This is a genomic window from Bacillus sp. CHD6a (genome assembly GCF_001293645.1).
GTDB lineage: Bacteria > Bacillota > Bacilli > Bacillales > Bacillaceae_I > Sutcliffiella_A.
In genome coordinates this window covers 461,372-512,208 of the sequence record NZ_LBMD01000001.1, presented here as the reverse complement: position 1 = coordinate 512,208, position 50,837 = coordinate 461,372, and the positions used below count along the sequence as shown (strand labels likewise).

General features: G+C 40.0%; 56 protein-coding genes (1 of these 56 cut by a window edge). 53 read left to right on the top strand and 3 right to left on the bottom strand.

From position 1 onward, the window contains the following. Positions 1-202: 202 nt before the first annotated feature. Complete coding sequence (locus tag AAV98_RS02610; RefSeq protein WP_060663984.1) at positions 203-1,177, bottom strand: asparaginase; 975 nt, start codon at positions 1,175-1,177, stop codon at positions 203-205. A 136-nt stretch (positions 1,178-1,313) separates the two neighbouring features. On the opposite strand from AAV98_RS02610, the gene prsW reads away from it, so the two are divergent. The 9 genes from prsW to fni all read left to right on the top strand — a co-directional run bounded on the left by prsW (position 1,314) and on the right by fni (position 9,453). After that, the gene (prsW, locus tag AAV98_RS02605) at positions 1,314-1,964 is read left to right on the top strand and encodes a glutamic-type intramembrane protease PrsW (protein WP_060663983.1); all 651 of its coding nucleotides are present in this window, start codon (positions 1,314-1,316) and stop codon (positions 1,962-1,964) included. A gap of 191 nt (positions 1,965-2,155) precedes the next feature. After that, positions 2,156-3,184: a cell wall hydrolase gene (locus AAV98_RS02600; RefSeq protein WP_060664010.1), complete on the top strand. Its 1,029-nt coding sequence runs from the start codon at positions 2,156-2,158 to the stop codon at positions 3,182-3,184. Positions 3,185-3,202: 18 nt separating this feature from the next. Then, positions 3,203-4,543 carry a germination protein YpeB gene (ypeB, locus tag AAV98_RS02595; RefSeq protein WP_060663982.1) on the top strand — a complete coding sequence of 447 codons (1,341 nt, stop codon included), beginning with the start codon at positions 3,203-3,205 and terminating at the stop codon, positions 4,541-4,543. A gap of 97 nt (positions 4,544-4,640) precedes the next feature. Beyond that, complete coding sequence (locus tag AAV98_RS02590) at positions 4,641-5,303, top strand: flagellar brake protein (protein WP_060663981.1); 663 nt, start codon at positions 4,641-4,643, stop codon at positions 5,301-5,303. 64 nt (positions 5,304-5,367) lie between these two features. Further along, positions 5,368-5,550 carry a YpfB family protein gene (locus tag AAV98_RS02585; RefSeq protein ID WP_060663980.1) on the top strand — a complete coding sequence of 61 codons (183 nt, stop codon included), beginning with the start codon at positions 5,368-5,370 and terminating at the stop codon, positions 5,548-5,550. A 98-nt stretch (positions 5,551-5,648) separates the two neighbouring features. After that, positions 5,649-6,332, top strand: coding sequence for a (d)CMP kinase (cmk, locus tag AAV98_RS02580; protein WP_060663979.1), 684 nt, complete (start codon positions 5,649-5,651; stop codon positions 6,330-6,332). 2 nt (positions 6,333-6,334) lie between these two features. Next, entirely contained in the window at positions 6,335-6,916 is a 582-nt protein-coding gene (locus AAV98_RS02575) for a lysophospholipid acyltransferase family protein (protein WP_060663978.1), read from the top strand. 294 nt (positions 6,917-7,210) lie between these two features. After that, positions 7,211-8,353, top strand: a complete 1,143-nt coding sequence (rpsA, locus tag AAV98_RS02570) for a 30S ribosomal protein S1 (RefSeq protein WP_060663977.1) — start codon at positions 7,211-7,213, stop codon at positions 8,351-8,353. 38 nt (positions 8,354-8,391) lie between these two features. Further along, the gene (fni, locus tag AAV98_RS02565; RefSeq protein ID WP_060663976.1) at positions 8,392-9,453 is read left to right on the top strand and encodes a type 2 isopentenyl-diphosphate Delta-isomerase; all 1,062 of its coding nucleotides are present in this window, start codon (positions 8,392-8,394) and stop codon (positions 9,451-9,453) included. A 628-nt stretch (positions 9,454-10,081) separates the two neighbouring features. Here the strand turns inward: fni and AAV98_RS19825 are convergent. Beyond that, on the bottom strand, positions 10,082-10,213 hold the full coding sequence (locus tag AAV98_RS19825; RefSeq protein WP_082380736.1) for a YpzI family protein: 132 nt from the start codon (positions 10,211-10,213) through the stop codon (positions 10,082-10,084). Positions 10,214-10,337: 124 nt separating this feature from the next. Here AAV98_RS19825 and AAV98_RS02560 point away from each other — a divergent pair, with 124 nt between their 5' ends. The 38 genes from AAV98_RS02560 to AAV98_RS02375 all read left to right on the top strand — a co-directional run bounded on the left by AAV98_RS02560 (position 10,338) and on the right by AAV98_RS02375 (position 45,121). Next, positions 10,338-10,943 carry a YphA family membrane protein gene (locus AAV98_RS02560; protein WP_060663975.1) on the top strand — a complete coding sequence of 202 codons (606 nt, stop codon included), beginning with the start codon at positions 10,338-10,340 and terminating at the stop codon, positions 10,941-10,943. Then, positions 10,940-11,827 carry a YIEGIA family protein gene (locus AAV98_RS02555; RefSeq protein ID WP_060663974.1) on the top strand — a complete coding sequence of 296 codons (888 nt, stop codon included), beginning with the start codon at positions 10,940-10,942 and terminating at the stop codon, positions 11,825-11,827. Before AAV98_RS02560 ends, AAV98_RS02555 begins: the two co-directional genes overlap by 4 nt. Before the next feature lies 1 nt (position 11,828). Further along, entirely contained in the window at positions 11,829-12,014 is a 186-nt protein-coding gene (locus tag AAV98_RS02550; RefSeq protein WP_060663973.1) for a capping complex subunit for YIEGIA, read from the top strand. A gap of 205 nt (positions 12,015-12,219) precedes the next feature. Then, positions 12,220-13,530, top strand: a complete 1,311-nt coding sequence (gene der, locus AAV98_RS02545) for a ribosome biogenesis GTPase Der (RefSeq protein ID WP_060663972.1) — start codon at positions 12,220-12,222, stop codon at positions 13,528-13,530. Positions 13,531-13,547: 17 nt separating this feature from the next. Further along, positions 13,548-14,585, top strand: a complete 1,038-nt coding sequence (locus tag AAV98_RS02540) for an NAD(P)H-dependent glycerol-3-phosphate dehydrogenase (RefSeq protein WP_060663971.1) — start codon at positions 13,548-13,550, stop codon at positions 14,583-14,585. An 808-nt stretch (positions 14,586-15,393) separates the two neighbouring features. Further along, entirely contained in the window at positions 15,394-15,600 is a 207-nt protein-coding gene (locus AAV98_RS02535; RefSeq protein ID WP_060663970.1) for a DUF2768 domain-containing protein, read from the top strand. A 21-nt stretch (positions 15,601-15,621) separates the two neighbouring features. Beyond that, positions 15,622-16,353, top strand: a complete 732-nt coding sequence (locus tag AAV98_RS02530) for a hypothetical protein (RefSeq protein WP_060663969.1) — start codon at positions 15,622-15,624, stop codon at positions 16,351-16,353. Positions 16,354-16,599: 246 nt separating this feature from the next. Then, positions 16,600-18,078: a stage IV sporulation protein A gene (spoIVA, locus tag AAV98_RS02525; RefSeq protein WP_010193642.1), complete on the top strand. Its 1,479-nt coding sequence runs from the start codon at positions 16,600-16,602 to the stop codon at positions 18,076-18,078. 395 nt (positions 18,079-18,473) lie between these two features. Beyond that, on the top strand, positions 18,474-18,746 hold the full coding sequence (hbs, locus tag AAV98_RS02520) for a non-specific DNA-binding protein Hbs (protein ID WP_010193643.1): 273 nt from the start codon (positions 18,474-18,476) through the stop codon (positions 18,744-18,746). Between the two features lie 138 nt (positions 18,747-18,884). After that, a complete protein-coding gene (gene folE / locus AAV98_RS02515; RefSeq protein WP_060663968.1) occupies positions 18,885-19,451 on the top strand; it encodes a GTP cyclohydrolase I FolE in 567 nt (188 codons plus the stop codon). Between the two features lie 31 nt (positions 19,452-19,482). After that, positions 19,483-19,704, top strand: a complete 222-nt coding sequence (gene mtrB / locus AAV98_RS02510) for a trp RNA-binding attenuation protein MtrB (protein ID WP_060663967.1) — start codon at positions 19,483-19,485, stop codon at positions 19,702-19,704. A gap of 233 nt (positions 19,705-19,937) precedes the next feature. After that, complete coding sequence (locus AAV98_RS02505; RefSeq protein WP_060663966.1) at positions 19,938-20,756, top strand: heptaprenyl diphosphate synthase component 1; 819 nt, start codon at positions 19,938-19,940, stop codon at positions 20,754-20,756. Positions 20,757-20,759: 3 nt separating this feature from the next. Then, on the top strand, positions 20,760-21,473 hold the full coding sequence (locus AAV98_RS02500; protein WP_060663965.1) for a demethylmenaquinone methyltransferase: 714 nt from the start codon (positions 20,760-20,762) through the stop codon (positions 21,471-21,473). An 18-nt stretch (positions 21,474-21,491) separates the two neighbouring features. Then, positions 21,492-22,454, top strand: a complete 963-nt coding sequence (gene hepT / locus AAV98_RS02495; RefSeq protein WP_060663964.1) for a heptaprenyl diphosphate synthase component II — start codon at positions 21,492-21,494, stop codon at positions 22,452-22,454. A 136-nt stretch (positions 22,455-22,590) separates the two neighbouring features. After that, positions 22,591-23,037, top strand: a complete 447-nt coding sequence (ndk, locus tag AAV98_RS02490) for a nucleoside-diphosphate kinase (protein WP_060663963.1) — start codon at positions 22,591-22,593, stop codon at positions 23,035-23,037. Positions 23,038-23,340: 303 nt separating this feature from the next. Continuing rightward, positions 23,341-24,123, top strand: coding sequence for a CheR family methyltransferase (locus AAV98_RS02485; protein WP_082380734.1), 783 nt, complete (start codon positions 23,341-23,343; stop codon positions 24,121-24,123). A gap of 292 nt (positions 24,124-24,415) precedes the next feature. Next, a complete protein-coding gene (gene aroC, locus AAV98_RS02480; RefSeq protein ID WP_060663962.1) occupies positions 24,416-25,588 on the top strand; it encodes a chorismate synthase in 1,173 nt (390 codons plus the stop codon). Beyond that, the gene (aroB, locus tag AAV98_RS02475; protein WP_060663961.1) at positions 25,572-26,666 is read left to right on the top strand and encodes a 3-dehydroquinate synthase; all 1,095 of its coding nucleotides are present in this window, start codon (positions 25,572-25,574) and stop codon (positions 26,664-26,666) included. The genes aroC and aroB overlap by 17 nt, the downstream gene beginning before the upstream one ends. A gap of 26 nt (positions 26,667-26,692) precedes the next feature. Then, positions 26,693-27,073: a chorismate mutase gene (aroH, locus tag AAV98_RS02470; RefSeq protein WP_060663960.1), complete on the top strand. Its 381-nt coding sequence runs from the start codon at positions 26,693-26,695 to the stop codon at positions 27,071-27,073. Between the two features lie 288 nt (positions 27,074-27,361). Then, entirely contained in the window at positions 27,362-28,876 is a 1,515-nt protein-coding gene (gene trpE, locus AAV98_RS02465) for an anthranilate synthase component I (protein ID WP_060663959.1), read from the top strand. Then, positions 28,869-29,894 (top strand): anthranilate phosphoribosyltransferase, encoded by a 1,026-nt coding sequence (gene trpD, locus AAV98_RS02460; RefSeq protein WP_060663958.1) that lies wholly within the window; start codon positions 28,869-28,871, stop codon positions 29,892-29,894. The genes trpE and trpD overlap by 8 nt, the downstream gene beginning before the upstream one ends. Continuing rightward, positions 29,884-30,648, top strand: coding sequence for an indole-3-glycerol phosphate synthase TrpC (trpC, locus tag AAV98_RS02455; protein WP_060663957.1), 765 nt, complete (start codon positions 29,884-29,886; stop codon positions 30,646-30,648). Before trpD ends, trpC begins: the two co-directional genes overlap by 11 nt. After that, on the top strand, positions 30,641-31,315 hold the full coding sequence (locus tag AAV98_RS02450; RefSeq protein ID WP_060663956.1) for a phosphoribosylanthranilate isomerase: 675 nt from the start codon (positions 30,641-30,643) through the stop codon (positions 31,313-31,315). Before trpC ends, AAV98_RS02450 begins: the two co-directional genes overlap by 8 nt. Next, on the top strand, positions 31,290-32,489 hold the full coding sequence (trpB, locus tag AAV98_RS02445) for a tryptophan synthase subunit beta (protein WP_060663955.1): 1,200 nt from the start codon (positions 31,290-31,292) through the stop codon (positions 32,487-32,489). Before AAV98_RS02450 ends, trpB begins: the two co-directional genes overlap by 26 nt. After that, on the top strand, positions 32,486-33,292 hold the full coding sequence (gene trpA, locus AAV98_RS02440; RefSeq protein ID WP_060663954.1) for a tryptophan synthase subunit alpha: 807 nt from the start codon (positions 32,486-32,488) through the stop codon (positions 33,290-33,292). Before trpB ends, trpA begins: the two co-directional genes overlap by 4 nt. A gap of 9 nt (positions 33,293-33,301) precedes the next feature. Next, positions 33,302-34,396, top strand: coding sequence for a histidinol-phosphate transaminase (gene hisC, locus AAV98_RS02435; protein ID WP_060663953.1), 1,095 nt, complete (start codon positions 33,302-33,304; stop codon positions 34,394-34,396). A gap of 57 nt (positions 34,397-34,453) precedes the next feature. After that, entirely contained in the window at positions 34,454-35,566 is a 1,113-nt protein-coding gene (locus AAV98_RS02430) for a prephenate dehydrogenase (protein ID WP_060663952.1), read from the top strand. A gap of 16 nt (positions 35,567-35,582) precedes the next feature. After that, on the top strand, positions 35,583-36,872 hold the full coding sequence (gene aroA, locus AAV98_RS02425) for a 3-phosphoshikimate 1-carboxyvinyltransferase (RefSeq protein ID WP_060663951.1): 1,290 nt from the start codon (positions 35,583-35,585) through the stop codon (positions 36,870-36,872). 318 nt (positions 36,873-37,190) lie between these two features. Beyond that, on the top strand, positions 37,191-38,102 hold the full coding sequence (locus AAV98_RS02420) for a hypothetical protein (RefSeq protein WP_060663950.1): 912 nt from the start codon (positions 37,191-37,193) through the stop codon (positions 38,100-38,102). A 44-nt stretch (positions 38,103-38,146) separates the two neighbouring features. Next, on the top strand, positions 38,147-39,406 hold the full coding sequence (locus tag AAV98_RS02415) for a tetratricopeptide repeat protein (protein WP_060663949.1): 1,260 nt from the start codon (positions 38,147-38,149) through the stop codon (positions 39,404-39,406). A 32-nt stretch (positions 39,407-39,438) separates the two neighbouring features. Then, positions 39,439-39,975, top strand: a complete 537-nt coding sequence (locus AAV98_RS02410) for a ReoY family proteolytic degradation factor (RefSeq protein WP_060663948.1) — start codon at positions 39,439-39,441, stop codon at positions 39,973-39,975. A 132-nt stretch (positions 39,976-40,107) separates the two neighbouring features. After that, positions 40,108-40,566, top strand: a complete 459-nt coding sequence (locus AAV98_RS02405) for a YpiF family protein (RefSeq protein WP_060663947.1) — start codon at positions 40,108-40,110, stop codon at positions 40,564-40,566. A gap of 245 nt (positions 40,567-40,811) precedes the next feature. Continuing rightward, positions 40,812-41,321 carry a ubiquinol-cytochrome c reductase iron-sulfur subunit gene (locus AAV98_RS02400; protein ID WP_060663946.1) on the top strand — a complete coding sequence of 170 codons (510 nt, stop codon included), beginning with the start codon at positions 40,812-40,814 and terminating at the stop codon, positions 41,319-41,321. Between the two features lie 3 nt (positions 41,322-41,324). Then, entirely contained in the window at positions 41,325-41,999 is a 675-nt protein-coding gene (gene qcrB, locus AAV98_RS02395) for a menaquinol-cytochrome c reductase cytochrome b subunit (RefSeq protein WP_010193681.1), read from the top strand. A 37-nt stretch (positions 42,000-42,036) separates the two neighbouring features. Beyond that, positions 42,037-42,831, top strand: a complete 795-nt coding sequence (locus AAV98_RS02390; RefSeq protein WP_060663945.1) for a menaquinol-cytochrome c reductase cytochrome b/c subunit — start codon at positions 42,037-42,039, stop codon at positions 42,829-42,831. Between the two features lie 72 nt (positions 42,832-42,903). Beyond that, the gene (locus AAV98_RS02385) at positions 42,904-43,500 is read left to right on the top strand and encodes a DUF1405 domain-containing protein (protein WP_060663944.1); all 597 of its coding nucleotides are present in this window, start codon (positions 42,904-42,906) and stop codon (positions 43,498-43,500) included. Between the two features lie 59 nt (positions 43,501-43,559). Then, complete coding sequence (locus tag AAV98_RS02380; RefSeq protein ID WP_060663943.1) at positions 43,560-44,357, top strand: sporulation protein YpjB; 798 nt, start codon at positions 43,560-43,562, stop codon at positions 44,355-44,357. Between the two features lie 83 nt (positions 44,358-44,440). Continuing rightward, positions 44,441-45,121, top strand: a complete 681-nt coding sequence (locus AAV98_RS02375; protein ID WP_197284211.1) for a zinc metallopeptidase — start codon at positions 44,441-44,443, stop codon at positions 45,119-45,121. 297 nt (positions 45,122-45,418) lie between these two features. Here AAV98_RS02375 and AAV98_RS02370 read toward each other — a convergent pair whose 3' ends face one another. Continuing rightward, positions 45,419-46,294 carry a YitT family protein gene (locus AAV98_RS02370; protein ID WP_060663942.1) on the bottom strand — a complete coding sequence of 292 codons (876 nt, stop codon included), beginning with the start codon at positions 46,292-46,294 and terminating at the stop codon, positions 45,419-45,421. A gap of 541 nt (positions 46,295-46,835) precedes the next feature. Between AAV98_RS02370 and AAV98_RS02365 the strand changes: the two genes are divergently transcribed. The 6 genes in view from AAV98_RS02365 to AAV98_RS02340 are tightly spaced (at most 23 nt apart) and all read left to right on the top strand, a layout consistent with a single transcriptional unit that may run on beyond the window. Then, positions 46,836-47,174, top strand: coding sequence for a nucleotide pyrophosphohydrolase (locus AAV98_RS02365; RefSeq protein WP_060663941.1), 339 nt, complete (start codon positions 46,836-46,838; stop codon positions 47,172-47,174). Beyond that, positions 47,174-47,977 (top strand): 4-hydroxy-tetrahydrodipicolinate reductase, encoded by an 804-nt coding sequence (gene dapB, locus AAV98_RS02360; protein WP_060663940.1) that lies wholly within the window; start codon positions 47,174-47,176, stop codon positions 47,975-47,977. Before AAV98_RS02365 ends, dapB begins: the two co-directional genes overlap by 1 nt. 13 nt (positions 47,978-47,990) lie before the next feature. Then, complete coding sequence (mgsA, locus tag AAV98_RS02355; RefSeq protein WP_060663939.1) at positions 47,991-48,410, top strand: methylglyoxal synthase; 420 nt, start codon at positions 47,991-47,993, stop codon at positions 48,408-48,410. Beyond that, positions 48,403-49,113, top strand: coding sequence for a bacillithiol biosynthesis deacetylase BshB1 (gene bshB1 / locus AAV98_RS02350; RefSeq protein ID WP_060663938.1), 711 nt, complete (start codon positions 48,403-48,405; stop codon positions 49,111-49,113). Before mgsA ends, bshB1 begins: the two co-directional genes overlap by 8 nt. Further along, on the top strand, positions 49,114-50,241 hold the full coding sequence (gene bshA, locus AAV98_RS02345) for an N-acetyl-alpha-D-glucosaminyl L-malate synthase BshA (RefSeq protein ID WP_060663937.1): 1,128 nt from the start codon (positions 49,114-49,116) through the stop codon (positions 50,239-50,241). A 23-nt stretch (positions 50,242-50,264) separates the two neighbouring features. Beyond that, positions 50,265-50,837: the 5' end (the start) of a CCA tRNA nucleotidyltransferase gene (locus AAV98_RS02340; protein WP_060663936.1), read on the top strand. Its footprint extends 645 nt past the window's final position; the window shows 573 of its 1,218 coding nt (coding positions 1-573); the start codon lies at positions 50,265-50,267; its stop codon lies beyond the right edge, outside the window.

Sequence of the window (50,837 nt, the reverse complement as noted above, 5' to 3'; positions counted from 1 at the left end):
GTCTCACCGCCCGAACCGCGTGTCAGATCCCGAAAACGGTAAGAGAGAAGTCGTCTCGCCGCCCGAACCACGTGTCAGGTTCACAAAACAGTAACAAAGAAAATGTCTCTTCGCGCCCCAAACTCTTTACAAATTTCAAACTCCGAAAACGGTAATAGAACAGTCATCATAGAGCACCTCTCCAAAACAAACAGAAAACCTCTTACCTCAAAAACAACTCCTGCAGTTTATCAGGATCATTCGTGCTTTCAAGTGCAACTAACAGTTTAATCCGTGCTTTTTGTCCGTTAAGACCGTTTGAGAATATAACCCCAAGTTCCTTTAATCTGCGGCCGCCACCTTCATAACCATAAATATCTTGGACTATACCGTTGAAGCATCGTGATACCATTACAACAGGAATGTTCGCCTCCCGTAAGGACTTGATTCCTTCCACAGCCATTGGAGGAATATTACCTTGTCCCAAAGCTTCTAAGATTACTCCGTCCACGTGCATATCTTTTAGCGCATGAAAAATACTTGAATCCATTCCTGCATATGCTTTCAAAAGCATGACGTTTTTCGTAACGGAATCTACTTGGTATTTGTCCTCGGAAACAGGCGAATGGTGGAAGAAAGCTCCTCGCTTTGTCACAATTCCTATTGGCCCGTATTGTGGACTTTGGAAGGTTGCGATATTAGAGGTATGCGTCTTTGTAACGTTTTTAGCTGTATGTACTTCATCATTTAATACAACGAGCACCCCTTTATTTTTAGCTTCTTCACTTGCTGCGACTTTTACAGAAGAGAGGAGATTGTAAGGCCCGTCCGATCCAATTTCATTGCTTGAACGCATTGCGCCAGTGATAACGATTGGAACGCGAGTCTGAACCGTTAGATCAAGAAAGAAGGCAGTCTCTTCTAAAGTATCTGTTCCGTGCGTGACTACAAAACCTTCGAAACCATGCTCCATGACTTGTTCATCAATGAATTTTGAAAGCATATGCATGTGCTTTGATGTGATGTGTGGGGAAGGAAGATTGAATAGTTCATGACTTTCTATATGAATATTAGAGTCGACAATCAAAGGTATTGTGGTCAAAGGATTTCTTTCTCCGGGCGATACGGCGCCAGTTCGTTCGTCCTCTGACATCGAAATGGTCCCTCCGGTATGTATTATCATGATCTTCTTTTTCATTGTCGTATGCACCTCATTAATGTAATCTTTCTTTTATTTAATTTTACAAACAATTTCCAAAAGTTTAGACATCTTATTTCAATAATTACGATAACATGATACGATAAAAAAAAACAGATTGAAACGAGGCTTATTTATGCTGGCAGTCGTGTCCGCCGGGATTGCTCCAGGCTTAGCATTGTTGTCTTATTTTTATTTAAAGGATACATTTGAAAAAGAACCAATTACCTATGTATTTAAAATATTTATGTTTGGGGCTTTGCTCGTGTTTCCCCTTATGTTCATGCAATATGTTATTGAACTAGAGCTTGGAGTCACATCACATTTAGTAAAAGCGTTCCTTTTGTCCGGTCTACTGGAAGAATTTTTTAAATGGTTTATCCTCATTTATCTTGTCTACCAAAACCTGCATTTTGATGAGCATTACGATGGGATTGTTTACGGTGTAGCTGTATCTCTTGGCTTCGCTACGGCTGAAAATATTCTCTTCTTAATTGCAAATGGAGTAGAGCTAGCGTTGGGAAGAGCGATACTTCCTGTCTCAAGTCATGCCTTATTCGGTGTGATAATGGGATATTACCTTGGAAAAGGGAAATTCAACACTAATATAAGACATAAAAAGATATGCCTTACATTGTCGTTGTTCACCCCTATTTTTTTGCACGGTATGTATGACATGATAATACTTTCCCAGAAATATTGGGGATTATATATGGTCCCATTTATGATTTTCTTATGGTGGCTCGGTCTAAGAAAAGTAAAACTCGCAAACATGGTAGAAATATAGTCCGCACAAACGTGAAATACAAAAACGTTTGTGACGGACTATTTTTTATGTTCATCCATTTTATGGAATACTTCTTTTCTCCAAATGTACCTGTATAAAATACCAATATCTACAGAAAATACATTGTAACAATTGTTTAAAGAAGTCAAAGGAGGAAATGTAAGGTGAAACGGTTACTGTTAATTTCATGTATGTTTCTTTTTAGCACATGTATGTTATTTACGATAAATCAAAACTCAGTCAGTGCCTTCTCTGAGCAAATCATTCAAAAAGGTGCGACGGGAAATGATGTTGTCGAACTGCAAGCACGCCTCCAATACAACGGATATTACCATGCAAGAATTGATGGTGTGTACGGATGGAGCACATATTGGGCGGTAAAAAACTTTCAACAAGAATTTGGTTTAGACCATGTGGATGGGCTTGTAGGACCTAAAACGAAAGAAATGCTTCATAAATCTACAAAGTTTTATAAAGATTGGGTACATCAACAGATAAATACAGGTAAGAAATTTACTCATTACGGCGGGATGGAACTAAAGTATCAAGTGGAGCCCTCACAGGCGACTGTTGAAAAAGCAAAGCAAGGAGCAACAAATCAGTGGGAAAAGCAAAAAAACCAATATCAAAAACAAGCTCCTGCCCCGCAGAAAGATCAAGGGAAACCTGCTCCTGATCAACAACAACCAACTCCGGGACAACAACAAGAGCAACCAGTACCGGAGCAACAAGAGCAACCAGCACCGGAGCAACAACCAACGCCACAAGAACAAGCGCCGGCACCAGAAGAGCAGCCAGCTCCTGAAGAGCAACCTGCTGAAGATGAAGGGGAAGCACAAAGTGCAACCAATATGCCTGGTGGGTTTTCGGAAAACGATATCCAATTGATGGCAAATGCCGTCTATGGAGAATCACGTGGTGAACCGTATGAAGGCCAGATCGCAGTAGCGGCTGTTATCCTGAACCGCATTAACTCCCCCACTTTCCCAAATACGGTTTCAGGAGTAATCTTTGAACCGCTAGCATTTACAGCCGTTGCAGACGGACAGATATGGTTAACACCGAATGAAACGGCGAAAAGGGCCGTCATTGATGCAATTAACGGAATGGATCCATCCGAAGGAGCAACCTACTATTTTAATCCCGATACAGCAACAAGTGGTTGGATTTGGGGACGTCCACAAATTAAGCGAATTGGAAAGCACATTTTCTGTGACTAAAAAAGAGGGTGAAGAATTATGTTGAGACTTGTTATCATCGCTGTTTTAGCAATTGCAGTAGCAGGAACAGGCTACTGGGGTTATCAAGAGCATCAAGATAAAAACGCAGTCCTCATTAATGCGGAAAACAATTATCAGCGTGCTTTTCATGACCTTGTCTATCATGTAGATTTGTTGCATGACAAAATAGGAACGACCTTGGCCATGAGTTCAAGAGAGCAACTCTCGCCTTCCTTTGCCGAGGTGTGGAGAATAACATCAGAAGCACAAAACGATGTAGGTCAGTTGCCACTGACCCTTCTACCTTTTAATAAAACGGAAGAGTTTTTAACGAAAACGGGAGACTATACGTATCAAGTTGCAGTTAGAGACTTGGACAAAAATCCTTTATCTGAAGATGAATATAGTACACTTCAAGCGCTCTATCAAAAATCCGATGAAATAAAGCAAGAGTTGAGAAGAGTTCAAAGCATGGTTATGAGCAACAACTTACGCTGGATGGATGTGGAGTTAGCTCTTTCTGCAAAAGATCAGCCACAAGATAATACCATCATTGATGGGTTTAAGACGGTGGAAAAAAACGTAGAAGGCTATGATGAAGCTGATTTCGGACCTACATTTACTTCTATGAATCAAGAAGATAAGAATTTCAGTCAGCTTCAAGGAAAATCCATTACAGAAGAAGAGGCAAAAAAGATTGCCGATAAGTACTTAGAACTAGAAGGAAATGAAAAAATCACCATTACTGAAAATGGAGAAGGTTCAAAGTTTGGTTTTTACAGTTTAAAAATAGTAGATAAGAATCAGCAGGACACATTCATGGATATTGCCAAAAAAGGTGGCATACCGATTTACTTGGTTCAAAATAAGGAATCAAAAAAGAAAAACATCAGTTTAAACGAAGCAACTGAAAAAGCCAGAAATTTTTTAAAACAAAACAAGTTTGACACATTGGATCTATATGAAAGTGTAGAGTACAACAAACTCGGTATTTTTACATTTGTATCAAATGTAGACGGAGTAAGAATATATCCAGACTCCATTAAGATGAAAGTAAGCCTGGAAACAGGGGAGATTGTCGGCTTTTCGGCAAAAGATTACTTAATGTCCCACCATTTAAGAGAGATACCTAAAGCGGGCATCTCGCTTGACGAAGCGAAAGAGAGAATTAATGATAAGGTAATGATTATGGAAGATTCTCTAGCGGTCATTAATAATGACCTCGGAGAAGAAGTACTGTGTTATGAGTTTTTGGGGACGATTGAAAATGATACCTATCAGATTTTCATTAACGCTAATGATGGACGGGAGGAAAAAGTAGAGAAGTTGAAAAACCCGGAGCTCTTGTATGATTTGTAATTTTATGGAGGAAAAGTCAAAATTGGCTTTTCCTTTTTTTCGTTAAATGGTTTAATAAGTATATAGAGAGAACGGGTTCATTAAGGGAGGCAGTTTCTTGTTAAAGCCAGGAATTGTATTAACATTACAAGTGAAAAATGACGATAAAGTTGAAAAATATAGATGTAAGGTACAGGAAGTAAAAGAGAAAGAATTTTTTGTGGACTATCCAGCACATTTTACAAACGGAAAAACGACATACATATTGAACGGTACGCAATTACTAATCACTTATGTGTCAGATGAAGGTGTTGCATATACATTTGAAAGTGAAGTTCTTGGACGATTGAAGCAGGCAATTCCAATGGTTCAATTGTCTTTTCCAGGGTATCAGCAGGTGATTAAAGTGCAAAGGAGACAGTATGTGAGGGTCGAAAGTAATATTGATGTATCGGTCCATCCACTATCTCATCATTTCACGCCCTTTATTACGCTTACACAAGATATCAGTGCGGGAGGTGCTGCAATTATTTTACCTGGACACGTTATTTTTCCTGAAGAAGGGCACGTTTTCACCACTTTTGTTATTCATTTAAATAACGGAGAGATCCACTATTTAAAACTAAAAAGTAAGATAATAAGACTAGTGGAGGAAGCGTCAAAAAATAGGTGGAAAGCATCATTGCAATTCGATCCTATTAATGAGATTCAAAGGCAAGTATTGATGAAATACTGCTTCGAACAGCAACTGTTATTAAGAAAAACTCATTCTTTAGCATAAATCCTTCCAATTCCATCCATACTATTAATAGTAAAAGAGATCGGTGAAAGTGAAGGAGAACGATATGAAAAGAGTGGAACGGATTATCATTAAGCTGATAGTCATACAATTAATCTTTCTAATTTGTGCTCAAGGACTCTTGTTATATACCGAATCTGCTCCTTTTTTAAGTAAAGTTATTCAATATGAGGGAGTAGGCGGCATGAAGATAGTTGAACATATAGAAACATTCGACCAAGATAGATGATTATGATAAAATATACATGCGATAATTTTAAGAAGATGTGCAGGGTGACCTGCTTTTTTCATGTAAAAAAATGAATAATGGTACATTCAGGAGGAACTATGAAACAACAATTATCTATAGCAATTGATGGTCCTGCAGCGGCAGGAAAAAGTACAGTGGCAAAGATTGTAGCTGACAAGCTAGGATACTTATACATTGATACAGGAGCCATGTACAGAGCGGTAACATTTCAGGCAATACGAGAGGATGTTAACCTGGAAGACGAGGTTTCCTTACAGCAACTAGTAGAAAAAATGGAAATTGACCTTCGAATTGCAAACAACCAGACGCAACATGTTTACATAAATGATGAAGATGTAACCGAGCAAATCCGGACACATGAAGTAACAAATAATGTATCGATTGTTGCAAAGCATAAGCATGTTCGTGAAGAAATGGTTGCAAGACAAAGGGTGCTTGCTAAAAGAGGCGGAGTGGTTATGGACGGAAGAGATATTGGAACCCATGTCCTTCCCGATGCAGAAATAAAAGTATTCCTTTTGGCATCAGTAGAGGAAAGAGCACAACGAAGACATGCAGAAAACCTTTCTAAGGGCTTTGACTCTAATCTTGAAAAACTTAAAGAGGAAATTGCTAGAAGGGATAAACTTGATTCCGAGCGGGAAATCGCCCCGTTACAAAAGGCAGAGGATGCGAAAGAAATTGATACCACTTCCTTGAATATTGATCAAGTAGTGGAGAAGATAATGAATTTGGTTGATCAAAATGAGGGGACTAGATAACCATGACATTTTACTCATTTGCCAAGTTCATCGTTGCTGTAGTGCTTAAGCCGCTCTACCGAATTAAGGTGGTGGGGAGTGAGAACATACCAAAAGAAGGTTCTGTATTAATTTGTTCTAATCATATTGATAATTTGGATCCTCCTGTTGTTGGAATCACATCACCAAGAACTGTTCATTTTATGGCGAAGGAAGAGATCTTCCATGTTCCTATCTTGAAAACTATTCTTCCAAAACTGCATGCCTTTCCAGTGAAAAGAGGAATGAGTGATAGGGAAGCATTGAGAAAAGCGTTAAAAGTTCTGAAAGAGGGGAATGTTTTGGGACTTTTTCCAGAGGGTACAAGAAGTAAAACGGGCGAACTTGGTAAAGGGTTGGCAGGGGCAGGTTTTTTTGCCCTCCGTTCCGAAGCAACCGTACTTCCTTGTGCCATCATTGGGCCTTATAAAAAGTTTCAACCCTTAAAAGTAGTATATGGTGAGCCTATCGATTTCACCCAACATCGTTTGGAGAAAATCTCAGCGGAAGAAGCCACTTTATTGGTAATGGATTCCATAAAGGAACTTATCGAAAAAAACAGATAGTTTAAGAGTTTTGACTTGACAAAATGTCCTATTTATTAGAAGTTAGTAGAAGGAAGCTAAAATATGTAGGAACTTGTTATGGACATATCTACTTATTTAGCACCTGGCAGTTCTAATTGATCTGTCCGATCAATCAAGTAAGTTAACATCCGTTAATTTATGAATTATTACACGAAACAGATGCAACTTTTGTTAAGTTCGCATGTATTGGCATATGCCGGCATGCTTACGTAACGTCTACCGTTACTTACATAAATAATGGATTAGCTGGTTTGTATGGAGGAGGTAATAATGATGGTGGAAGACATGAATCAAGTAGAAGTTAACAATTTAGAGGTTGGCAATACGGTGACTGGAACAGTTACAAAAGTAGAAGAAAAACAGGTCCTTGTTTCTATTGAGGGCAGCAAGCTAGATGGTATCATCCCTATCAGTGAACTATCCAGCCTTCATGTAGAAAAAGCGACGGATGTCGTCTCAGAAGGCCAGGAACTTCAACTTAAAGTAACAAAAGTAGAAGAAGAATTGCTAGTGCTTTCCAAAAAAGCAGTGGATGCCGACTTGGCATGGGAAGATTTGCAAAAGAAATTCGAATCCAAAGAAGTGTTTGAAGCAGAAATTAAGGATGTTGTCAAAGGTGGGCTTGTAGTTGACCTGGGCGTAAGAGGATTTGTTCCAGCTTCCTTAGTTGAAAATTACTTCGTTGATGATTTTTCTGATTATAAAGGAAAATCACTAACATTTAAAGTGGTAGAACTGGAAAAAGAGAAAAATCGTGTAATCCTTTCTCACCGTGCTGTAGTTGAGGAAGAGATGCAAAATAAAAAGCATCAATTGTTAGATACCATTGAAACAGGTCAAGTCCTAGAAGGCACGGTGCAACGAATCACTGACTTTGGGGCATTCGTAGATATCGGTGGAGTAGATGGATTGGTTCATATCTCACAATTGTCCTATGAACATGTAGGAAAACCTTCAGATGTGGTAACAGAAGGTCAAAAGGTAAATGTTAAAGTTCTTTCTGTTGATCGTGATAATGAAAGAATTTCTTTATCCATTAAAGAAACTTTGCCTGGGCCGTGGTCACAAGTTTCCGAAAAGCTTTCCTCAGGCAGTGTAACTGAAGGTGTTGTAAAACGCCTAGTTTCCTTTGGAGCTTTTGTGGAAGTGCTTCCTGGTGTAGAAGGATTGGTTCATATCTCCCAAATCTCCAATAAGCATATCGGTACTCCGCACGAAGTATTAACAGAAGGAGATAAAGTACAAGTTAAAGTATTGGATATAAACGAAACGGATCAAAGAATTTCCTTAAGTATCCGTGAACTGGAAGAGCCTGAACAAGAAGAAGATTACAGTCAGTATAATCAATCAGAAGACACTGGCGGCTTCCAATTAGGCGAAATGATTGGGGATAAACTAAGCAAACTTAAGAAATAATAAATTAAATACAAATAAAAATGTCAAGGTGATTACAGGTGAGTAGAGCACAAAGGAAAATGGATCATATACAACATGCATTAACAACAGGACAAGTAAGACAGACCGGTTTTGACGATGTCATGTTTGTACATCAAAGCTTGCCTAATCTCTCCACTACTGACATTAAATTGAATACAAAAATAGGCGAACTTACACTAAGTTCGCCTATTTTTATCAATGCAATGACTGGTGGAGGCGGCAAAAAAACATGGGAAATTAATAAAGCACTGGCTGAAGTCGCGAAAGTCTGTGATATTGGCTTAGCGGTAGGATCTCAAATGTCAGCCATTAAAGATCAAGATGAGGCAACTACTTATGAAATAGTTAGAAAAGCCAATCCAGGTGGTCTGGTTTTTGCAAATTTAGGAAGTGAGGCCACTGTTGATCAGGCAAAAAAGGCAGTTGACATGCTAGAAGCAAATGCCATCCAAATTCACTTGAATGTTATCCAGGAGCTTGTCATGCCGGAAGGTGATCGTGATTTTACCGGTGCTCTAGGAAGAATTGAGCATATAGTAAACTCCTTGGAAGTACCTGTAATTGTAAAAGAAACAGGTTTTGGCATTAGCCGAGAGACAGCTAAGAAATTAGTAGATGTAGGAGTATCCATTCTTGATATTAGTGGCTTTGGTGGGACTAACTTCTCTAAAATAGAAAACGAGCGTCGTACACAAAGATTGGAGTTTTTCAATGACTGGGGAATACCTACCGCTGCTTCCATTGCTGAAGTGAAGCATGCTTTACCTGGCACTTCAATTATCGGTTCTGGTGGGATTCAAAGACCTTCGGATATTGCAAAAGCGATAACATTAGGTGCTTCTGCGGTTGGAATGGCAGGTTACTTTCTGAAAGTATTTATGGAAGAAGGCCAAGAATCTTTGATTCATTTAATTCAACAAACACATGATGAACTTAGATGGATGATGACTGCTCTTGGGGCGACTACCATTGAGCAATTGCAACAAGCTCCCGTCGTAATAAATGGAGAAACGTATCATTGGCTGACTCAGCGTAGAGTAGACTGCTCAGCATTTAGCAATAGAACCATACAAAACTAAAGCAAATACTAACGCCTTCTTTCTAATGTATAGAAAGAAGGCATTTTTTATGGAAATAATAAAGAGACTTCTCCAAAAGAATAGGAAATGATTTGAGGTCTTAGCAAACGGAATAAAGGGTTATTTAGCTGAACTGGAAGCGATTAGAGGTCATTATAAGTGAAACAAAGACTTCTCCATCAGGATTGAAAGCAATTAGAGGTCTTTACAAGTGAAATAAAGACGTCTCCATCAGGATTGAAAGTGATTAGAGGTTTTTACAGGTGATATAAAGACTTTTCCATCAAAATTGAATGCGATTAGAGGTCTTTACAAGTGATATAAAGACTCCTCCATCAGAATTGAATGCCATTATGGGTCATTAGAAGAGGTAAAAAGACCTCTTCAACAGGGCTTGTAGTGGATCAGAGGCAGAGGCTTTTATTATGTGTACAAAAGTATACTCTCAGTAAAACCCGTTTGTATTCTATTCCAAGCGCTTCGCTTACCAGGAGGTGTACCGCGAGACCCCGCAGGCCTCCTAGTAGGCACTCTTAACCCCCTAGGAAAGCGAAGCCATTTGCGGAAATCCAAAGAGGTTTTTTACCAATCACCTGAAATAAACCAGTCTTTTCTCCCTCGTATTATCTTATTGATTTCGCTCTCTAGCACCTTCAGGACCTTCCATAGTTGTAGCACCAGGATACTTTAGAGATTGATTGCGATCTGACTCTGTTCTCTTTTGGGCTTTCAATTTTCTTTCTTGTCTATCTTTTCCCATATGATCACCTCTTTTCTGAGAATCTGTTACATATTATTTGCTTAATGGATAAAAACATACTGTGTTTAATGATTAGTATCCCCTCTTTTTAGGCATAATGATTTGGTGAGAGGAGGGGAGAAAAATGGAATTAGCAGGACAATACTTTTATTTTATATGTTGGATAGGTTGGATTATTATTACGTTTTTCTTCCCTAAATCAGAAGTCAGAACATTTATGTCTATTTTGATTCTTGTAGTGATAGCCGGTTCAACTACTACTGTACAGATATTTGGATTTACTGTGACTGCATCCTTTCTTGTATTGGCAGGTATTGCTCTTATACTTCTAGTGAAATCATTGAAACAAAAATACATTTTACATTATTTATCTATCTGTACCATAGCGTTGGCATATGTTTGTTTTATTCTGTTTGAAATATATGACCCTGTATGGATTTTTTTTGATAGAACCTGGTTGCTTTCCTTCATTATTTTATACTTATCTTTACTCCTATTTAAAACAAAGAGGGAAAGATTCGTATTTATGCTTACTGGAGTCTTATTTGGTGAGATTTTGCGCAGTATAGTAATGGACCGTATCTTTTCTTATTCGGCTCTTGGAACATTCGAGTTTTTGGCAGTTCTTGCTTTATCTTCAGCTGGAATGGCGACATGGATAATGTTTGAAACGTTGACTATACATTTAGATTCTATAATACAAAAGCGCGTAAGGGAGAGACAAGGATGAATGAATATACATTGCCCATTATTTTTGGGGTATTGATAGGATTAGCGACAAGGCTACACATGCTTGTTACAGATTATCGACAATATCCTACCTATTTACATGGGAAAATCATACACTTATCACTCGCCTTCATTGCTTCGGGTCTAGGTACCATTGCAGTTCCGGCCATCATGGAAGAAGAGTTTGCAGCAATTACGTTTCTGGCTTTGGCCGCTTCACAATTTCGAGATGTTAGAAACATGGAAAGAAACACACTAACTGAACTGGATGCATTTGAATTGGTGCCGAGAGGAAGTACATATATTGAGGGAATAGCTATTGCTTTTGAAGGAAGGAACTATCTAGTCATGATTACCGCGTTTTTAGCTACGCTCGCTTATTTGGCTGCAAATATATGGGTAGGGTTAGTTGTCGGTATTTCCGCTGCTTTAATTTCTCATAAACTTATGACTGGCGGTCAGTTGAAGGATATCGTGGATATTGAGTATGTAAAGCCTCATTTTGATGGTGCAGGTCTATATGTTGATAATATTTATATCATGAATATCGGGTTACCGGAGCGTCAAAAGGAAGTATTGCAATATGGGATGGGGTTCATTTTAAAGCCTAAAAACTTCAATGCCAGAACGACAATAGCAAACCTGGGCCAAAGACAGGCCATTCTTCATGACATGTCAACTGCGCTTGGAGTCTATCGGGATTCGGGCACGCCTGCACTTGTCCCACTGGCAAAAAGGGATCTGGATGATGGTCGTGTTGGAGTGTTCCTATTACCACAAGAACAGGACTTGAAAATAGGTATGGCAATCCTTGAACGGGTACCAACGCTTGAAAATGCCATTAGAATGCCTACGAAAAACTTGAAGGAAAAGGTGAACAAGTAGGATGGAAATGGAAAAGTATATACTTGCTGTCATTACGACCAATGCCACAAAAGTAGCTGGAGGAGCACCTATTTTCACCTGTGAAACGAAAGAGGAAATGGAATTTATTGCAGCAAACCTTGAAGCCATATTAGATGGAATTGCACATGGGTTGGGTAATGATTTATATGTTATTGTGAAACATTAATAAGTTTTTAGAAAAAGTCAGACTTCCTTATTGCGGGGAATAATGTTAAACTATTCAAGTTAGACCTTCCTTTGCAGGAGGGTTTCTTTTATTAGAAGATACCATAAAGTATCCTAAAACAGCCTTTTGTAAAGACTAAGATAATCGATAAATGAGCATGAAAGAGATAGTACATAAATTATAGAAAAATGGGAGGGTGGTCACCATGCCAAAACCAACCGTAGCGATTGTTGGAAGACCAAACGTGGGTAAATCCACAATATTTAACAGAATTGTTGGAGAGAGAATTTCCATCGTGGAAGATGTGCCGGGGGTTACTAGAGATAGAATTTACAGCTCCGGCGAATGGTTAAACCAATATTTTAATATTATTGATACAGGTGGAATTGAAATAAGTGATGCTCCGTTCATGACGCAAATTCGTGAACAGGCGGAAATTGCTATTGACGAGGCGGATGTAATCATATTCATGACTAACGGTCGTGAAGGATTAACAACAGCTGATGAAGAGGTAGCGAAAATACTATACCGTTCTAAAAAGCCTGTAGTGGTTGCCGTAAATAAAGTGGACAACCCTGATATGAGAGATACATTATATGATTTTTATGCTTTAGGCTTCGGTGAACCGATTCCAATCTCAGGATCACATGGCTTGGGACTTGGGGACTTGCTTGATTTTGTCATTGAGAACTTCCCTAAAGACGAAGATGAGGAATATGATGAGGATATCATCAAATTTTCATTAATTGGTCGTCCTAACGTTGGAAAGTCCTCATTAGTGAACGCGTTACTAGGTGAAGACCGTGTTATTGTGAGTGACATCGCAGGAACAACAAGAGACGCAATTGATACTCCTTACACATTTGACGGGAAAGATTACGTCATTATTGATACAGCTGGTATGCGTAAAAAAGGGAAAGTATACGAGACAACAGAAAAGTACAGTGTGCTTCGTGCTTTGCGTGCCATTGAACGCTCGGACGTTGTTTTAGTTGTCATCAATGGAGAAGAAGGAATTATTGAACAAGACAAAAAAATTGCAGGATATGCTCATGAAGCGGGAAGAGCCATTGTCATTGTAGTAAACAAGTGGGATGCCGTGGAAAAAGATGAAAAGACGATGAAGGAATTTGAGCAAAAAATTAGGGATCACTTCTTATTCTTAGACTATGCACCAATCGTGTTCTTATCTGCTAAGACGAAGAAGCGAATTCATACACTTATTCCCAAAATTGAAATGGCAAGTGAAAATCACTCCATGCGTGTGGTAACGACCGTATTGAATGATGTGATCATGGATGCCGTTGCCATGAACCCGACGCCGACTGATAAAGGCCAGCGATTAAAAATTTATTATGCGACTCAGGTTGCAGTTAAACCGCCTACCTTTGTTATTTTCGTTAATGATCCAGAACTTCTGCACTTCTCATACAAGCGTTTCTTGGAAAATCGTATCAGAGATGCCTTTGGGTTTGAAGGAACACCTATTAAACTAATCGCACGTCCACGAAAGTAAAAGGGAGGAGTGAATCAGTGAAAAAGGTTGCTGTATTGGGAGCAGGAAGCTGGGGCACTGCCCTAGCAATGGTGCTTGCCGATAATAATCATGAAGTACGTCTATGGGGGCATAAGGAAGCTCAAATCGATGAAATAAATCAACGTCACACGAATGAAAAATACTTAAAAAATATTAAGTTATCCGATAAAATTGTAGGATTTACTTCTATGAAAGAGGCCGTAGAATCTGCAGAAGCCATTGTGCTTGCAGTCCCTACAAAAGCGATGAGGGAAGTGTGCCAACAATTAAAAGGCTTTTTGAATGCGCCGGCCTTATTTGTTCACGTAAGTAAAGGAATTGAACCTGATACACACTTAAGAGTTTCAGAAGTGATTGAAGATGAACTCCCTGAATCCATCCGTGAAGCGGTTGTAGTGCTTTCCGGTCCTAGTCATGCAGAAGAAGTAAGTATGAGACAACCCACAACTGTTACAGCAGCTTCTTTAAATATTGCAGCTGCTGAAAAGGTACAAGATCTATTTATCAACCAGCATTTCCGTGTTTATACGAATAGTGATGTGGTAGGTGTAGAAATTGGAGGATCTTTAAAGAATATTATCGCGTTGGCTGCCGGTATTACAGATGGTCTAGGGTATGGGGATAATGCGAAAGCGGCATTAATTACTAGAGGACTAGCCGAAATCGCTCGTCTAGGAAGCTGTCTTGGTGCCAATCCGCTTACATTTCTAGGTTTGACAGGAATGGGCGACCTAATCGTTACATGTACAAGCGTTCACAGCAGAAACTGGAGAGCGGGTAACATGTTAGGTAAAGGGATGAAGCTTGAAGAAGTATTGGATAGTATGGGTATGGTCGTTGAAGGTGTACGTACCACCAAGGCTGCATATCAGCTATCACAAAAGCTCCAAGTGAAGATGCCACTGACATCAGCACTATATCATGTATTATTTGATGGCGTAGATCCAAAAGACGCGGTGGATGAATTAATGAGCCGCTCCAAAACAACCGAATTGGACGACCTTGCACAGCTCCTTGGTGACAGAGTCCAGTAAACGTCAATGCCCCTTCGTTTTTAGAAGGGGCGTTTATTCGTTAACAGGTATTTTTAAAAGTATAAGGAAGTAATTTATTCGGTTGATTTCCGTTCCAGGCGCTTCGCTTGCCTGCGGGCGGTCCGTGAGCCTCCTCAGGCTTCGCCTTCCGGGGTCTCACCTGTCCCTTCCTCCCGCGGGCGTCTCCGCGCCTTCCACTACAATCAACTAGGTGGCTTCATTCACTAAGAGTTTATGAAAAGCAATCTAACTGAGTTAATTGAATAAGCATTAACTTTTCGTTTATGTAATTTTCAGCTGTGGATTGGAGCAAATGGCGTAGACTCCAGCGGGGGAATAACGGTAGGTTGAGACCCCGCAACGAAGTGAGGAGGCTCAAGGCACCGTCCCGCGGAAAGCGAAGCCATTTGCGGAAAGGAACAGCAGCGATTAACAACAAACTAATGTCATATACTTAAAAAATGTATTTTTTGTCCGGTTATTCTAAATGTATCTATACATAAAATAAACAAACACCCATCCTGTTCAAGTGCATAACTTATAAAGAAGAAACCATAGGAGGGTGCTCAGGAAAGAAATCCATAATTTTTACAAGCTTTTTTGCGATAAATAGGCATTTGGCGATGCATGTATGTAAAGTGCCGCATAAGATGTGTATGAGGATATCACTGGTTGAGCTGTGGGATTGGATTATTTAGTCTTTCTTTTTATGCTGAAGTAAAAATGGCCCCTTTTACTTCAGCTTTTTTGTTGTTTCATTTAGAGTATATCTTATGCTATAATGTTTCACGGAAAAGGAGAGATGAGGATGTCACCTGCATTAATGAAGATGTGGATTTCGTTTGTAGCGATGGGGTTCATGATTATATCCGTTTTAACGGTTTATTTTACTAGATTTAAGGTGAGTAACAGCATTATAAGAGGTATTTTGAATACGGTTGCTTTTTTATTAATTTTACTTGCCGGCCTGATAATTTTCTATGTTGTATTCAGTGGTCCTGTACCGGAGCAATAATGAAGAAGGAAGGAATTAACTATGAAATTAAATAGGTTCTTCCTACTTGTAGGAATAGTGATGTTGAGCAGCGTCCTTTCGGGGTGTTTATATCCTCAAGATCGTTTAAAAGAAAACCAAGTCCCTTATTTAGATCAATTAGAAGCCGTACAGTCCTCTGTTAATCAATACCGTGAGGCAACTGGGGGATTGTTACCTATAAAAGATAGGGATATGGAGACACCAATCTATCAAAAATATCCAATTGATTTTAATAAATTATCCCCTCGGTACATACAAGAACCTCCTGGGACGGCATATGAAAGTGGGGGAGTCTATCTTTATGTGCTTGTGGATGTGGAAGAAGATCCTAAAGTGAAGTTGATTGATCTTCGTGTGGCTGAACAAATTCGTGATATTAATATTAGAATTGATATGTACAAGCGCTCAAATAATGGATATGCCCCGATCAAAGAAGTAATCAATGATCAGGCATTCAAATTGGATTGGGAGAAACTGGGCTATGAGTCAGAACCTTTCGCGGAGAGTCCAATTTCCGGTAAAAACCTACCATTTGTCTTAAATAATGAAGGACAAGCTCAATTGGATTATTCCATAGACTTGTACGATTTTCTTAAAGAACATGAGCATAGTTACAAACCAGGAGATGATATCCGTGGCATTATTGTGGAGCATTCCGTGTTTGTACCTGCATTTTCTCTTCCTTACACGGTAGATGAGAACAATGAACCGGTCTTTTTAAATAAAGAATAGAATAGTTGTCATGAACCCTTCTTTAGAGAATACATTCTAAAGAAGGGTTTTTTGTTTTATTTCTATGAAACATAATGCCCCACTAATTCTTGCTATTAACCATATATAAAAATAAAGAGGGAAACGGGATGAATTTTCTATAAAGTAGTCATATTTAATTAGGACAACATCATACACATATAGTGTCATAGATTATATCCTTACTAGAAAATGAAAATCCCAAGATAAATGTCGGGAGGGAATCACTTGGAAAAAGTAGATATTTTCAAAGATATCGCTGAACGTACGGGCGGCGATATATATTTAGGGGTCGTAGGAGCTGTTCGAACAGGGAAATCAACTTTCATCAAAAGGTTCATGGAGTTAGTGGTTCTGCCGAATATCGGAAACGAGTCTGATAAAGCGCGTGCTCAAGATGAGTTGCCTCAAAGTGCAGCTGGTAAAACGATTATGACAACAGAGCCCAAATTTGTACCTAACCAGGCAGTTAAGGTTAAAGTAGATGAGGGCCTTGATGTAAATATCCGTCTTGTAGACTGTGTGGGTTATACTGTACCTGGTGCCAAAGGATATGAGGATGAAAACGGTCCTAGAATGATCAATACTCCTTGGTATGAAGAGCCAATTCCATTCCATGAGGCAGCGGAGATTGGTACAAGAAAAGTAATTCAAGAGCATTCTACCATTGGCGTAGTTATTGCTACAGATGGCTCTATCGGTGAAATTCCTCGCAGAGATTACATTGAAGCAGAGGAAAGAGTTGTAGAGGAATTAAAAGAAGTTGGGAAACCATTCATCATGGTAATCAACACTGTACAGCCGCATCACCCGGAAACTGAGGCGTTAAAGCGAGAGTTATGTGAAAAATATGATATCCCAGTTATTGCGATGAGTGTAGAAAGCATGAGAGAATCTGATGTCTACAATGTATTAAGAGAAGCACTTTTTGAATTCCCGGTACTTGAAGTAAATGTTAATCTTCCAAGCTGGGTTATGGTTCTGAAAGATAACCATTGGTTACGTGAAAGCTACCAAGAAGCGGTGAAAGATACAGTGAAGGATATTAAGCGCCTTCGCGATGTGGACCGCGTGGTAGGCCAGTTCAGCGAATATGAATTCATTGACAGGGCTGGACTTGCTGGGATAGAGATGGGGCAAGGAATTGCGGAGATCGACTTATATGCACCAGACGATCTATATGATCACATTTTAAAAGAGGTTGTAGGAGTGGAGATTAGAGGTAAGGACCACTTGCTGCAATTAATGCAAGATTTTGCTTATGCAAAAGCTGAGTACGATCAAGTCTCCGACGCATTAAAAATGGTGAAACAGACAGGATATGGAATTGCTTCACCAGCTCTGACTGATATGAGTCTTGAAGAACCAGAGATTATTCGTCAAGGATCACGATTCGGGGTCAGATTAAAGGCAGTGGCACCATCCATTCATATGATCAAAGTAGATGTGGAAAGTGAGTTCGCACCGATTATCGGAACAGAAAAACAAAGCGAAGAACTAGTTCGCTACTTGATGCAAGACTTTGAGGATGATCCACTATCCATCTGGAATTCCGATATCTTCGGGCGCTCTCTGAGTTCCATTGTAAGAGAAGGTATACATGCTAAAATCTCATTAATGCCTGAAAACGCCAGGTACAAACTGAAAGAAACGCTAGAACGAATCATCAACGAAGGCTCTGGTGGGCTTATCGCGATAATTCTATAAGACTTTTAGCTGTTGCTCGGAGCAGAAGTCGGGGTAGAAAAGTGTCGAATATGTTTAATGGTGACCTATCTGTGGAATTAACACAGATGGGTCGCCTTTTTTCGTGTATTAAAACAGAGAAACGCTTGATATATAGGCGTTTATATGATAATCTACAAGCAGAAAATCTTCTCTTAATTGGCGAAATATTCCTCTAGAAGCACTTTTTTGTGAGAAATTTGTTGAAATCTAGTGTTTAATGGGTTAATATAAGCCTAGTTGCAAGATTAAGCGATTCTACCATGTATAGAATCAATCAAAATTGTGAACAAATGTTAGTACTAAAGGCTTTTGCTAGACTAAAATACTATTTTGGTTTAGAATAGCGATAACTCCTTTGGGAGGAGGTGAATGGCATGAACAAGACAGATTTAATCAATGCAGTTGCTGAAGCTAGTGAACTTTCTAAGAAGGATGCTACTAAAGCAGTTGATGCTGTTTTCGATACAATTCTTGACGCACTTAAAAACGGTGACAAAGTACAATTAATCGGTTTTGGTAACTTTGAAGTACGTGAACGTGCTGCGCGTAAAGGTCGTAACCCACAAACTGGGGAAGAGATCGAAATCGCTGCAAGCAAAGTACCAGCTTTCAAACCTGGTAAAGCACTTAAGGATGCTGTGAAATAATTGACAGCTACATAGTCAAATCAAAGTCATCTTAAAGAGGCGCATACTTTGCGCCTCTTTATTTTTGCTTTTTTAAAAAAACTTATGCTAGAATCACATTACAGCTATTTTTTAACGGTAATGTAGGAGGAAAAATAAATGACAGAAGTTAATAAGGCTCAGATAGAAGAAGCAGTAAGAATGATTTTGGAAGCAATTGGAGAAGATCCTAATCGAGAAGGATTACTGGATACTCCAAAACGTGTAGCTAAGATGTACACAGAAGTATTCGCTGGTTTAAATGAAGACCCTAAAGAACATTTTAAAACAGTGTTTGGAGAAGCACATGAAGAATTGGTACTTGTCAAAGATATCTCTTTCTTTTCTATGTGTGAACATCATTTGGTACCTTTCTTTGGAAAAGCCCATGTAGCATACATACCTAAAGGTGGAAAAGTTACTGGACTAAGTAAACTTGCCCGTGCAGTGGAGGCGGTTGCAAAAAGACCACAGCTTCAGGAAAGAATTACATCTACCATAGCGGAATCTATTGTAGAATCTCTTGATCCACATGGTGTAATGGTAGTAGTGGAAGCTGAGCACATGTGCATGACTATGCGAGGTGTTAAGAAACCGGGAGCATTAACTATTACTTCTGCAGTCCGTGGTGTACTTGAAAATGATCCTGCAGCAAGAGCGGAAGTCTTGTCTTTAATAAAAGGGTAACACCATATCGAAACTTAGAAGGAGGATTGTCATGGGTCAATCTAACACGAACGACTTTATTGTTATCAAAGCGAAGGAAGATGGCGTAAGTGTCATTGGACTTACGCGTGGTACAGACACTCGCTTTCATCATTCGGAAAAGCTTGACAGAGGAGAAGTGATGATCGCCCAGTTTACCGAGCACACCTCCGCAATCAAGATTAGAGGCAAAGCGCTCATCCAATCTTCTCATGGAGAAATGGAAACAGACTGACACAATAATCATTATCATATGTCTTAATTAAGAAAGCAGATGAATAAATATTTCTCTGCTTTTCTTATTATCTATTCAAAAGCGGGTTAAACTAAAGAAAGATAGCCCATTTTAACAATATGCTCCACTAATGTGCTATAATTAACTTTGTCTATTTTAGTTCGACTCTTCCGTCTGTACTTCTAATTATGAACCGGACGGCAGTCAAGAAAAGGGAACAAGGGTGGTCTTTAGTGAGTCATATACATATATCCATAATAAAAGAGAAACTACATAATCTGATTACACATCCATATTTAATTAAACATATTGAATACCCTGCCATTGATGAAGATAAGTTATTATTGCTTTATTCTATCATGGAGCACATTGATATTTCTGATGAAAAAAAAGAACAATACATATTATCAACCATGCTTGTACAGATCGCCCTTGATACCCATGATATGGTGACAAATGCAAAAGCAGGTCAACTTGAGGTCGGCGATGAAAAAAATCGCCAATTGACTGTATTGGCAGGGGATTTTTATAGTGGCTTATATTATAGGCTTCTGGCAGATGTAAATGACATTTCCATGATAAAAACACTTGCAAATTCTATAAAACAAATAAATGAGCATAAAATTGCCTATTATCATAAAGAGCTAGAAGGAGTAGAACCATTGATGGACAGTCTCGGAAAGATCGAATCCTCGCTTATTCAGTCTGTTTCTGGCTTTTTTTCCGACTCCCTCTTAAAAGAATTGGGCGGCAACTTTCTGTTATTAAAGCGCTTAATTCAAGAACGGAAGCTTTTCTGTAATGAAAGATCGACCTTCCTTTTTGACACTTTGCGAAGAATAGCTTTTTCAAAAGGAGAAAAGGATGTCGCTTCAAAAGAACAGGAAACATATATGTTATACCTTATTGATCGGTATATTGATCATATTAAACAAAAAATGGAACAATTGACGCACACCATCCCAACAATGAACAAACTGTTAGAAGCAAGAATACAAGAACTTTTCTATGAAATACCATTTTCAACAAAAAAGTATGCGGAAGAAGGGTAAGCCATGCAACATCCATCCAAAGAAGAACGTGTTCATAATGTTTTTGAAAAAATATATAAAAACTATGACAAAATGAATTCCGTCATCAGTTTCCAACGTCATGTCGCGTGGCGGAAAGATACGATGAAAAGAATGAACGTGCAAGGTGGTGCTAAAGCATTGGATGTGTGCTGTGGAACAGCAGACTGGACCATCTCTATGGCAGAGGCAGTTGGACGAAATGGAAAAGTGGTTGGCTTGGATTTCAGTGAGAACATGCTATCTATCGGCAAAGAAAAAGTAAAAGGGCTTGGTAAGGATAACATTGAATTGATTCATGGGAACGCGATGGCACTTCCGTTTGAAGATAATACTTTTGATTATGTCACAATAGGTTTCGGTTTACGTAATGTGCCTGACTACTTCCAAGTGTTAAAAGAGATGTATAGGGTAGTCAAACCTGGAGGAAAGGTTGTTTGCCTGGAAACATCACAACCAACTATGCCAGGCTTCCGTCAAGTCTATTTTCTTTATTTTCAATACGTAATGCCGATGCTTGGAAAGGTTTTCGCCAAAAGCTACAATGAATATGCTTGGTTACATGAATCGGCCAAAGACTTTCCAGGGATGAAAGAACTAAAAATGATGTATGAAAAAGTAGGTTTCCGACCAGTTGAGGTAAAGGCTTATACCGGTGGAGTCGCTGCCATGCATTTAGGAGTAAAACCTAGAAAATAGTTTATAAAGGTGACCTACATGAAATTAAAGATGATGTATTCTTTTTTAAATAATGATTTGCAAATAATTGAAAATGAATTAGAAGCTACCATTCAAACCGAACGTGCTTTGTTGCATGAGGCTTCGTTACATTTGCTTCAGGCTGGAGGGAAAAGAATCCGACCAGTCTTTGTCCTATTGGCCGCAAAACTTGGAACTTACGACATTCATAAAGTCAAGAATGTGGCTGTTGCCCTAGAGCTAATGCATATGGCATCCCTTGTGCACGATGATGTCATAGATGATGCGGAGTTAAGGCGTGGGAAGGAAACCATTAAAGCTAAATGGGACAACCGCATTGCTATGTACACAGGTGATTATATATTTGCCAGATCCCTCGAAATGATGACCAGAGTAGAAGATATTGAAGCTCACCGCATCCTCTCTAATACTCTCGTTGAACTCTGTAAAGGTGAAATTGAACAGATTAGGGATAAATATAACTATGATCAAAACCTACGTACATACCTGCGAAGAATCAAAAGGAAAACAGCTATCCTTATTGCAGTGAGTTGTCAGCTTGGAGCCATCACATCTGGGGTTCCTGCTTCTGTTCATCGAAGCTTATATTGGTTCGGTTATTATGTCGGTATGTCTTTTCAAATTACAGATGACATTCTAGATTTTACATCGACAGAAGAACAGCTCGGGAAGCCTGCCGGAAGTGACCTTCTGCAGGGTAATATTACGTTGCCTGTTTTATATGCAATGGAATCAACTGAATTAAACAAAAAGATCCGCACCATTCACGAACACAGCGGTTCAGATGAAATTAAGGAAATTATTGAGTTGATTAAAAGGTCTGATGCAATAGACCGTTCTTTTGCACTTAGTGACCGTTATTTGGAGCGGGCATTTAAGGAGCTTGAGAAACTTCCCAATGGACTTGCTAAACGTACCTTCAACAATGTGGCCAAGTACATTGGAAAACGGAAATATTAGACTCAATTTCGTGAACTTTGTAAAATATTACGATAATTCTCCATCTTCTGTTGCGAAACTACAAAAACCGTGATATATTTTGGTAGGTTAGGGTTTACCTAACCTTACATAATCGTAATGGGGTGGAGAAATTATTATGGAAAAAACATTTTTGATGGTAAAGCCTGATGGCGTACAACGTAACCTTATCGGTGAAATCGTTTCTCGTTTTGAAAAAAAAGGTTTCCAACTTGTTGGTGCAAAATTAATGCAAATTCCAACTGAATTGGCAGAAGAGCACTACGGTGAACATAAAGAGCGTCCTTTCTTCGGAGAGCTTGTAGACTTCATCACTTCTGGTCCTGTATTTGCAATGGTTTGGCAAGGTGAAAATGTAATCGCTACCGCGCGTCATATGATGGGTGCTACAAACCCTAAAGATGCTGCTCCAGGAACAATCCGCGGAGAGTACGGCGTAATCGTCGGCAAAAACATCATCCACGGTTCTGATTCTTCCGAGAGTGCTGAACGTGAAATCGGTCTTTTCTTTAATGGCGAAGGTCTTGTTGAATACAAAAGAGACGTAAACAACTGGATCTACTAATAGTTACGATAAATTGAAAACGCTTTATAAGAGGCGCCCTTCTCATTTGGAGAGGGGCGTTTTTTGTTGCGTTTAATAGTTTTGACGAACTTCGGTGATTCTTTTTAGGGGGAAAGGTGTGTGTTTGTCGAACATTTGAATTAAGAGGTAGAAGGTTGCTTGGGAAAGGTAGAAGGTTGCTTGGGAAAGGTAGAAGGTTGTTGTAGAACGGTAAAAGGTATTTTGGAAAATTTTTTTGAAGCTAGTTCCCCTGTCTATACTCAAATCAGCTATACTAAAATTACAGAAATAGAGAGAAAGTAGATGAATGATATGAGGGACGATTACACTCAGTTTATTGAACAGATAAAAAGGAAGACAGGCATTGACCTTGCTTTATATAAAGAAGGTCAGATGAAAAGAAGGCTTACCTCTCTCTATGAAAAAAAGGGATTGAAGAATTTTTATGAATATTACAGTCTGCTTGAAAAAGATCGCGAAGAACTATTTGAATTTCTAGACCGAATGACCATCAATGTTTCTGAGTTCTATCGCAATTACAACCGGTGGGAGATCTTAGAGGAGAAAATCCTCCCTGTTCTTTTAAAGGAAAACAAAAATCCAAAAGTTTGGAGTGCGGCATGTTCGACAGGAGAGGAGCCCTATACACTTTCAATGGTGCTCAACAACTTCCTTCCACTAAACGATATTAGAGTGAAAGCAACTGATATCGATTCAAACGTGATTGCAAGGGCAAAGCTAGCGACCTACCAAGAAAAATCCCTTCAAGAAGTGCCTGTTGCAGTCAAGAATAAGCATTTTAATAAACATGATGGTTTTTATAAGGTGAAAGAGGAAATAAAGAATACTGTTATTTTTAAAAGGCTCAATCTATTGGCTGATCCCTTTGAATCAGGACATGACTTGATTGTCTGCCGCAACGTTTTGATTTATTTTACTGAGGAAGCGAAAGAACAGCTTTACCACAAATTTAGTCATGCACTAAAAAAAGGCGGGATATTGTTTGTAGGCAGTACAGAACAAATTTTCCAACCTGCAAAATATGGTTTTGAAGTAGTGGATACATTTTTTTACAGGAAAATATAACTATTAAGCTACATTCCTGTATAAATGGTATAGTAGAACGGTTCTATACGCCCGAACAGCAACGACAATAAAGCAAACGGTCCTATAGAACGGTTCTATAAACTCGAACAACCATCAAAAACCCCCAACCTCTCCAATAGAATGATACTAAACCCCACAATTCTCCCCCCTTTCCCCAACAACTTGCTTTTTTTTAGTAGAACAATCCGCTACACTTGTGTTATAGTATTACATAATTAATTTCACTTACACGCTTAAAAGCTTTAAAGAGATAAAGGAGAGGCTGATAACGATGAGATATTTGACTGCTGGCGAGTCGCATGGACCGCAATTGACAACCATATTGGAAGGTGTCCCAGCTGGGCTGCCACTGACTGTCGAGGATATTAATGATGATCTGGCAAGAAGACAGAAAGGGCATGGCCGTGGCAGAAGAATGCAAATTGAAAAGGATACCGTAGATATTCTGAGTGGAGTTCGTCATGGTCAAACATTAGGTTCTCCCATAACCTTGGCAGTAACAAATGATGACTGGAAGCATTGGACGAAAATTATGGGGATTGAGCCCCTTTCTAAAGAAGACCAAGAAGAAGTAAAACGAAAGGTGACAAAGCCCCGTCCAGGACATGCCGATTTAAATGGAGCGATTAAATACGGTCACCGCGATATGAGGAATGTCCTAGAGCGTTCTTCTGCAAGGGAAACAACAGTTAGAGTAGCAGCAGGTGCTGTTGCTAGAAAGTTCCTCGCTGAACTAGGCATAAAGGTAGCTGGACATGTAACGGAAATAGGAGGGGTGAAAGCAACGCCTCAACCTATTACGAATTTAGATGACTTAAAAGCGGAGACTGAAGCATCCCCTGTTCGTTGTTACGATAAAAAAGTAGAACAAGAGATGATGGATGCAATTGACACAGCTAAAGAAAACGGAGATTCTATTGGCGGTATAGTAGAAGTCATTGTAGAAGGGGTTCCTGCTGGAGTAGGAAGTTATGTGCATTATGATCGAAAGTTGGATGCTAAAGTAGCAGCGTCCATTATGAGCATCAATGCTTTTAAAGGGGTAGAGTTTGGCGTTGGGTTCCAAGCAGCTAGCCTTCCGGGAAGTAAGGTTCATGATGAGATTGCTTGGAGCGAAGAACGTGGCTATTACCGTCTATCTAATAACCTTGGAGGTTTTGAAGGTGGAATGACAACTGGGATGCCGATTGTGGTAAGAGGTGTCATGAAACCCATTCCTACGCTTTACAAGCCGTTACAAAGCGTGGATATTGATACAAAAGAGCCTTTTCAGGCAAGTATTGAACGTTCCGACAGCTGTGCGGTACCTGCAGCAAGTGTGGTAGCAGAAGCGGTGGTCGCTTGGGAAATCGCACAAGCCATCGTAGAACAATTCGGACAGGACAGAATGGACCTTATTAAGGAAAATGTCCAAAGGATGAGAGAGCATGCAGCTAAATTCTAATTGGAAGCAGGTTACCGTTCAAACTGCTTCAAAGGAGTATCCCGTATTTTTAGGTAAAGGAGCAATACAAGAACTGCCTCAGTTACTGGGGGCTTTTCAAAAGAAACCCAGTAAAGTGCTAATTGTGACAGATGATCTAGTTGCTGACCTGTACCTTTCTGAAATAGTCTCAAGTTTAACGCAAAATTATATCGTCCATTCCTATGTTCTTCCTAATGGTGAAGAAGCAAAATCATTCGAAAATTATTATGCTATCCAAACCTTTGCGCTGGAAAATGGATTGGATCGCCATTCTGCCATCATCGCCCTAGGTGGTGGAGTGGTTGGTGATATTGCAGGATTTGTTGCCTCGACATTTATGAGGGGAATTAAATTCATCCAAGTCCCTACAACACTCCTCGCACATGACAGCGCAGTCGGAGGAAAGGTTGCTATCAATCATCCTCTAGGGAAAAATATGATTGGGTCCTTTTATCAGCCGGAAGCGGTCATATATGATGTGGATTTCTTAAAGAGCCTGCCCGAAAAAGAAATGCGCTCAGGCTTTGCTGAAGTGGTAAAGCATTCCCTTATCTGGGACGAAGCATTCTATCGTTGGATAAAAGGAACCATAAAGAATCTGGACGACCTTACAGAAGACAACCTGCTTGTGTGTTTGGAAAAGGGAATTAAGATCAAAGCGGAAGTTGTATCAAGTGATGAAAAAGAGACAGGCTTGCGTGCAATCTTGAATTTTGGCCATACACTCGGTCATGCACTTGAGGCTGCTTATGGCTATGGAAAAATAACGCATGGAGACGGTGTAGCACTAGGAATGCTTTTTGCAACTAGATTAAGTGAAAAGTTGAAACCAGTACTCAATTTAAGCGCTGACTTGTCACAAGCGTGGAATCGTTTTGGCTTCCCAACTAAGATTCAAACATCCGTTTCCCCACAAGAACTGTTAGATTGGATGAAAAAAGACAAAAAAACTCAAAACAGTCATATACATATGGTATTGATACAGTCCATTGGAAATGTAGAACTGCAATCCGTGCCAGATGAACTTATCCTTGAAACTTTACAAGAATTTTATTAATAGATCATCCAATAAGGGGGAATTCGGTGATTCGTGGTGTAAGAGGTGCAACAACCATACTTAAGAATTCTGAAAAAGAAATAATCTGTAAAACAGAAGAATTATTACAAAACATGATTCAAGCGAACAGCATTGAGGCAGAAGATGTCGCGCAAGTACTGATTTCCGTCACAGCAGATATCACGGCATGTTTCCCTGCGAAGGCACTGCGAAACCTTGAAGGCTGGGATTATGTCCCTGTCATGTGTACAAAAGAAATTGCTGTGCCAAACTCACTACCTTCCTGTATTAGGATTATGATGACAGTAAACACTGAGGTACCACAAAAAAATATTCAACATATTTATTTGCATGACGCTGTGAGCCTAAGACCGGACCTTGCAAAAACGTTATCGGTTGACAATTAGTAATCTACTATCATATAGTACTTACAAGAAGTAAAACAGTTGAGAGATTAGTTTAGAGCATGAAGTTGAGGGCTATAGAGCCAAAGAGTTTACCAATTCAAAACATTTATTTTTAAGCCGAGTTGAGAAGAGAATAGTTGAGAATGAGTCGAGATTAGCTGAGGTTAGAATGTATCTATAAATCTACCCAAAGACTATCCTCTGTCTTTGGGTTTTTGTTTTTTCCTCATTCTGTAACACCTCGTTACAAAGTCTCATTCTCCATTTCTGGAAAATGGAGGAGATCAGATGCAACAGTTTGCAGAGTTTCTAGATGCAAGCAAACATTACAAAACCATTCCCATTATAGAAAGTTTTTTTGAAGACACCTTAACACCAGTTTCTATCTTTCAGGCATTAAGAAAGGAAGCAGTCTATCTTTTAGAAAGTAAAGAACCCAATTCAGATTGGGCGAGGTACTCCTTTATCGGGTTGAATCCATTTTGGAAAATAACCGCCGAGGATACCACTATTACGTTGCGAGAAGTAAAGACCGATAAAGCAATCTACCATTCTAAAGAATTGAATGAAGTTATTCAACAAGCTAATAATCTGCTTCAAGTAAAACTCCTGGAAAAAAACCTAGGATTTACAGGTGGAGCAGTTGGCTATCTGAGTTATGATTTTATTCCGACAATTGAAAAAGTTCCGATGCACCCTTCTTATCACGGAGAACATACAGCAAATCTTTTATATTGCGAAGATATTGTTGTATGTGACCACAAGCAAAATGAATTACATTTTATTCATTATATTCGTTTAGATGGAAAGGAAAATGAAAAAGAGTTACAGGATAGCTTTAATCAGGCAAAAAAATCGATACGTAAAAAAGTATCCCAAATAAGGAACCGACAAGAAAGCGACCTGCTTGTGGAAGTGGATAATGGGAAGTTGGAACTTCCTGTTCATTCCAATTACACAAAAGAGAGATTCATTGAACATGTAGAAAAGATAAAGAAATATATCCAAACAGGTGACATCTTTCAATGTGTTCTTTCCCAGCGTTTTGAATTAGAAGCGGAAATAGAAGGGTTTGATGTTTACCGAGTTCTAAGAAGACAAAACCCTTCTCCTTACTTGTTTTATCTTAAATATGACGAGATGGAATTGATAGGAAGTTCACCAGAAAGGCTCATACAAATTCAAGATAGAAAATTAGAAATTCATCCGATTGCCGGTACGAGAAAAAGAGGAATAACAGAAGAAGCAGACAAGGAGCTTGCGGAGGACTTATTGCAAGACGAAAAAGAACAGGCTGAACATTATATGCTGGTAGATCTTGCGCGAAACGATTTAGGAAGAGTCGCTAAATATGGATCCGTCCATACGCCGGTTATGAAAGAGCTTGTTTATTTTTCAAGGGTGATGCACCTGATTTCTATTGTAAAAGCAGAGCTCGCTTCCAATTACACTCCTGTGGAAGCATTGCTTGCAGCTTTTCCAGCTGGAACTGTTTCCGGAGCGCCAAAGGTAAGGGCCATGCAAATCTTACAAGAGCTTGAGCCAACAGTAAGAAACACTTATGCCGGGGCCATTTGTTATATCGGGTTTGACGGCAATATTGATTCTTGTATTACTATCAGGACGATACAAAAGCGTGGTAGCAGCTTCTATGTTCAAGCAGGTGCAGGAGTAGTAGCGGATTCTGTTCCCGAACTGGAATATCAAGAAACAATAAACAAAGCATCAGCATTGATTGAAACAATCCAACTAGCAAATAAATATTTTGCCAAAAAGACGGGAGGCTCATGCAGCTATGTTTAAAGCCTATTTAACGAAATTAATAGATGGAGCGAACCTTACAGCAGAAGAAGCGGAAAGTGCAATGGACCTGATGATGAAAGGAGAGGTTACCTCCAGCCAGATTGCAAGTTTTATATCTATTCTCAGATTCAGGGGAGAGACCTCAGAGGAAATGTTAGGATTCACTAAAGCGATGCGCGGGCATATGAAGCCGATAGCCTATGAACATCCTCATTTAATTGATACATGCGGTACAGGAGGGGATGGAGCCTCTACTTTCAATATCTCAACTGCATCTGCGATTGTGGCAGCAAGTGGAGGAGCAAAAGTAGCCAAACATGGGAACAGGGCAGTATCTTCCTCAAGTGGTAGTGCAGATGTGTTAGAGCAGCTTCGACTTCCAGTGCAGCAAACGCTTGAAGAAGCTACAGAAAATCTTAAGGACAAAGGGATGAGTTTTCTTTTTGCTCCTATTTACCATGAGGCGATGAAGCATGCGGTTGCTCCAAGAAAAGAGATTGGATTCCGAACTATTTTTAATCTTCTTGGCCCGCTTGCCAATCCAGTTCGTTGTAAAAAACAGGTAATCGGAGTCTTTTCTAAGGATTATGCTTATAAAATGGCGGAAGTGTTGAATCAGCTTGGTTCTGAACATGTTTTAATTGTAGCAGGAGAAGACGGTTTGGATGAGATAACAATCACGGCTAGTACACATGTGGTCGAAGTGAAAAACGGTAAAATCTTATCTTATACGATAACACCAGAGGACTTCGGGTTTGAACGTGGCCGACTGGAAGACATTCAAGTAGCTAATAGTTTACAGAGTTCCCATCTGATCAAACAGATTTTTCAAAATAAAAGCAACCAAAGTGCACGAAATATTGTTTATCTAAATGCTGGTGCTGCTCTCTATGTATCTGGAATTACGGAAACAATTCACAAAGGTGTAGAACTTGCTGTTCAATTAATAGAAACAAACCAACCGTACGAATTATTACAACAACTAAAAAAGGCAGGGGTGAATGAGCATGTTAACTAAAATAGTCGAGACAAAAAAGATAGAAGTGAAAAACTTAACCCTACCTTCTCAGAAACAGGTACAGCGTTACTCCTTTTATGATGCACTTGCCAACCCTAAGCGCCATCTAGGTGTAATTGCTGAGATGAAAAAGGCATCTCCATCAAAAGGAATTCTGAAAGAAAGCTTTGCCCCAATAGATATTGGAGCGGAATACGAACAGGTTGGGGTGGATGCAATATCCGTGCTCACAGATCAGACCTATTTTAAGGGATCAAAGCATGATTTGATGATGGTAAAGGAAACAACAAGCCTGCCTGTCCTGAGAAAGGATTTTATTATAGATTCCATTCAGGTTGAGGAGAGTGCACGTATTGGTGCAGATGCAATACTGTTAATAGCGGAAATTCTCCCTGATAAAAAACTGGCTACGTTATATAAACAAGCAACAGATTTAGGTTTGGATGTACTGGTAGAAGTGCACAGTTTGGATAGGCTTACACAACTTCTTCAAACAATCACTCCAAAGATCATCGGAGTCAATAATAGAAATCTTGCAACCTTTGAAACAGACATTCAAACGACCAAGGAACTTTCTGCTTATATTCCAAGTACTTCCTTGCTAGTCAGTGAGAGCGGTATCCTATCCCAAGATGACCTGCGCCAAGTACAAGGCTTTGGAGCAAACGCCGTACTTGTAGGAGAAGCGTTCATGAAAGACCACACGCCGGGCACAGGAGTGAAGAGACTATTCGGGGAACTTGAGCATGTCTAGAACATCTAGAACAAAAATTAAATTTTGTGGAAACAAAAGCTTGCAAGATTATGAGGCCTCTGTGAAGTCTGGTGCAGATTTTATAGGTTTTGTTTTTGCGGAGAGTAAGCGACAGGTGCAACCAGAAGAGGTGGCAAAATGGGTAGCATACTTGCCCCCAGGGAAAAAACGGCTTGTGGGGATCTTCGTTAATCAACGTATTGAGGAAATTCTTCAAGCTGTCCAAACGGTCCCGTTGGATATCGTTCAATGTCATGGAGATGAGAATCTGTCATTTATTAAAGAGTTAAAGTCAAAGAGTGATGTAGATGTTTGGAAAGTTATTCATCACGATGATGAAACAAGTGTAAAAAAATTAGAACTTTTCACAGGTGTGATAGACGGTTTTGTTATAGATAAAAAAGTCGGCAATCAATTCGGAGGGACGGGAACAAGTTTTAACTGGACACACATCCCCCTCTATGACAGAGTTGCAACTCAATATGACCTTCCATACTTGATTGCAGGTGGGATCAATGTAGAGACACTCCCAGAGTTGTTTCCTTATTCTCCACAAGGAATAGATCTATCAAGTGGAATAGAAGAGAATTTTACTAAAAGTAAAGACAAAATCAATCAGATAGAAAGAATGGTGAGAGAACATGACAAACGTACAAACACCAGATAGCTTCGGTAGATTTGGAGAGTTTGGGGGCAAGTATGTACCTGAAACATTGATGCTACCGTTGGAAGAATTAGAACAAGGCTTGCAAGATGCCCTAAATGACCCAACCTTTCTGGAAGACTACCATTACTATCTAAAGGAATATTCCGGTAGACCTACAGCATTGACATATGCTGAAAAACTTACAAGTCGAATTGGCGGAGCGAAAATTTACCTAAAACGAGAAGATCTGAATCATACAGGTGCACATAAAATAAATAACGCCATCGGCCAAGCTTTACTTGCTAAGCGGTTGGGGAAAAAGAAGATTATCGCCGAAACAGGTGCAGGACAGCATGGAGTAGCAGCCGCAACAGTTGCTGCTAAGTTTGGACTGGAGTGCAAGGTATTCATGGGCGAGGAAGACATTGAGCGCCAGGCGTTAAACGTCTTTCGAATGAAACTATTAGGAGCAGAAGTAATCCCTGCTACAAGTGGTAATAAAACACTTAAAGATGCCACCAATGAAGCCATTCGCTATTGGGTGCAACATTGTGAAGATCATTTTTATATGATTGGTTCTGTTGTGGGGCCACATCCATATCCATATATGGTGCGGGAGTTTCAACGAGTAATTGGAGAAGAATCCAAAAGGCAGTTTGAGGAAAGAGAAGGCGGTTTACCTGATAAAATTGTAGCATGTGTCGGTGGTGGTTCCAACGCAATAGGAATGTTTGCACCATTTGTGGACGATGAAGTAAGTCTTATAGGTGTGGAAGCTGCCGGAAAAGGGATAGATACACCTTTGCATGCTGCTACACTATCAAAAGGTACGAAAGGTGTTATTCATGGATCTCTGACTTACTTGATTCAAGATGAACATGGTCAAATTATTGAACCCTATTCCATTTCAGCAGGACTTGACTATCCCGGAATTGGACCAGAACATGCATACCTCAAGGACAGCAGCAGAGTTGATTATCAAAGTGTGACAGATGAGGAAGCGTTGGAGGCATTGCATATCCTTGCAAAAGAAGAGGGCATCATACCGGCAATCGAGTCGGCCCATGCTCTCGCAACTGCCTATAAAGAAGCGGCAAAAATGCCAAGTGATGAAACAATTCTCGTATGTTTATCGGGGCGCGGGGACAAAGACGTGCATACATTAATGAATAGAATGGAGGGGACAGTAGAATGACGACGTATCTAGAGAGATTACCAAAGCTTGACAAGCTGTTTATTCCATTTATTATGTCTGGAGATCCTACACCGGAATTGTCGATAAAGCTTGCTCTTCTTTTAGAGGAGGCAGGTGCATCCGTACTAGAGCTTGGAGTCCCGTACTCCGATCCGTTAGCAGACGGCCCAGTCATACAGCGTGCTTCCAAGCGTGCTTTGGCCCATAAAACAACCATTACAAGCACCATGGAGCTTGCTGGAGAAATGAGAAGAAGAGGACTGAAAATTCCGATCATCCTCTTTACGTATTATAATCCTGTGTTACAATTAGGAGAAGAATCCTTTTTCGCTTTAGCGAAGCAAAATCAAGTCGACGGGCTCCTCATTCCTGATCTTCCGTTTGAAGAAAGCAGGAGAATACGAGAGAAATGCAGCGAACATGCTATAACGTATATTTCACTTGTTGCCCCAACTTCCAAAGAACGGATGAATACGATTACAGAGCATGCTCAAGGCTTTCTATATTGTATTTCCTCGCTTGGTGTGACAGGGGTGCGTAAAGAATTTTCCGAGGAGTTGTATGCTTTTCTTGAAGAGGTAAAAAAGAAAAGCAACGTGCCGACTGCAGTAGGATTCGGAATCTCAGAGAGTGAACAAATACAAACCTTAAAACCATATTGTGATGGTTTTGTGGTGGGAAGTGCACTCATTAAAATGATTGAACAAAAAGAAAAGCAATTTAAAGTTGATGAAGAAAAAACCTTGCATGAATTAAAGCAACAAATAGAGGAGCTTATCTCTCCACTTTTAGCAGAAAGGTGAATGTTGAAGATGGAAATTAAAGAACAACTGCTTAACTTGACGCCTTATCAACCAGGTAAACCGATGGAAGAAGTGAAGAGGGAATTAGGATTAGAGAAAATAGTGAAACTCGCTTCTAATGAAAATCCATATGGCTGCTCTCCAGCTGTTCAGCAGGCTCTATTAGCGGAGCTCAGCAATGCCGCTACATACCCTGATGGTTATGCAAGAGACTTGCGTGAAGTACTAGCAGCCCAAACAGGTGTTGGAGAAAAAGAGCTTATTTTTGGAAATGGTTCTGATGAGGTCATTCAAATTGTTTGCCGGGCACTATTAAAACCAGGGAAAAATACGGTGATGCCAACACCTACTTTTCCACAATACAAGCATAATGCCATTATTGAAGGGGCAGAAGTTAGAGAAATTCCATTACAAGATGGTTATCACCAGCTTGATGAAATGCTTAACTCTATTGATGAGAATACAGCAATCGTTTGGTTATGCAGTCCGAATAATCCTACAGGAACTTACATCAAGGAAGATCTGCTTCTTTCTTTTCTAGAAAGAGTCCCTAGCAATACTTTAGTTGTTGTGGATGAAGCATATAAGGAGTATGTCATTTCAGAAGATTACCCTGAAACGGTGACTCTGTTAAAAGACTATCCAAACCTTATGATTACCCGTACTTTCTCAAAAGCATATGGCCTTGCTAGTTTTCGTATCGGATATGGAATTGGAAATGAAAAGCTTATCCAACTTATAGAACCCGCAAGAGAACCATTCAATACGAACTCTCTGGCCCAAGTTGCTGCAAAGGCTGCTGTAGGGGACCAATCTTTTATCAAAGAGTGTGTGACAAAGAATAAAGAAGGTTTAGAGCAATATTACGCATTTTGCGAGGAATTGAAACTTGCCTACTATCCTTCTGAAGGAAATTTCATCTTGATAGATTTTCAGACGGACTCAGATATTCTGTTTCAATATTTAATGAAAAAAGGGTATATTGTTCGTTCTGGAAAAGCATTAGGTTATCCGACTTGCTTACGTATTACTGTTGGAACAAAGGAACAAAACGCAGAGATTATCTCTTACTTGAAGGAATTTAAAATGAAGCAAGCCATTTAATAGAGAGGAGATATCCTCTCTATTTACATATATATAGACATCAGGCGGTGAAATGCAGTGAACGGAAAAGTGTTGGTTATCGGACTAGGGCTTATTGGTGGATCCATAGCCCTTGCGATAAAAAAAGAACATTCAAATGCGTGTATAATAGGATACGATATAAATACTCAGCAGGCGAAATTAGCGAAGTCATTAAAAGTTATCGATGAGTTCTGTGAAGATTATGATGCGGAAGCAAGCGATGCAGATTTTATCGTTATTTCTGTACCGGTCATGCAGGCCAATGAAGTGTTAAAACACTTAAGCAAGATTACATTTACGAAACCACAAGTTGTGATCACCGATGTAGGTAGTACGAAAGATAGTATTACCACTTTAGCAGCTACCCTGTTCCCTCAGGATAATGTTACATTCATAGGGGGGCATCCAATGGCAGGTTCCCATAAAAGCGGTGTGATCGCAGCCAAAAGCCACCTATTCGAAAATGCTTTTTATGTGCTTACACCATTTACGGAAGATGCCAGTCCTAAAGAGGTGGCCTTAACGAAAATGTGGCTAGCTGGAACGAAGGCAAATTTTATTACCATGTCTGCTGCAGAACATGATTTGGTGGCAGGGGTCATCAGCCATTTTCCTCATGTGGTCGCCGCTGGCCTTGTTCATCAGGCAGAGGATATGCAATCTACCAATCCATTTGTTTCGAGGCTAGCAGCAGGTGGCTTCCGAGATATCACAAGGATCGCTTCAAGCAATCCGACGATGTGGAAGGACATTTTGATACATAATAAAGAAACCATTCTTACCCTTTTAGATCAATGGATGGAACAAATGGTAGTGGTGAGGGAACAGTTATCACAGGATAACGAAGCTTTTTTGCTTGAGTATTTCAGTAAAGCTAAGGAGTTTCGTGACGGTCTACCTGTAAAATCTAAGGGTGCTATTCCGTCCTTTTACGATTTATATGTGGATGTTCCCGACTACCCTGGTATCATCTCAGAGATTACCGGTATACTTGCAAAAGAAAAAATAAGCATTACCAATATCCGAATCATGGAAACAAGAGAAGAAATTTATGGAGTGCTGAGACTAAGCTTCCAATCAGAAGACGATCGCCAATCTGCAGAAAATTGCTTACGCAAACACACCATGTATGAAACCTATATTGTCTAGTTAGGAGAGAGTGTCAATGAAAAAACTTACAGGTACTGCAAGTGGGTTAAAAGGAACCATACAGATTCCAGGAGATAAATCCATTTCCCATCGTTCCGTCATGTTCGGATCAATGGCGGAAGGCAAAACGACAGTGGAGAATTTCCTTCCTGGTGATGACTGCCTAAGTACAATCAGTTGTTTCTCCAAGCTTGGGGTGAAGATAGAACAGGATGGCTCCAATGTGACGGTATATGGAAACGGATTGAAGGGACTTCGAGAGTCATCAGAAATATTAGATGTCGGGAACTCGGGAACAACAGCGCGACTGATGATGGGGATCCTCTCCGGTTTGCCAATACACTCTGTCTTAATTGGGGACGAGTCTATCGCCAAAAGACCGATGAAACGGGTTACTGTTCCGTTACGTGATATGGGCGCAAGAATACAAGGGAACCAAGATGGCAATTTCACGCCCATCTCTATTCAGGGAGGTGGCTTGAGCGGCCTTGATTACGTGTCGCCTGTAGCAAGTGCTCAAGTGAAGTCTGCTGTTCTGTTGGCAGGGTTGCAGGCTGAAGGGGTAACAAGCGTGAGTGAACCATTTAAATCCCGTGATCATACTGAGAGAATGCTGCGTGCATTCGGAGTGGATGTAAGAGAAGAAGAATGCAAGGTAAGCGTGGTTGGCGGGCAAAAGCTGGTGTCAGATATGCATATAGTCGTTCCAGGAGATATCTCTTCTGCAGCATTTTTCCTGGTTGCAGGTTCGATAGTGCCCGGAAGCAAGGTTACATTGCAGAGGGTCGGGTTAAATCCTACTCGTACTGGGATTTTAGAAGTTCTAAAAAATATGGGTGCAAGTCTGTCATATTCTAATGTGGTAGAGGATGGACCTGAACCATATGCGGATATTACCGTTGAATCTTCTGATCTTAAAGGTGTTGAAATTGGCGGAGATATCATCCCACGCCTGATTGATGAAGTGCCTATCATCGCTTTAATGGCGACACAAGCTGAAGGTACAACAGTGATAAAGGATGCGGAAGAGCTGAAGGTGAAGGAAACAAACCGAATTGATACGGTTGTGAATGAGCTGAAGAAGCTTGGAGCGGATATTAAGGCAACGGAGGACGGAATGATTATTAAGGGCAAAACGAGGTTGCATGGTGGCACGCTAGACAGTTACGGGGATCACCGTATCGGGATGATGGGAGCCATTGCGAGCCTCGTTGCTGATGGAGAAACGGTTCTACAAAATGATGGGGCAATCAATGTTTCCTATCCGAGCTTCTTTGAGCATATGGAAAGTTTGAGAAGAGGGTAATTTTTAGAAGAGGGGTCTATGGAGATGGGCCTCTTTTTTATTTCCTATATTTGTTAGTTTTGACAATGGGAGGGTGTTGTTTGGCTAGGAGGTGGGGGTATAGTTTAAGATTTGGGCGGGTGATAAACGCGATTCGCCCGTAAACTCTAAATATCGCCCGAAATGAATTTGGATACCACCAACGTGTATGACACCCTCCGCCCGTGTCCATCCGAGTCTTTCCCTAATTTTTTCGTACACCCCAAACATCACGTTCAAAGCATATTTCACGCTCCACGCGCATAGCTTGTCTTAAGAACGTTTCTAGAGGGGGATGCTATGGAATATATTATAGAAGCTGCCAATGTAATCAAGAACAAATCAACACTCCTCCATACCAATCTGCTGGTTAAAGACAACAAAATTCATTACATCAAAGAAGGCCCTTTTTCCAATTCTAGGTCCATGAGAATGGATTTTTCCCCCTATGTGCTGACACCCGGACATGTCATGCTTGTCGATAACCTTGAACCAATGCCTTTTCCGCAGTTTAAGCAATTCATCACAAGCAACTATTTAAAAAAAGGTTGTACAACCCTTCTTTCTCTCATATCCGTTCATCGCGAAAAAGAATTATTGCACACCTTAAAGAGAGCGAGAACTTGCTTATTAAATAGTCCGATTGATTATTATTTTGCTGTCAGAATTCCCTTCAGTAAACTCACACCTTCTTTTGTACGACAATGCAGGCGATATAAAATTTCTGCTATTTTTTTGCAAATGGATGATACAACAGAACTTTCTTCCGTCCCATGGGGGTGGATAAAAGATGCTTTGTATCAATTTCCAGTAACATTTCTCCCGTGCTGGCAAAATATTTCTCCATCCAAAAAAAACAAGAAGAAAAAAGAGTGGAAACTAATTATGAAAGAAGAAAAATTGACACATTCTACTGAGTGTCCAGAACAGGGCAAACCGCTCGATTTGGATTTATTAATGAAAATTGGTATTTATCCTTCTAAAGGAGATTTGAGGGTTGGTGGAGAATTAGACTATAATCTCTTTTTGTCACCAGAAGGTCATATAATTGAAACTATCGAAAATCTGGATTATGATAGTCATATTCCAGAAGTTACAGTTCAAAAAGGAACGGTTATAAAAGCGGGAGATGAGATATTATTTCGTCCAGGCTTTGGAAAAGAATGTGCAGTAACCATTCCAGGTCATTTCTTACTCTCTGAAAAGATGTAAAGAACATGTGATTGCGGATTTTTAAAACGAAGGGAAGTAGTATTTTGTCTTACACAGTAATTGATAAAGCTCTAGAACTAATAGATAACGGAGATATAGAACAGGGTCTTACTATCCTGAAAGAAAACGAATCTAAGTTTGGGGAAGAAGATTTGTTTCAGACGGCTCAGATCTATCAGCAACTTGGTATGCTTGATGACGCCAAACAACTTTACCAGAACCTCCTATACCAATTTCCAAATGAGTCTGACCTCATTATTTCACTGGCTGAAGTCCATATTGATCTAGATGAAGAAGATGAAGCGATGGCTTTATTAGAAAACATTACGGAACATGATGATGTCTATATTCAGTCGCTGCTTCTACTTGCAGACCTTTATCAGGCACAGGGACTGTTTGAGGTGAGCGAACAAAAACTACTTGCTGCCAAAAAGGTTGCACCAAAAGAACCGATCATCAACCTCGCACTAGCGGAAGTATACCTGTCTCAAGGAGACTATAAGAAAGCCATTCCATTTTATGAATCCGTTCTTCCGCATGAAGATGAAATTGATTTCTCTTTGCAGGAAAGACTCGCTGAATGCTACAGTGCTACCGGGCAATTTGAAGAGGCAATGCCTTATTTCGACCAGGCATTGCAGAAAGAGTTGAAAATTGACGTACTATTTCAATACGGATTTACCGCTTTTCAGGCAGGATATTTCAAGACCTGTATCGAAAAACTTAATCAGGTAAAAGAAATGGATTATGAATACTCCTCTCTTTACTTATATCTTGCAAAAGCATATGAACACGAAGGATTGTTAGAAGATAGCTTGCGTGTTGCAAAAGAAGGTTTAGCGGTAAATGAATATAACAAAGAATTGCAAGTGTACGGAGCGAAAGTGGCAATGAAACAGCAGAATGTGCAAGAGGCAGAAAAGTTATTAAGAGAAGCCATTGCTATTGATCCTGGATATGTGGAAGCAGCCTTAACTTTAACAAAAATCTTCTTGCAGGAAGAGCGCTATGAAGATGTTATAGACTGCCTGAATGAACTCATTAACTTTGGAGAGTCCGATCCGCAATATGATTGGGACTTAGCTGTTGCCTACCAACAAACCGAAAAATATTCTGATGCATTAAATCATTACCGTCAAGCATATACTTCTTTTAAAGATGACAGCAGCTTCCTTTACGATTACGCTCACTTTTTATTGGAGGAAGGGAAACGAGAAGAAGCAAAGCCGCTTTTTGAAAAACTAATACAACTTGACCCAACCAACATAGAATTGCAAGATCTGTATCTAAATTTACAAGAGTAGGGAATATTCTACGCAGAGGAGGGACGATAGTTGTGGCTACCCCTGTATCTGTCAACGAGAAGAAGGACTTTATAAGGTGGTTCTTGGGAAACTATCAGTTAAAAAGACGTGAATGTGTATGGATTTTAAACTATTTGATGAGTCATGACCAGTTGATGAAGAAAGTTCACTTTGTTGAGCAAGCCCAGTTTTGTCCACGGGGAATTATCATGTCAACCCATTGTGTAGAGGAAGTGCCATTCAGGTTTTATAAGGAAAATGTGATGACGACGGACGCCGAGAAGTCCTTCCATGACATTAGGCTTAATCGTGATGAGGATATTTATATCCAGTTAAATTTCCGGTCTGTCTATCATTCACCGCAATACGCAGCGGTGCTCGAAGATAATCCGTTTATGCCAAAGCAGTCCCAAATCAATGAAAAAGATCGTATATTAGCCGAAAGAATGCTAGAAGAATCCATTTACACTTTTCAAAAAGAGAAGTTATTGAAAATGATAGACGAAGCATTAGACCGGCAGGATGAAGAGGCGTTTCGTAAACTGACAGGTCAGTTGAAGAGATTATAATATTTCTTACCCCCAACTCAAAAATGTTGGGGGGTTTTTTGTTGTTACTCTAAATATTTGACCTCTTCCACTACAAAACTTATATTTAAAGAACGATAATAAATCCCCAAAAGAAAGAGTTGAAACGAAACCATGAAATGGACAAGCAAAGATATCTCCCAGTACGTTCAAGCAAAAGAATATATAGATACCGTCATTATTCCACTGATGCCTATTAGTTTCGGAGACAATATCAAAACGATTGCATCTCACGGAGAATACATAAACATTTTAAGTTACGAATTGGAAAGACAATTTAAAGGAAGAGTTATTCTGTTGCCCCCTTTCAGCTATATCGAGTCAGACCAAGCTGAAAACAAAGTAGCACAACTTAACAATCTGTCTCTACATATTAAAGAAAATAATATTAAACATGTATTTCTTATGACATCCGACAGTTCATGGAGTCAAAAAGAGCAACATTTAGAAGGAAAGCTCATCTGGTTACCGGCGATTCCTTTAGAAGATATGGAAGATAAATATAAACAAAAAATCATTCAAGATCAGATGAATCAATTATTACCGATGTTTATCCAAAAATGGCAGGATTAAAGGTTAGAAATTGGTGCAAATTATCCAAAAAGGCAATCTGATAGCAAAACAATATTAAAAAAGCAATAAAAAAACAAAAATATTTTTAAAGGATTGAAAATACGTCACAACCTTGCCATTTTTTCAAGGCAGGAGATTATTGACCTTAGGACAAGATTGATATATCATGAGAATGTCCTAGTTTTCTATGTGTTATAATCTACTGTCCGTATGGACTTAGTTCTGTCTATAGAGGGGGGAAAACAATGAGTGAGAAAAACCATCGCGTGTCTAGACGTCAATTTTTAAACTATACCCTTACTGGTGTAGGCGGTTTCATGGCAGCAGGTATGCTGATGCCAATGGTCCGTTTTGCAATTGATCCTGTACTTAAAGCTGGAAATGAGCAAGAATTAGTAGCTGTATGTGAAGAAAGTGAACTTACTGCGGAACCGCAAAACTTCCCTTTCAAGATTAAGCAGGTAGATGCTTGGTATGAATCCGAAGAACCTAGAACTGCTTGGATTTACAAAGATGAAAACGGTGAAATTATTGCCTTATCTCCTGTTTGTAAGCATCTTGGCTGTACTGTAAACTGGGGTTCAGATCCTGGTAATCCAGATAAGTTCTTCTGTCCATGCCACTATGGCTTGTATGAAAAAAATGGTGACAACGTACCTAATACACCACCACTATCTCCGCTTGATGTATACGTTCATGAAGTGAAAGATGGTATCGTTTATTTAGGTAGCGCAAAACCTAAAGGGGAGGCGTAATAATTGTTAAATAAGATTTATGACTGGGTTGACGAACGATTAGATATTACGCCAATGTGGCGCGATATCGCTGACCACGAGGTACCTGAGCACGTAAACCCAGCACATCACTTCTCCGCATTCGTTTATTGCTTCGGTGGATTGACATTCTTCGTAACCGTTATCCAAGTACTATCAGGTATGTTCTTGACTATGTACTATGTTCCGGACATCAAAAATGCGTGGGAATCCGTTTACTATTTACAAAATGAAGTTGCGTTCGGTCAAATCGTACGCGGTATGCACCACTGGGGAGCCAGTTTGGTTATCGTAATGATGTTTTTACATACACTACGTGTTTTCTTCCAAGGTGCATATAAAAAACCACGTGAACTTAACTGGGTGGTAGGAGTTCTTATCTTCTTCATTATGTTAGGTCTTGGTTTTACAGGTTACCTTTTACCATGGGATATGAAAGCATTATTTGCTACAAAAGTAGGGTTAGAGATTGCCGCTGCAACCCCGTTAATAGGGGATATGGTGAAAACTTTACTAGCTGGTCATCCTGAAATTGTTGGAGCGCAAACACTGACTCGTTTCTTTGCGATTCATGTCTTCTTCCTACCTGCAGCTCTATTCGGCTTGATGGGTGCTCACTTTGTCATGATTCGTAAGCAAGGTATTTCTGGACCGCTATAAGATTCATAATTTTTGATAACAAAGGAGGGGAACCTATATGCATAGAGGAAAAGGTATGAAGTTTGTTGGTGACTCGCGTGTCCCGGCAGTACGCAAGCCTAATATTCCAAAAGACTATTCCGAGTTTCCTGGTAAAACGGAAGCATTCTGGCCAAACTTCTTACTTAAAGAATGGATGGTTGGTGCGGTTTTCCTAATCGCATTCCTATGCCTGACTGTCGCTCACCAATCACCATTGGAGCGTGTGGCAGATCCGACTGATACAGGATACATTCCGTTACCAGACTGGTACTTTTTATTCTTATACGAGCTACTTAAATATCAATACGCAGCTGGACCATACACGGTTATAGGTGCAATGATAATGCCTGGACTTGCGTTTGGTGCCTTATTACTTGCTCCATTCTTAGATCGTGGTCCTGAGCGTCGCCCTAGTAAGCGTCCTATTGCTACTGGTCTTATGTTACTAGGTATCGCTTCAGTTTTCTTCTTGACATGGCAGTCTGTAGATTCTCATGACTGGGAAGCTGCAGCTCAGCAAGGTGAAATTACGGATGAAATTGATATTGAAATTGACATGGAAGCAGAAGGCTATGTTATTCTTCAAGAAAACACTTGCCTATCCTGTCACGGTGACAATCTTCAAGGTAACCCTGGAATGGCTCCATCTCTAATTGACAATCCTGATTTTGCTTCTGAAGATTATCAGAAGATTGCAGTAGAGGGTGTTGGTGGAATGCCTGCGGACCTTTTCAAAGGTACAGACGAAGAGCTTAAAATTCTAGGTGACTACCTAGTAGAAATGAATAAACTTGCTGCAGAAGCAGAATAACAAAGAAGCTGGCTAATTTAGCCAGCTTTTTTGTATAATGGAAACATCAATCAAAAAAAGTGAGGAAATAGGATGTTAACTTGGTTTATACACTTATTAAAAACGCCGATGATGCTGTGGTTGGTGTTGATTATTAATGTTCTTGGCACCATCTATGGGTACATATGGTATGGCTATCAGTTAGCAGAGACCCCTGCCATTTTTCTTATATTTGTTCCAGATAGTCCGACAGCAAGTCTTTTTTTCTGTTTTGTCTTGGTAGGATTTATTTTAAAAAAGAATGTTAAACTGTTTGAGGCGTTAGCAATTATTACACTAGTGAAATATGGAATATGGGCTGTAGTGATGAACGTTTTAACCCTCATGGAAACAGGCTACTTGCCAATAGAAGGGTATATGCTGATCTTTTCTCATGGAGCGATGGCTGTGCAGGGAGTTCTATATAGTCCGTATTATCGTTTCAAGCTATGGCATCTTGTAGCAGCAGGAATATGGACTTTACATAATGATGTTATTGACTATGTATTTAAAATGATGCCTTGGTATGGAAGCTTAATGAAATACTTGCCTCAAATAGGATATTTCACATTTTGGTTAAGTATATTTTCCATTGGTGTCGCGTATTATTTCTCTTTACGGAACAATAGACTGAAGTTGTCCTTGGATTAATGTTCTAACCTTGTCCCCACTCTCATAATATTTAGTAGAGAATATGGGAGGGACAAGCGATGAAAGCAAAAAGACATATAGCAGCTATTGTATTATTTTTACTTATTTTCCCGTCAGGTATAAAAGCACACTCTCATGAACCGTTAGAGCCATTTGCTCTTAATTTTATTATGGATGATGCTCTTCAGCTGGTAAGAACGGAGCGATATGTAGAAGCGCACAACCTAATGGATATTTTTTCTGATGAATTTACAAAGGTGATGGTGACAAACCAGCAAATCCCATCTGATGAAGTTAGGATTATATCTGTGGTTCATCAACAATCAATGGCCTCCCTAAGTGACACACTTCTTCCGCACGAAGAAAAAGTCAGGGCAATCATTAGACTCCGTTTGGCGGTAGATGCCATGACGTCTGAACACCAGCCGATGTGGGTGGAGATGGAAGATCCGTTAATCATGACCTTTCAACAGCTGAAAGATTCTGTTGATACGAGGGACAGTGAATCTTATGAAGCATTATATCGCCGACTGTTATTGGAATACGATATGATTCATCCAAGTGTCAGAATGGACGTAAAACCAGAGTATATTCAAAAGATGGATGCCCATATCGATTACTTGGATAAAAATAGAGAGGCTTTGCTTTCGCATTCAGAAGAATTTAATGATATGCAGGTAATTGAGGCAGATCTTAAAGCATTATTTAAAGAATTAAAAGAGGATGAAACAGATCCTTCCCTTTTGTGGGTGATGATCTCAACTGGAAGCTTTATTTTACTGACGCTGTCCTATGTGGCATTCCGTAAGTACTTAGGAGCTAAGAGGCTCGAGATGCGGAAAAAGCTTAAAGATTGACAGGGATAAAATAAAGGAAATAAAATAATCCTAATAGGAAGACTACAGTTAGCTATGTAATCAAGCTAAGGAGGGACTTACTAATGGGATTGGGAATGTATCTAATCTATTTTGCTTTTTTGCTAATTGTCCCACTATGGGCGCAGTCAAGAGTGAAAAGCGCGTATAAAAAGTACTCAAAAGTTGCTTCCTCTTCCGGGATGCCGGGAGCAGAGGTTGCTAGGAAAATATTACACGATAACGGGATTCACGATGTGAGGGTGGAAGAGACCAGGGGACATTTGACTGACCATTATGATCCTCGTTCTAAAACAATTAGGTTGTCTTCACACAACTATCACGGTAATTCCATAGCAGGTGCGGCAATTGCTGCCCACGAGGTTGGTCATGCGATCCAAGACAACCAGGACTATGCTTTTCTGCGGTTTCGCCATTCATTAGTGCCGGTAGCAAGTCTTGGTTCCAATATGTCGTTCTTCCTTATTTTCGCAGGGATAATCTTTAGTGCTAGTAACCTGATTCTCGTCGGGATTATCTTTATGGCTGCTGCGGTTCTGTTTCAATTGGTAACCTTGCCTGTTGAATTTGACGCATCTAATCGTGCGATGGATCAAGTAGTGTCGCTTGGAATCATTAATAACAATGAGGAGCGGGAAACGAAGAAGGTACTGAATGCGGCGGCATTGACCTATGTGGCAGCAGCAGCTGTTGCGGTAGCAGAGCTGGTTCGGTTTATTTTGATTTATTTGGGTAGTAGGGAATAGTAAGTTTGTATAGGAGCAGCCATTTTAGTGGCTGCTCTTTTTAATAATTGCGATGAAGACACTTTTGAGCTGGAAATTTTGGTGGAATTGCCTTCATGATGTGGATGAAGACAGTTTTGACAGAAAAAATGGTGTGAAACTGTCTTCATAAGGGTGATGGAGACAATCTGAACAGAAAAAAAGCTGTGAAACTGTCTTCATAATGGCGATGAAAACAATCTGAACAGAAAAAAGGCTGTGGAATTGTCTTCATAGTGAATCAAGACAATTCCACAGCCAACCTTACAAAAGCAGTACTTATCGCTCCATCGGATTCTTGTTCTCATCCAACGTAAAGCCTTCTCCAAGCACATCGTGTACATCACTGACGGCCACAAACGCATGTGGATCAACGGAAGTGATGACATTTTTCAACTTTACCAGCTCATTTTTCGCAACTACACAATACAGCACATTACGCTCAACCTTTGAAAAAGAACCCTGCCCTCGCAAGATTGTCACTCCACGGTCCATCTCCGCATGAACTTTAGAAGCTATTTCTTCATTCTTTTCGGAAATAATGGTAGCGCCTTTGGCAGCATAAGCTCCTTCTTGCATAAAGTCAATCACACGTGCGGCAACAAACACGGCAACAAGGGTGTACATCGCTTCCTGGTATGTTAAGTACATGATCAAGGACAGTACGATGACCACTGCATCAAACATGAACATCGCTTTTCCCATGCTCCAGCCGATATACTTGTGCGCAAGACGAGCGATAATATCCACACCTCCTGTTGTTCCTCCATATCGGAAAATAATCCCCAAACCGATTCCAATGAACACTCCTGCAAACAATGCAGCTAAAGTTAAGTCATCTTCAAGAGGAGGGAACATCAAAGGGACCCTTTGGAAGATCCATAAAAACAAGGACAAGCTGAAAGTCCCTATAATGGTGTAGAAAAATGTATTCCTACCAAGCAGCTTCCAACCAATGAAAAAGATAGGGATGTTAAGCAAAAGGTTGGTATAAGAAGGGTCAAATCTGAAAATAAAGTATAAAAGTAGGGTGATGCCAGTAAAGCCGCCTTCTGCTAAATTGTTTTGCATATTGAAATTGACAAGACCAAAAGCGAATATGGCAGAACCGATAAGTATATAGATGATATTTTTGATTTTCAAGCCTTTTAACATGATGAACCTCCAAGACCTAGATAGTTTGCAACCTCTCTATTATAATAGACAAGAAGAAGATAAGTAAATGAGATAAAGGATTAGGCTTATTATTTGTTTTGCCTATCACTTCCTGTCGATTTCGTTCCAGGTGTTCCCTTTCCGCGGGGCGGTGCTTGAGCCTCCTCGGCTTCGCCGAAGCCACTGTAAAAGTCTATTATTTAAATGTTGTATAGACACCGCTGTTGATTTTCGAAAAAGGCTTCGCTTTCCTAGGGGCTGACGTGAGCCTCCTTCGGCTACGCCTGCGGGGTCTCCACCTAGCGCTATCTCCCTAAGGAGTCTCCGCCTTTTTCTCCAATCACCAGCTAGAAATCATTTAAGTACATGAGATTTCAGTTTTTCAGTGTGCGGGGTCTCAAGTCTACCGCTACCTCCCGCCGGAGTGTCACTCCTTGCACTACAATCGCCAGGAGAGTGTTGCGTGTTACAAGGAATCAAGCTCAATCATTTGTCAAATGATAAGGTTTTAGCTAACATGATAGGGTGAGGTGACATGTGCATGAGTGAAAAGACGATGCAAGAAATGCAAAGGGAAGTTGACCATTATATTTCCCAATTTAAAGAAGGTTATTTCAGTCCGTTAGCGATGCTTGCTAGGATGACAGAAGAACTTGGTGAATTGTCCAGGGAAGTTAATCACTATTACGGGGAAAAGCCGAAAAAAAGTACAGAGAAGGAAAATACGGTGGAAGAAGAGTTAGGTGATATGCTGTTTGTGATGATCTGCTTCGCCAATTCTCTTAATATAGATTTACAGGAAGCACACGATCGTGTGATGGAGAAGTTTCAAACGAGAGATAAAGATAGATGGACAAGGATTGAGGAGGAAGGGAAATAATGAAAAACATCAAGATCATTCTTGCGGGCCCTCGTGGACGGATGGGAAGAGAAGCAGTAGATTTAATACATAACACAGAACATTTTCAGCTGGTTGCTTGCCTAGATAGAGTGAATGAAGGCAAACTACTTTCTGATGTGGAAGGTTTTCCTAACATAGGTGCGCCAATTTTCAACGATCCAAGAGCCTGTTTTCAAGAAGTGGAAGCAGATGTACTCATAGATCTTACCACTCCTGAAATTGGAAAAATCAACACGAAACTTGCGGTGGAATATGGGATTCGCCCTGTAGTTGGTACGACAGGTTTTAACGAAGAAGAGCTTAAAGAGCTTAAAGACCTTGCATCATCCAAAAAAGTCGGTGTCATCATTGCTCCAAACTTTGCGGTGGGAGCCATTTTAATGATGAAGTTTGCTCAAATGGCAGCAAAGCATTTTCAAGACGTGGAAATTATGGAATTGCATCATGACAGAAAATTGGATGCTCCGTCAGGAACAGCGATAAAGACAGCAGAACTTATATCCAAAACGCGTGAACCAAAACGCCAAGGTCATCCAGAGGAAGAGGAAGCCATCAAAGGAGCAAGAGGAGCAGAAACCAAGGAAGGAATTCGAATCCACAGTGTTAGATTGCCTGGGCTTGTAGCGCACCAAGAAGTTATGTTTGGCGGGGAAGGCCAATCTTTGACGATACGCCATGATTCCTACAATCGTGCAAGCTTTATGTCTGGGGTTAAACTTTCTGTGGAAACAATCATGAATCTGGAAGAGTTAGTGTACGGCTTAGAAAATATTATCGAGTAACGGGGGAACTGTCATGAAGATAGCATTAATTGCACACGATAAGAAAAAACCGGATATGATTCAATTTGCTACCGCGTATAAAACGATATTGGAAAAGCATGAAATTTTTGCGACAGGTACGACTGGCCTGAGGATTGCGGAGGCGACTGGTTTGACTGTTTATCGTTTTCAGTCTGGACCACTTGGTGGGGATCAAGAAATTGGTGCCATGATTGCCCAAAACAAAATGGATTTGGTCATCTTCTTCCGTGATCCACTCACAGCTCAACCTCATGAGCCGGATGTAACGGCATTACTACGTTTATGTGACGTTTATTCCATTCCCTTAGCAACCAATATGGGGACAGCGGAGATTTTAATTCACGGCCTTGCAAGGGGAGAGCTGAGCTGGAGAGAGATTGTTCATGGTAGAGAGGCAGAGAGCAATGACTGAGCCACTGGACATCCTCGCTTTTGGAGCACATCCTGATGATGTCGAAATTGGGATGGCAGGGACTCTTGCCAAATATAAAGAGCAGGGATTAAGAGTCGGAATTTGTAATCTGACACTTGCAGAGAAATCATCCAACGGAACTGTAGATATCCGTCAAAGTGAAGCAGTCAAGGCAGCAAAAATTTTGGAACTTGATGAACTCATTCAGCTATCTTTGCCTGATAGAGGGTTATATTTAAAAGAAGAATACATAACAGAGATCGTATCTGTCATAAGAGAATACAAGCCACGCATTATATTTGCCCCATACTATGAAGACCGCCATCCTGACCATGGCAATTGTGCCAAGTTAGTGGAAGAAGCAGCCTTTTCTTCTGGTGTTAGGATGGTAGAAGATTACAAGAACCAAAAAGCACATAAACCGGATAATCTTTATTTTTATCAGATTAACGGGATGAACAAACCTGATTTTTACATAGATGTAACAGATCAAATCAATAAAAAAACAATGGCACTTCAAGCCTATACAAGCCAATTTGAAAAAGATAAAGACGGCGTGGAAACACCGCTTACCAATGGATATGTCGAGGCGGTCATAAGTCGTGAACGAGCATATGGGAAGCAAATTGGTTCCAAATACGCAGAAGGCTTTTTTGCCAAAGGACCACTTGTCCTCAATAATGATTTATTAGGTGGGATTTAATTGAAATTGAAAATCGGCATTACCTGCTATCCAACCGTAGGGGGATCTGGGGTAATTGCAACGGAATTAGGAAAACTCTTGGCAGAAAAGGGGCATGAAATTCACTTTATCTCCTCAAGTATGCCTTTTCGACTAAATAAAGTGTATAGCAACATTTATTATCATGAAGTACAGGTAAATCAGTATTCTGTCTTTCAATACCCGCCTTATGACTTGGCCTTAGCAAGCAAAATGGCAGAGGTGGCAAAAAGGGAGAAATTAGACTTGCTGCATGTACACTATGCTATCCCTCATGCTGTATGTGCGTATCTTGCCAAAAAGATGACGGATGATAAACTTAAGATAGTGACCACATTACATGGTACGGATATCACGGTATTAGGCTATGATCCATCTTTAAACGATATGATCCGTTTTGGGATTGAAGGGTCGGATGTAGTAACGGCTGTATCTGAATCACTTGTTCAACAGACTTATGACCTTCTGCAACCAAAGAAGGCCATTCAAACCGTTTATAACTTTATTGATGAACGTGTATATTTTAAAAAAGATACGCAAGATTTGAAAACACAATATGGGATTTCTGATGAGGAAAAAGTCATCATCCATGTGTCCAATTTCCGGAAAGTAAAGCGCGTTCAAGATGTTGTAAAGTCTTTCCATCTAATTGAAAAGCAAGTACCCTCCAAACTTCTGCTTGTAGGAGATGGACCGGAAATTTCAGTCGTCTGTAATTTAGTCAGAGAACTCGGGTTAAATGATAAGGTACTGTTCCTTGGAAAACAGGAGAACCTAGAAGATTTATACTCCATCAGTGACCTTATGCTTCTTTTATCAGAAAAAGAGAGTTTTGGCCTTGTATTATTAGAAGCAATGGCTTGCGGCGTTCCTTCAGTAGGGACTAAAATTGGTGGAATTCCAGAGGTTATCGAAGATGGAGTGACAGGTTATTTAAGCGATGTTGGAGATGTAGAAAATATTGCGAAAAATGCCGTAAGGATATTGGATAACGCAAACCTACATAAAGAATTTGCTGAAAATGCCATTACAAGAGTAAAAGAGCATTTCAGTTCAAGAAGAATAGTGGAGCAATATGAATATATGTATAAGCAATTAATTAAGCATTAATGGGTGAAAACGGGGGAGAGACCATGAACATAGCCTTCCAACAAGGAATTGAAATCATAGAGCGTTTAGAAGAGAACGGACATGAAGCATACTTTGTAGGAGGCTCTGTTCGGGATACCCTCATGGGCAGAGAAATCGGCGATATTGATATAGCTACTTCCGCCACTCCAGGAGAAATACAGGCCATATTTCCAAAAACGGTAGATGTCGGTGCGGTTCATGGAACAATTATTGTCATAACGTCTGAGCAGGAAAGCTATGAAGTGACTACTTTCCGAACAGATGGAAATTATTCGGATAACCGGCATCCAGATGAAGTCATCTTTGTGAAAAGCTTAAAGGAAGACTTGAAACGAAGAGATTTTACGATGAATGCGATTGCGATGGATAAACACGGCAAAATTTTAGATCCATTTGATGGGGAAAAGGATATAAATAGGAAAGTTATTCGTACTGTAGGCAAGGCTACGGACCGCTTCAGGGAGGATGCCTTAAGAATGCTTCGGGCTGTCCGCTTTGCTAGTCAATTGTCTTTTTCTTTAGAAGCAGACACTTTTTTGGGAATCCAAGAAGACAAAGCGTTGCTTAAGAACGTT

Bases quoted from the DNA above. Each gene is read 5' to 3' on its own strand.
- AAV98_RS02420 (WP_060663950.1), top strand. From the start codon at position 37,191: ATGGAATATATTATAGAAGCTGCCAATGTAATCAAGAACAAATCAACA.
- mgsA (WP_060663939.1), top strand. From the start codon at position 47,991: ATGAAGATAGCATTAATTGCACACGATAAGAAAAAACCGGATATGATT.
- trpC (WP_060663957.1), top strand. From the start codon at position 29,884: ATGTTAACTAAAATAGTCGAGACAAAAAAGATAGAAGTGAAAAACTTA.
- AAV98_RS19825 (WP_082380736.1), bottom strand. From the start codon at position 10,213: ATGGGAAAAGATAGACAAGAAAGAAAATTGAAAGCCCAAAAGAGAACA.
- hepT (WP_060663964.1), top strand. From the start codon at position 21,492: ATGAAATTAAAGATGATGTATTCTTTTTTAAATAATGATTTGCAAATA.
- ypeB (WP_060663982.1), top strand. From the start codon at position 3,203: ATGTTGAGACTTGTTATCATCGCTGTTTTAGCAATTGCAGTAGCAGGA.
- AAV98_RS02535 (WP_060663970.1), top strand. From the start codon at position 15,394: ATGTCACCTGCATTAATGAAGATGTGGATTTCGTTTGTAGCGATGGGG.
- AAV98_RS02500 (WP_060663965.1), top strand. From the start codon at position 20,760: ATGCAACATCCATCCAAAGAAGAACGTGTTCATAATGTTTTTGAAAAA.
- AAV98_RS02550 (WP_060663973.1), top strand. From the start codon at position 11,829: ATGGAAATGGAAAAGTATATACTTGCTGTCATTACGACCAATGCCACA.
- AAV98_RS02390 (WP_060663945.1), top strand. From the start codon at position 42,037: ATGCATAGAGGAAAAGGTATGAAGTTTGTTGGTGACTCGCGTGTCCCG.
- trpB (WP_060663955.1), top strand. From the start codon at position 31,290: ATGACAAACGTACAAACACCAGATAGCTTCGGTAGATTTGGAGAGTTT.
- AAV98_RS02450 (WP_060663956.1), top strand. From the start codon at position 30,641: ATGTCTAGAACATCTAGAACAAAAATTAAATTTTGTGGAAACAAAAGC.
- der (WP_060663972.1), top strand. From the start codon at position 12,220: ATGCCAAAACCAACCGTAGCGATTGTTGGAAGACCAAACGTGGGTAAA.
- AAV98_RS02365 (WP_060663941.1), top strand. From the start codon at position 46,836: ATGAGTGAAAAGACGATGCAAGAAATGCAAAGGGAAGTTGACCATTAT.
- AAV98_RS02610 (WP_060663984.1), bottom strand. From the start codon at position 1,177: ATGAAAAAGAAGATCATGATAATACATACCGGAGGGACCATTTCGATG.
- rpsA (WP_060663977.1), top strand. From the start codon at position 7,211: ATGGTGGAAGACATGAATCAAGTAGAAGTTAACAATTTAGAGGTTGGC.
- AAV98_RS02400 (WP_060663946.1), top strand. From the start codon at position 40,812: ATGAGTGAGAAAAACCATCGCGTGTCTAGACGTCAATTTTTAAACTAT.
- AAV98_RS02600 (WP_060664010.1), top strand. From the start codon at position 2,156: ATGTTTCTTTTTAGCACATGTATGTTATTTACGATAAATCAAAACTCA.
- AAV98_RS02385 (WP_060663944.1), top strand. From the start codon at position 42,904: ATGTTAACTTGGTTTATACACTTATTAAAAACGCCGATGATGCTGTGG.
- dapB (WP_060663940.1), top strand. From the start codon at position 47,174: ATGAAAAACATCAAGATCATTCTTGCGGGCCCTCGTGGACGGATGGGA.
- aroC (WP_060663962.1), top strand. From the start codon at position 24,416: ATGAGATATTTGACTGCTGGCGAGTCGCATGGACCGCAATTGACAACC.
- AAV98_RS02405 (WP_060663947.1), top strand. From the start codon at position 40,108: ATGAAATGGACAAGCAAAGATATCTCCCAGTACGTTCAAGCAAAAGAA.
- prsW (WP_060663983.1), top strand. From the start codon at position 1,314: ATGCTGGCAGTCGTGTCCGCCGGGATTGCTCCAGGCTTAGCATTGTTG.
- ndk (WP_060663963.1), top strand. From the start codon at position 22,591: ATGGAAAAAACATTTTTGATGGTAAAGCCTGATGGCGTACAACGTAAC.
- AAV98_RS02585 (WP_060663980.1), top strand. From the start codon at position 5,368: ATGAAAAGAGTGGAACGGATTATCATTAAGCTGATAGTCATACAATTA.
- aroB (WP_060663961.1), top strand. From the start codon at position 25,572: ATGCAGCTAAATTCTAATTGGAAGCAGGTTACCGTTCAAACTGCTTCA.
- AAV98_RS02575 (WP_060663978.1), top strand. From the start codon at position 6,335: ATGACATTTTACTCATTTGCCAAGTTCATCGTTGCTGTAGTGCTTAAG.
- hbs (WP_010193643.1), top strand. From the start codon at position 18,474: ATGAACAAGACAGATTTAATCAATGCAGTTGCTGAAGCTAGTGAACTT.
- cmk (WP_060663979.1), top strand. From the start codon at position 5,649: ATGAAACAACAATTATCTATAGCAATTGATGGTCCTGCAGCGGCAGGA.
- aroA (WP_060663951.1), top strand. From the start codon at position 35,583: ATGAAAAAACTTACAGGTACTGCAAGTGGGTTAAAAGGAACCATACAG.
- trpA (WP_060663954.1), top strand. From the start codon at position 32,486: ATGACGACGTATCTAGAGAGATTACCAAAGCTTGACAAGCTGTTTATT.
- trpE (WP_060663959.1), top strand. From the start codon at position 27,362: ATGCAACAGTTTGCAGAGTTTCTAGATGCAAGCAAACATTACAAAACC.
- AAV98_RS02370 (WP_060663942.1), bottom strand. From the start codon at position 46,294: ATGTTAAAAGGCTTGAAAATCAAAAATATCATCTATATACTTATCGGT.
- AAV98_RS02530 (WP_060663969.1), top strand. From the start codon at position 15,622: ATGAAATTAAATAGGTTCTTCCTACTTGTAGGAATAGTGATGTTGAGC.
- folE (WP_060663968.1), top strand. From the start codon at position 18,885: ATGACAGAAGTTAATAAGGCTCAGATAGAAGAAGCAGTAAGAATGATT.
- AAV98_RS02380 (WP_060663943.1), top strand. From the start codon at position 43,560: ATGAAAGCAAAAAGACATATAGCAGCTATTGTATTATTTTTACTTATT.
- mtrB (WP_060663967.1), top strand. From the start codon at position 19,483: ATGGGTCAATCTAACACGAACGACTTTATTGTTATCAAAGCGAAGGAA.
- bshB1 (WP_060663938.1), top strand. From the start codon at position 48,403: ATGACTGAGCCACTGGACATCCTCGCTTTTGGAGCACATCCTGATGAT.
- hisC (WP_060663953.1), top strand. From the start codon at position 33,302: ATGGAAATTAAAGAACAACTGCTTAACTTGACGCCTTATCAACCAGGT.
- trpD (WP_060663958.1), top strand. From the start codon at position 28,869: ATGTTTAAAGCCTATTTAACGAAATTAATAGATGGAGCGAACCTTACA.
- AAV98_RS02560 (WP_060663975.1), top strand. From the start codon at position 10,338: ATGGAATTAGCAGGACAATACTTTTATTTTATATGTTGGATAGGTTGG.
- AAV98_RS02485 (WP_082380734.1), top strand. From the start codon at position 23,341: ATGAATGATATGAGGGACGATTACACTCAGTTTATTGAACAGATAAAA.
- AAV98_RS02555 (WP_060663974.1), top strand. From the start codon at position 10,940: ATGAATGAATATACATTGCCCATTATTTTTGGGGTATTGATAGGATTA.
- AAV98_RS02375 (WP_197284211.1), top strand. From the start codon at position 44,441: ATGGGATTGGGAATGTATCTAATCTATTTTGCTTTTTTGCTAATTGTC.